The sequence below is a fragment of the Psychrobacter sp. H27 genome (genome assembly GCF_059072655.1).
Map to the genome: position 1 here is coordinate 403,701 of NZ_JCACRX010000001.1, position 57,671 is coordinate 461,371.

Annotated in this window: 43 protein-coding genes (1 of these 43 only partly in view); 19 read left to right on the plus strand and 24 right to left on the minus strand. The window is 43.6% G+C overall.

Annotated elements, in window-relative coordinates:
- Positions 1 to 90, minus strand: partial view of a sulfate adenylyltransferase gene (gene sat, locus AC5JPY_RS01585; RefSeq protein ID WP_493851883.1) — the 5' portion only. It extends 1,161 nt beyond the left edge of the window; only the first 90 of its 1,251 coding nucleotides appear in the window; its start codon is at positions 88 to 90; its stop codon lies off the left edge, out of view.
- A gap of 344 nt (positions 91 to 434) precedes the next feature.
- On the opposite strand from sat, the gene AC5JPY_RS01590 reads away from it, so the two are divergent.
- The 3 genes from AC5JPY_RS01590 to AC5JPY_RS01600 all read left to right on the plus strand — a co-directional run bounded on the left by AC5JPY_RS01590 (position 435) and on the right by AC5JPY_RS01600 (position 3,458).
- The gene (locus AC5JPY_RS01590; protein WP_493851884.1) at positions 435 to 2,126 is read left to right on the plus strand and encodes a nitrite/sulfite reductase; all 1,692 of its coding nucleotides are present in this window, start codon (positions 435 to 437) and stop codon (positions 2,124 to 2,126) included.
- The gene (locus tag AC5JPY_RS01595) at positions 2,119 to 2,736 is read left to right on the plus strand and encodes a DUF934 domain-containing protein (protein WP_493851885.1); all 618 of its coding nucleotides are present in this window, start codon (positions 2,119 to 2,121) and stop codon (positions 2,734 to 2,736) included. Before AC5JPY_RS01590 ends, AC5JPY_RS01595 begins: the two co-directional genes overlap by 8 nt.
- Positions 2,737 to 2,819: 83 nt before the next feature.
- On the plus strand, positions 2,820 to 3,458 hold the full coding sequence (locus tag AC5JPY_RS01600; RefSeq protein WP_443526424.1) for a phosphoadenosine phosphosulfate reductase domain-containing protein: 639 nt from the start codon (positions 2,820 to 2,822) through the stop codon (positions 3,456 to 3,458).
- Positions 3,459 to 3,589: 131 nt separating this feature from the next.
- On the opposite strand, the gene AC5JPY_RS01605 is transcribed toward AC5JPY_RS01600, so the two are convergent.
- A complete protein-coding gene (locus tag AC5JPY_RS01605) occupies positions 3,590 to 4,330 on the minus strand; it encodes an SDR family NAD(P)-dependent oxidoreductase (RefSeq protein ID WP_493851886.1) in 741 nt (246 codons plus the stop codon).
- A 293-nt stretch (positions 4,331 to 4,623) separates the two neighbouring features.
- On the opposite strand from AC5JPY_RS01605, the gene cysG reads away from it, so the two are divergent.
- The 3 genes from cysG to AC5JPY_RS01620 all read left to right on the plus strand — a co-directional run bounded on the left by cysG (position 4,624) and on the right by AC5JPY_RS01620 (position 11,929).
- Positions 4,624 to 6,243 (plus strand): siroheme synthase CysG, encoded by a 1,620-nt coding sequence (cysG, locus tag AC5JPY_RS01610; RefSeq protein ID WP_493851887.1) that lies wholly within the window; start codon positions 4,624 to 4,626, stop codon positions 6,241 to 6,243.
- A 175-nt stretch (positions 6,244 to 6,418) separates the two neighbouring features.
- The gene (locus tag AC5JPY_RS01615; RefSeq protein ID WP_493851888.1) at positions 6,419 to 7,996 is read left to right on the plus strand and encodes an exonuclease SbcCD subunit D C-terminal domain-containing protein; all 1,578 of its coding nucleotides are present in this window, start codon (positions 6,419 to 6,421) and stop codon (positions 7,994 to 7,996) included.
- A gap of 87 nt (positions 7,997 to 8,083) precedes the next feature.
- Positions 8,084 to 11,929, plus strand: coding sequence for an AAA family ATPase (locus tag AC5JPY_RS01620; protein WP_493851889.1), 3,846 nt, complete (start codon positions 8,084 to 8,086; stop codon positions 11,927 to 11,929).
- Positions 11,930 to 12,063: 134 nt separating this feature from the next.
- Here the strand turns inward: AC5JPY_RS01620 and AC5JPY_RS01625 are convergent, their stop codons facing one another.
- Positions 12,064 to 16,908: an NAD-glutamate dehydrogenase gene (locus tag AC5JPY_RS01625; protein ID WP_493851890.1), complete on the minus strand. Its 4,845-nt coding sequence runs from the start codon at positions 16,906 to 16,908 to the stop codon at positions 12,064 to 12,066.
- A gap of 470 nt (positions 16,909 to 17,378) precedes the next feature.
- Between AC5JPY_RS01625 and purD the strand changes: the two genes are divergently transcribed.
- Complete coding sequence (purD, locus tag AC5JPY_RS01630; protein WP_493852715.1) at positions 17,379 to 18,695, plus strand: phosphoribosylamine--glycine ligase; 1,317 nt, start codon at positions 17,379 to 17,381, stop codon at positions 18,693 to 18,695.
- 306 nt (positions 18,696 to 19,001) lie between these two features.
- On the plus strand, positions 19,002 to 20,393 hold the full coding sequence (locus tag AC5JPY_RS01635) for an ABC1 kinase family protein (protein WP_443526416.1): 1,392 nt from the start codon (positions 19,002 to 19,004) through the stop codon (positions 20,391 to 20,393).
- A gap of 130 nt (positions 20,394 to 20,523) precedes the next feature.
- Here AC5JPY_RS01635 and AC5JPY_RS01640 read toward each other — a convergent pair whose 3' ends face one another.
- Positions 20,524 to 21,201 (minus strand): class I SAM-dependent methyltransferase, encoded by a 678-nt coding sequence (locus tag AC5JPY_RS01640; protein WP_493843110.1) that lies wholly within the window; start codon positions 21,199 to 21,201, stop codon positions 20,524 to 20,526.
- Between the two features lie 182 nt (positions 21,202 to 21,383).
- Here AC5JPY_RS01640 and AC5JPY_RS01645 point away from each other — a divergent pair, with 182 nt between their 5' ends.
- Both AC5JPY_RS01645 and AC5JPY_RS01650 read left to right on the plus strand, forming a co-directional pair.
- Positions 21,384 to 21,575 carry a DNA gyrase inhibitor YacG gene (locus AC5JPY_RS01645; RefSeq protein ID WP_493843109.1) on the plus strand — a complete coding sequence of 64 codons (192 nt, stop codon included), beginning with the start codon at positions 21,384 to 21,386 and terminating at the stop codon, positions 21,573 to 21,575.
- 41 nt (positions 21,576 to 21,616) lie between these two features.
- A complete protein-coding gene (locus AC5JPY_RS01650) occupies positions 21,617 to 22,798 on the plus strand; it encodes an aspartate aminotransferase family protein (RefSeq protein ID WP_493843108.1) in 1,182 nt (393 codons plus the stop codon).
- 104 nt (positions 22,799 to 22,902) lie between these two features.
- On the opposite strand, the gene AC5JPY_RS01655 is transcribed toward AC5JPY_RS01650, so the two are convergent.
- The 5 genes from AC5JPY_RS01655 to AC5JPY_RS01675 all read right to left on the minus strand — a co-directional run bounded on the left by AC5JPY_RS01655 (position 22,903) and on the right by AC5JPY_RS01675 (position 30,406).
- Positions 22,903 to 23,802, minus strand: a complete 900-nt coding sequence (locus AC5JPY_RS01655; RefSeq protein ID WP_319051723.1) for a LysR family transcriptional regulator — start codon at positions 23,800 to 23,802, stop codon at positions 22,903 to 22,905.
- A gap of 229 nt (positions 23,803 to 24,031) precedes the next feature.
- Entirely contained in the window at positions 24,032 to 26,059 is a 2,028-nt protein-coding gene (dnaX, locus tag AC5JPY_RS01660; RefSeq protein ID WP_493851891.1) for a DNA polymerase III subunit gamma/tau, read from the minus strand.
- A 158-nt stretch (positions 26,060 to 26,217) separates the two neighbouring features.
- Complete coding sequence (gene lysS, locus AC5JPY_RS01665) at positions 26,218 to 27,753, minus strand: lysine--tRNA ligase (RefSeq protein WP_443527089.1); 1,536 nt, start codon at positions 27,751 to 27,753, stop codon at positions 26,218 to 26,220.
- Positions 27,754 to 27,884: 131 nt separating this feature from the next.
- The gene (prfA, locus tag AC5JPY_RS01670; RefSeq protein WP_443527088.1) at positions 27,885 to 28,976 is read right to left on the minus strand and encodes a peptide chain release factor 1; all 1,092 of its coding nucleotides are present in this window, start codon (positions 28,974 to 28,976) and stop codon (positions 27,885 to 27,887) included.
- A gap of 284 nt (positions 28,977 to 29,260) precedes the next feature.
- On the minus strand, positions 29,261 to 30,406 hold the full coding sequence (locus AC5JPY_RS01675) for a beta-ketoacyl-ACP synthase III (protein WP_443527087.1): 1,146 nt from the start codon (positions 30,404 to 30,406) through the stop codon (positions 29,261 to 29,263).
- A 275-nt stretch (positions 30,407 to 30,681) separates the two neighbouring features.
- Here AC5JPY_RS01675 and pnuC point away from each other — a divergent pair, with 275 nt between their 5' ends.
- The 3 genes from pnuC (at position 30,682) to AC5JPY_RS01690 (ending at position 32,565) form a co-directional block, all read left to right on the plus strand.
- Positions 30,682 to 31,392: a nicotinamide riboside transporter PnuC gene (gene pnuC, locus AC5JPY_RS01680; RefSeq protein ID WP_493851892.1), complete on the plus strand. Its 711-nt coding sequence runs from the start codon at positions 30,682 to 30,684 to the stop codon at positions 31,390 to 31,392.
- The gene (locus tag AC5JPY_RS01685; protein WP_493851893.1) at positions 31,343 to 31,939 is read left to right on the plus strand and encodes an AAA family ATPase; all 597 of its coding nucleotides are present in this window, start codon (positions 31,343 to 31,345) and stop codon (positions 31,937 to 31,939) included. Before pnuC ends, AC5JPY_RS01685 begins: the two co-directional genes overlap by 50 nt.
- A gap of 101 nt (positions 31,940 to 32,040) precedes the next feature.
- Positions 32,041 to 32,565, plus strand: coding sequence for a TIGR00645 family protein (locus AC5JPY_RS01690; protein WP_319052285.1), 525 nt, complete (start codon positions 32,041 to 32,043; stop codon positions 32,563 to 32,565).
- Between the two features lie 109 nt (positions 32,566 to 32,674).
- Here the strand turns inward: AC5JPY_RS01690 and AC5JPY_RS01695 are convergent, their stop codons facing one another.
- Complete coding sequence (locus AC5JPY_RS01695) at positions 32,675 to 33,358, minus strand: DUF421 domain-containing protein (RefSeq protein WP_443527084.1); 684 nt, start codon at positions 33,356 to 33,358, stop codon at positions 32,675 to 32,677.
- 381 nt (positions 33,359 to 33,739) lie between these two features.
- Between AC5JPY_RS01695 and AC5JPY_RS01700 the strand changes: the two genes are divergently transcribed.
- Both AC5JPY_RS01700 and AC5JPY_RS01705 read left to right on the plus strand, forming a co-directional pair.
- Complete coding sequence (locus AC5JPY_RS01700) at positions 33,740 to 34,657, plus strand: DMT family transporter (protein WP_493851894.1); 918 nt, start codon at positions 33,740 to 33,742, stop codon at positions 34,655 to 34,657.
- A gap of 228 nt (positions 34,658 to 34,885) precedes the next feature.
- Entirely contained in the window at positions 34,886 to 35,377 is a 492-nt protein-coding gene (locus AC5JPY_RS01705) for a lactoylglutathione lyase family protein (protein ID WP_493851895.1), read from the plus strand.
- Between the two features lie 131 nt (positions 35,378 to 35,508).
- Here AC5JPY_RS01705 and AC5JPY_RS01710 read toward each other — a convergent pair whose 3' ends face one another.
- Entirely contained in the window at positions 35,509 to 35,922 is a 414-nt protein-coding gene (locus AC5JPY_RS01710; RefSeq protein WP_493851896.1) for an organic hydroperoxide resistance protein, read from the minus strand.
- A 166-nt stretch (positions 35,923 to 36,088) separates the two neighbouring features.
- On the opposite strand from AC5JPY_RS01710, the gene AC5JPY_RS01715 reads away from it, so the two are divergent.
- Both AC5JPY_RS01715 and AC5JPY_RS01720 read left to right on the plus strand, forming a co-directional pair.
- Positions 36,089 to 36,940: an AraC family transcriptional regulator gene (locus AC5JPY_RS01715; RefSeq protein ID WP_493851897.1), complete on the plus strand. Its 852-nt coding sequence runs from the start codon at positions 36,089 to 36,091 to the stop codon at positions 36,938 to 36,940.
- 248 nt (positions 36,941 to 37,188) lie between these two features.
- Positions 37,189 to 37,518, plus strand: a complete 330-nt coding sequence (locus AC5JPY_RS01720) for a hypothetical protein (protein ID WP_319052290.1) — start codon at positions 37,189 to 37,191, stop codon at positions 37,516 to 37,518.
- A gap of 80 nt (positions 37,519 to 37,598) precedes the next feature.
- Here AC5JPY_RS01720 and hrpA read toward each other — a convergent pair whose 3' ends face one another.
- The 6 genes from hrpA to AC5JPY_RS01750 all read right to left on the minus strand — a co-directional run bounded on the left by hrpA (position 37,599) and on the right by AC5JPY_RS01750 (position 46,604).
- Positions 37,599 to 41,741: an ATP-dependent RNA helicase HrpA gene (gene hrpA / locus AC5JPY_RS01725; RefSeq protein ID WP_493852716.1), complete on the minus strand. Its 4,143-nt coding sequence runs from the start codon at positions 41,739 to 41,741 to the stop codon at positions 37,599 to 37,601.
- Between the two features lie 303 nt (positions 41,742 to 42,044).
- Positions 42,045 to 42,374: a hypothetical protein gene (locus AC5JPY_RS01730; RefSeq protein WP_493851898.1), complete on the minus strand. Its 330-nt coding sequence runs from the start codon at positions 42,372 to 42,374 to the stop codon at positions 42,045 to 42,047.
- 1 nt (position 42,375) lies between these two features.
- Positions 42,376 to 42,969: a DUF1543 domain-containing protein gene (locus tag AC5JPY_RS01735; protein WP_493851899.1), complete on the minus strand. Its 594-nt coding sequence runs from the start codon at positions 42,967 to 42,969 to the stop codon at positions 42,376 to 42,378.
- A gap of 87 nt (positions 42,970 to 43,056) precedes the next feature.
- Positions 43,057 to 43,839, minus strand: coding sequence for a metallophosphoesterase family protein (locus AC5JPY_RS01740; RefSeq protein WP_493843095.1), 783 nt, complete (start codon positions 43,837 to 43,839; stop codon positions 43,057 to 43,059).
- A gap of 4 nt (positions 43,840 to 43,843) precedes the next feature.
- Positions 43,844 to 44,857 carry an alpha/beta fold hydrolase gene (locus tag AC5JPY_RS01745; protein WP_493851900.1) on the minus strand — a complete coding sequence of 338 codons (1,014 nt, stop codon included), beginning with the start codon at positions 44,855 to 44,857 and terminating at the stop codon, positions 43,844 to 43,846.
- Positions 44,858 to 45,182: 325 nt separating this feature from the next.
- Positions 45,183 to 46,604 carry an SLC13 family permease gene (locus tag AC5JPY_RS01750; protein ID WP_493851901.1) on the minus strand — a complete coding sequence of 474 codons (1,422 nt, stop codon included), beginning with the start codon at positions 46,602 to 46,604 and terminating at the stop codon, positions 45,183 to 45,185.
- A 385-nt stretch (positions 46,605 to 46,989) separates the two neighbouring features.
- Between AC5JPY_RS01750 and AC5JPY_RS01755 the strand changes: the two genes are divergently transcribed.
- Positions 46,990 to 47,142: a hypothetical protein gene (locus tag AC5JPY_RS01755; RefSeq protein WP_319052297.1), complete on the plus strand. Its 153-nt coding sequence runs from the start codon at positions 46,990 to 46,992 to the stop codon at positions 47,140 to 47,142.
- A 483-nt stretch (positions 47,143 to 47,625) separates the two neighbouring features.
- Here the strand turns inward: AC5JPY_RS01755 and AC5JPY_RS01760 are convergent, their stop codons facing one another.
- On the minus strand, positions 47,626 to 48,435 hold the full coding sequence (locus tag AC5JPY_RS01760) for an enoyl-ACP reductase FabI (RefSeq protein ID WP_319052298.1): 810 nt from the start codon (positions 48,433 to 48,435) through the stop codon (positions 47,626 to 47,628).
- 540 nt (positions 48,436 to 48,975) lie between these two features.
- Between AC5JPY_RS01760 and folE the strand changes: the two genes are divergently transcribed.
- On the plus strand, positions 48,976 to 49,572 hold the full coding sequence (gene folE / locus AC5JPY_RS01765; protein WP_493843092.1) for a GTP cyclohydrolase I FolE: 597 nt from the start codon (positions 48,976 to 48,978) through the stop codon (positions 49,570 to 49,572).
- 86 nt (positions 49,573 to 49,658) lie between these two features.
- Here the strand turns inward: folE and msrB are convergent, their stop codons facing one another.
- From msrB to gloB, 6 genes are all read right to left on the minus strand, one after another.
- Positions 49,659 to 50,873 (minus strand): peptide-methionine (R)-S-oxide reductase MsrB, encoded by a 1,215-nt coding sequence (gene msrB, locus AC5JPY_RS01770; protein WP_443527072.1) that lies wholly within the window; start codon positions 50,871 to 50,873, stop codon positions 49,659 to 49,661.
- Positions 50,874 to 51,190: 317 nt separating this feature from the next.
- Complete coding sequence (locus AC5JPY_RS01775; RefSeq protein WP_443527071.1) at positions 51,191 to 52,495, minus strand: iron-containing alcohol dehydrogenase; 1,305 nt, start codon at positions 52,493 to 52,495, stop codon at positions 51,191 to 51,193.
- A 309-nt stretch (positions 52,496 to 52,804) separates the two neighbouring features.
- Complete coding sequence (locus AC5JPY_RS01780) at positions 52,805 to 54,490, minus strand: ABC transporter ATP-binding protein (RefSeq protein ID WP_493843091.1); 1,686 nt, start codon at positions 54,488 to 54,490, stop codon at positions 52,805 to 52,807.
- Between the two features lies 1 nt (position 54,491).
- On the minus strand, positions 54,492 to 55,517 hold the full coding sequence (locus tag AC5JPY_RS01785; RefSeq protein ID WP_493844421.1) for an ABC transporter permease: 1,026 nt from the start codon (positions 55,515 to 55,517) through the stop codon (positions 54,492 to 54,494).
- 86 nt (positions 55,518 to 55,603) lie between these two features.
- Positions 55,604 to 56,674 carry a microcin C ABC transporter permease YejB gene (gene yejB / locus AC5JPY_RS01790; RefSeq protein ID WP_493843090.1) on the minus strand — a complete coding sequence of 357 codons (1,071 nt, stop codon included), beginning with the start codon at positions 56,672 to 56,674 and terminating at the stop codon, positions 55,604 to 55,606.
- Positions 56,675 to 56,781: 107 nt separating this feature from the next.
- Positions 56,782 to 57,561 carry a hydroxyacylglutathione hydrolase gene (gene gloB / locus AC5JPY_RS01795; protein WP_493851902.1) on the minus strand — a complete coding sequence of 260 codons (780 nt, stop codon included), beginning with the start codon at positions 57,559 to 57,561 and terminating at the stop codon, positions 56,782 to 56,784.
- Positions 57,562 to 57,671: the final 110 nt, after the last annotated feature.

Here is a 57,671-nt window from a genome sequence, read left to right on the forward strand (position 1 = left end):
TGCATCATCATTTAATAGTAAAGGTTTAAGTACGTCACTACCATGTGGCGGAACGAGTTTTGACTGGGTCGGAGCTTGAGTTTGAGTCATATAATTTTTAAAACCTCTTAAATAAAAGAATGGTCGAAGAAAATAAGTTGCTGTAAAGTGTCGCTTATATAGGTAGCTGCTAGCAAAAAATAGAGTAATAGTCGTTAGAAGAGTAATAACCATTAGGCATTGAATTTGATACGCATAGGCTACCTAACTTTCGTTATGAAAATTTATGCTGTGTTTGGATATGGATATGTCTGAAAGGAATTTATGATTCTGAGTGCAAGCTTATATCATGTATAGCTGAATTATGCGCATTGCACCCGGCAATAAAACCTATTACACACGCAAATCATTTTCGTCGCTGATTTTAAAATTAAAAACAAAACTGAGATTACGTCATGTATCAATATAATTACGCTGACCAGACTTTGGTAGAGGAACGAGTTGCCCAGTTTCGCGACCAAACTGAGCGATTTTTGGCAGGTGAGCTGCCAGAAGAGCAGTTTTTGCCACTGCGACTGCAAAACGGCCTTTACATCCAGCGTTATGCGCCAATGTTGCGTATTGCCATTCCTTATGGCTTACTTGCCAGCTATCAATTGCGAAAATTGGCTGAGATTACTCGCAAGTATGACAAAGGCTATGGGCACTTCACGACCCGTACCAATATTCAGCTGAACTGGCCAAAGCTAGAAGACGTGCCAGATATCCTAGCTGAATTGGCATCGGTACAGATGCATGCCATCCAAACCTCAGGCAACTGTATCCGTAATACCACAACGGATCCGTACGCTGGTATTCATAAAGAAGAGATTGCTGACCCACGTCCTTACTGTGAGATTATCCGTCAGTGGTCAACCTTCCACCCTGAGTTTGCTTTTTTGCCGCGTAAATTTAAGATTGCTGTGATCGGTACCAATGATGACCGCGCAGCAACGCAAGTACACGATGTCGGTCTACACGTAAAAACCAATGATGACGGTGAGATTGGTTTTGAAGTATTGGTTGGTGGCGGTCTTGGACGTATTCCTGTCCTTGGTAAAGTTATCAATAAATTCTTGCCACGTCAGCATTTGCTGAGCTATTTAGATGCTATCTTGCGTGTCTATAACTTGCATGGCCGCCGTGACAAAGGCAGCAAATACAGATCACGTATCAAAATTTTGGTCGAAAGCATGGGCGGTCCAGCGTTTGCCAAATTGGTCAATGCTGAATGGGAAGCCCACACCAAAGACGGCCCACTTACCTTGACGGATGAGAACTTTGCAACAGCGACTGGTTTCTTTAGTGAGCCTGACTATGCATCGTTCGACGCACTACAAGTACAGTCTGAGCTACAACAGCAACTAAACGCTGATAAAGACTTTGCCAATTGGTATAACCAAAACACCGTAGCGCATAAAGTAGCAGGTTACCGTGCAGTCGTAATCTCGCTTAAAGCGGGCTTGGTTGATGGTAAATACGTACCATCTGGTGATGTTAGTGATTCGCAAATGGATGCACTAGCTGATTTGTCTGATAAATACAGCTTTGGTGAGCTGCGTGGTACGTATCAACAGAACTTAGTATTCGCTGACGTACAGACCAACCATCTTTATGAGTTATGGCAGCAGCTATCTGACCTACATTTAGCACGCGCAAACATCAATACCCTAACAGATATGATTGTCTGCCCAGGTTGGGACTATTGCTCGCTTGCCAATGCAACGACGCATAACATCGCTGAGCAAATCGAAAAGCAATTCGATGACCTAGACTATCTGTATGATTTAGGTGAGATTCGTCTGAACATGTCTGGCTGTATCAATGCCTGTGCGCATCATCATACAGGCGATATCGGTATCTTGGGTGTTGATAAAAAAGGTGAACATTGGTACCAGATCAGTCTTGGCGGTAACTCTAGCGATGATGCCAAACTTGGCAAAATCTTAGGCAAATCCGTCCCTGCTCTTGAGGTCGCCAACACCATACAGCAGATCGTTGATGTGTACGTGGACTTACGTGCCAGCACAGACAATGACGTCGAGAGTTTCGGTCAATTGGTTGAGCGCGTTGGTATTGATCCATTTAAGGAGAAGGTCTATGGCTAATCATCATATTTTGGACAATCATGGCGTAGACATTAGCAGCCAAGACACTTGGCATGTGCTCACTACGGATGATCTGCCTGAGAGTATCGTATCGACTAATATTACGTTGCTTGAGCTACTACAAAAGCAAGAAAAGCCTGACGTCATCGTACCGCTTGCTGACCTATTAAACGAGTCAGGCGCGCAGGCTGGTGGTCTGATTAAAGAGGTTTATGAGCTGATCGTACAGCACAGTAGCCGACTTGGATTGTGGGTTACCGCCGATACTGACGCTGATGCACTAGAAGGCATTAGTGAATTACTATCAGCGCAAGCATTGATAGTAATTGATGTGCCTAAGTTCGCTGATGGTCGTCACTTTAGCTTTGCACGCACCCTGCGCCAAATCGGCTACACCGGTGAGATTCGTGTTGCTGGCGCGTTTGGCCGTGATCAAATTGCTTATATGTTACGTGTGGGCGTTGATAGCTTTGTACTGAGTGAGCATGACCTAGAAGCTGATTCTAAATTTGGCATTGAGCAAGCCTTTACAGCGCTTGCTAGCAGCTATGATGGTCGAAGTGCTTCGGATTTACCGATGTTTGCATCATCAGAGCCATCGGTCGCATAGTTTTAGCACTGACTATAATTTTTATAGTCATACCTAATATTTCTAATTAACACTTTATATTAACAACCATTAAGGAACATATTATGAGCCAACTACACCCAAACCTAGATATTGACCAAGCCAACCAAGACTTGCAAGGTAAATCACCTGAGCAAATCGTTGAGTGGGCACTGACTCAAGCAAAAAATCCAATTATCACCACCAACTTCCGTCCATACGAGTCAGCGATTTTGCATTTGGTTGCTAAGCAGCGTCCTGATATCACAGTATTGTGGGTAGACTCAGGCTACAACACAGATGCAACCTATCAGTTTGCTAACAAATTGATCCGTGACCTTGATTTGAATGTTGTGACCTATATCCCAAAACAAACGGCTGCCCACCGTGACGCGACCATGAACGGTATCCCAGGTATCGATAACCCACAGCACGATGAGTTCACTGAGCAAGTAAAACTAGAGCCATTCCGCCGTGCACTAGATGAGCTAAAGCCTGATGTATGGTTCAATGCGATTCGTAAAGACCAAACTGAGTTCCGTCAAGGTCTTGACGTGCTTAGCTTGTCAAAAGATGGTGTATTAAAAGTAGCGCCATTGTTTGAAAAAACAGATGCTGATCTAGATGTCTACTTAGAAGACAATAACCTACCAAATGAGCATGACTACTTTGACCCAACGAAAGTAGAAGAAAGCCGTGAGTGTGGTTTGCATACTCAGCTATAATCTTTGATAACCGCTCGCAGTATTCTGCAGCAATAAAAAAGCCCTCTCGTTTTGATAGGGCTTTTTTATTGTTGGGAAGATACGTAAGAACCGTTTGTTATTGTTGACGACTATGTTGGCAACTACTAAAGTTATTTGCGACCTAGTACCCAGCCACCATCCATCAAAACGTTAGCACCTTGCATATAGTTAGAATCATCAGATGCCAAAAACACAGCAAGTGCAGCAATCTCTTCAGGCTTGCCAGCACGCTCGGCAGGAATACGCTCTAGACGTTCATCGTCAATACCCTCAGTCATGGGTGTTTTTATAAAACCTGGCGACAATGTATTCACTTTAATGCCCTGACTACCAAAATCAAAAGCCAATTGCTTCGAGAACCCTAAAATGGCGTGTTTGGATGTCACATATGCTGAGCCACCCGGTCCTGCCATTTGTGTCGCTTGCGAACCGACATTAATAATGGTGCCACCGCCCTGCTCAATAAAATGCGGAATCACCATTTTGGAAGCCAAATAAGGCGCCTTGACATTAATCGCCATCAATTTATCGTAAAAATCCTCTTCTAGCTCAACAGCATTATCATAAGCGTCATGAATACCAGCACCGTTGTACAAAATGTCAATCTGACCATAAGTCGTTAATGCTTGGTCAACAACGGCTTGAATATCGGTCTTTTCCGTCACATCAGCTTTGACAAAGATGACGTCTTGATTGCGATCTCTAATGTCTTTGACAATTCGATTGCCGTCTTCCTCATCGCGTCCTGTAACGACTATTTTAGCGCCTTCTTTGGCAAATGCTTTGGCCGTTGCCTCACCTAACCCTGACGTGCCACCAAATAAAATCGCGACCCTGTCTTGTAATTTCATAGTATGCTTACTCTTTTTAATTATTGCTAATTATTGATATACGATTAATTGTCTTAAGACATGCTAGCACAACCTAATTTTGGGATATGTTAGCGTGTGTTAGATTACTTATTCATTTGATCAAGTAAGTTCATCTATTCCTATTAGCAAGAAAAATATCAATTAATATTTCAAAAACGAATATACTAATGCCAATTCACTACGTGAGAGTATGCCTGCGATACCTCATAATGGCGGCATCTCTTATACCTTCTCCAACCTTTATAATAAACAGTTAAATATATGGTGACACTATGAACACCTTCCCGCTATTTTTTAAATTAGAAGGCCGTAAAGTGCTCATCGTGGGCGGCGGCGAAGTGGCACTGCGTAAAGCGGATTTGCTCAGCCGCGCTGGCGCGTGCATTACAATTCTTGCGCCAGATATCAGCCATGAGTTGCAAGCTTTGCTAACGGATGATAAACACCAGTTTATCTACGAGAATTATAATAAGCGCTATATGTTAGGGGCACGTGTGATTATTGCCGCAACTGACGATGAAACGCTGAACCATGAGATTCACGCAGATGCAACTGAGCTAAATATCCCGGTCAATGTGGTCGATACCCCGCCATTATGCGATTTTATTTTTCCAGCCATTATTGATCGTAACCCTATTGTGATTGGGATTTCATCAAATGGTAAAGCACCAGTATTGGCACGGCTATTACGGGCACGTCTTGAGACCCTAATCCCGCAAGGCTATGGTAAATTGGCCAAACTGGCTGGTGACTTCCGCAGTGAGGTAAAAGCAAAAATACCCACACTCACTGGGCGTCGTCAGTTTTGGGAACGCGCGTTTGAAGGTCAGGTCAGCCAGCTCATGTTTGCTGGTAACGAAACAGAAGCTACTGCCCAGTTGCAAGCTGATTTAGATAGTACCGCAGCTGCTATTCATCATAAAAACCATTCTGATGCCCCAGTAAATACAACGCCTACGCTATCAGATGATTCAGATAACAAAGCACCTCCTGTCGGTGAAGTCTATATCGTTGGTGCAGGTCCTGGTGATCCGGAGCTATTGACGTTTAAAGCGCTGCGTTTGATGCAGCAGGCTGATATTGTCTATTATGATGCCTTGGTATCGCCACAAGTGCTGGATCTTTGCCGTCGTGATTCTGATAAAGTATTTGTCGGTAAAAAACGCAGTAACCATACGGTCGCACAGCTTGGCATCAATGAGTTGTTGGTTAATAGCGCCAAAGAAGGTCGCCGTGTCGTTCGTTTAAAGGGCGGTGATCCTTTTATCTTTGGTCGCGGTGGCGAGGAGATTGAAAGCTTACGAGCAAACAATGTGCCCTACCAAGTTGTACCGGGTATTACCGCTGCCAATGCCGCGGCAAGTTACGCTGGTATTCCCCTCACCCACCGCGATCACTCACAGTCCGTACGTTTTGTGACAGGGTTCTTGAAGGCTGGCGCACCCAATAGTAATTTTAAAAATTTCTTAAACACTGATGAGACCGTCGTGTTTTATATGGGCTTGCACTCGCTGGCACGTTTGACCGAAGGTTTGGTTGACGCTGGTCGTAGCGCTGATACACCCATTGCTATCGTCTCTAATGCGAGCATGCCCAATCAGCAAGTACTGACGGGTACGCTTGCCACGATTGTTGCCAAACAAGAGGACGCTCAGCTGCCCACGCCTGCCCTACTTATTATGGGAGATGTGGTTAGTCTGCATCATGATTTGGCTTGGTATAACTTGCAAAATCAGCAACACAGTGAGGCTTTGGCTAAGAATTGGCTGCGTGGAGGAGTCACAGGCGAAGCTACTAAACAGCCTATAGACCAGCAAGCACATGCACTATCGATGGTAGCAAACCTCGCGATGCAGCAAGAGGATGGACCCGAGCAACTGATTATTGATTAGCCTTTCCTTACTATGTAAAGCTTATCAGCAAAAATATTTTTCTTTATAACTATAAAAAACCCTGCCAATAGATGATTGGCAGGGTTTTATTTTGGCAACAGAGAAAATCCCAACGATTCTTGCTAGAATGAAAGCTACCTAACCCCTGTTCTGACGTTTAATAATAAGCCAAACTATGCCCCCATCTATTGCTTCTAAATATACCTCTACTAAACCTTTAAAAATATTGCACACGTCCGATTGGCACTTGGGGCGACGTTTATATGGTCGTCTGCGTTATGAAGAGTTCGAGGCGTTTTTACAGTGGCTAGAAGACATCATTAGCACACAGCAAGTAGATATATTGATTGTCGCAGGTGACATCTTTGATACCATGACCCCCAGCAATAAAGCCCAAGCGCTATATTATGAGTTTTTAGGTAGGGTCTCGCGCTCGTGCTGTCAGCATGTGGTCATTGTCGCAGGCAATCATGACTCACCAACATTTTTGGATGCGCCAAGCAATGTGCTCAAATTTTTGAACGTCCATGTGATTGGTACGGCTTGTGATGATTTAGAAGATGAGGTATTGGTTTTAGGTGATGATGATAACAATCCTCATTGCATCATCGCTGCCGTACCCTACCTGCGCGATCGTGATGTGCGTAGCAGTAGCGCGGGTGAGTCTGCGGATAGCAAAGACGCCAATGTCATCCAAGGTATTCGCGCCCACTATGATGCAGTAGCAAGCATTGCCAAGGCACAACAGGCCAAATTAATCAAGGCACATCAACGGCATATTCCCATCATTGCCACAGGTCACCTATTCGCAGCAGGCGGCAAAACAACCGACGATGATGGCGTGCGTGATCTCTATGTTGGCTCACTTGGCAAAATATCCGCTGATATGTTCGATGAAGGTTTTGATTATGTCGCTCTTGGGCATTTACATGTGCCACAGCGCGTTGGTGGTCATGAGAGTATTCGCTATTCAGGCTCACCTATTGCCATGGGTTTTGGAGAGGCCAAGCAACAAAAACAAGTACTACTTATACAATTTGGCAATTCCGAATCTTTTGATAATGATAGCTTAAGTCTAAACGTTATCCCTCAGCTGGTCAGCACAGACGCTACTGTCCAAACCGCAAAAATTGAAAAGCCAATAGAGAAAACAGCTAAAAAAGCAGTTAGCCAAGTAGAGCTGTTCATGGACGATTTGTTTGGTTTTGACGAGCCAATAGAAGATACAGAAGCAGAAAAAACAGTGACTCCCAATGGCACTTCTACTCAGCAAGATCAAAGCAGTCAAACAATACCTGCTAAGACTACCACTGCCAATAAAATGCTGCACCGAAACGATGCCAATCAGATGCAAGTAGTTTCCCTACCCATTCCAAAATTCCAACAGCTGGCGCAGATATCTGGTGACCTGACTATAATCTCACAAACGATAGAGTCACTCACACCAGCTGAATCTGTTTGGTTAGAGGTGGTCTATACGGGTGACGAGATTGTGAGTGACTTACGTGAGCAAGTACAAGCGATGGTTGATGGACTGCCATGTGAGGTGCTAAAGATTAAAAACACCCGCACTTATAATAAAGTACTAAATCAGCAGCAGACTTCCGAAACCTTACAGGATTTGAATGAAATGGATGTGTTTGAGCGCTGCTTAAATCTAAATGGCGTGGCTGAGTCACAAAAAGACTCGTTGCGCGATGCCTATGGTCAGATACTCTATAATCTACGTCATGAGGACAAACAGGCGGAATGATATAAGGGATAAATCATTATCACACTTCTATTTTCTATCTTTCTAAATTTTCGCAGCTGCTGCTATCACTAATAATAAGACACCTCCATGCGCCTAATCGAACTCAGACTCAAAAACCTCAACTCTCTCAAAGGTGAATGGCATATTGATTTTGCTGATACAGCATTTATCAATGAAGGTATCTTTGCTATCACAGGACAGACTGGCGCTGGCAAGACCACCATATTGGATGCGATTTGTTTGGCGCTATATAGCTGTACGCCAAGACTAGGTAAAATAACAGGTGCTTATAATGAAATAATGACTCAAGGCGCTGGAGAATGCTCAGCAGAAGTTATTATTGAAATAAACTCAAAACGCTATCAGTGCTCGTGGTATCAACATCGTGCTCATAAAAAAGCTAAGGGAAATTTGTTAGCTATTAAACATGAAGTTAGTGATGTTGAAACAGGCAAAATCCTAGAAGATGGGAAGATTAAAACTGCTCCCTATATACAAAATTTGTTAGGTATGGATTTTGATCAATTTACGCGCTCTATCATGCTCGCTCAAGGCAGTTTTGCTGCTTTTCTAAAATCAGACTCTGATAAAAGAGGGGCAATATTAGAGAAAATAACAGGCACGAGCATTTATGCCATTATCTCCAAGCAGGTTCATGAAAAGCATCGCACCGAACAAGAGATACTGAGTAAATTACAGTATGGTTTAGATGGCTTAGCGCTTTTAGATACTGTAGAAGAAAGTCAATTAAGAGCCGAATTGCAGTCATCTCAAAGTGTTCAAAATACGCAGCAGCAAGACATTCAAAATTTGGCAGAAAAAATTAAATGGCTAGATAGTGTTGCAGAAGCAAAAGAAAAACTGAGTAGCTATCAACGCAATCTTGATAGTGCCCAGCAGGCGCAGCAAGATTTCATCCCTAATGCCAAGCGTTTAACTGCCGCCAATATGGCGTTGGAGCTTGATAGTCAGTTTAGCCAGCTGACTCATAGCCGCGACAACCTAAAAAGCTTGCAAGATGAGCAGCAGCAGATAAATCAGACATTACCTCAGCAAAAAGACCATCAAAAACAAGCTAAGACCCGTCTAGAGACCGCACAAGTCCGAGTGCAAACGGCTAGTAACGCGTTACGAGATACTCTGCCCGATATTGCAAAGGCGCGTAAATTGGATACAGACATTGCGCAAAATAGGTACGCTTTAGAAGAGACTGAACAAAGACAACACGCTTTATCTATGAGCACTCAACATTTGCGTCAAGAAATAGATGATTATAAAAAGTCAGCTGAGCATAATCAAACTCAGTTAGTAGAGGTAGAAGGTTATCTCACACATAATAACGAGCTTAGCGACATTGACAGCGATATTGCTAAATTTGAGAGTTATTGCAAACATCTAAAGTCATTGCTACAAGACAATGTTGACCTAAACATCAACAAAACCAGCCAGCAAAGCGATATAGAGCAGTATCAAAGCCGTCTTAAGACCTTGCATGAACAGCAAGAGAGACAAGTAATCGAAGAACAATCGCTGCAAACTAAGACCACAGCACTGCAACAAGAGCAAACCACTTTAACTGAAGTACAATCTTTATCTGAGATGCGGAATGAACAAGAGCAGATCGATAACCTCAATCGTCAACTTGAACAAATGGGGCTAAAAGCAGGTCAGCTTAATGAGATTAGTGCACATACCAAAAACATAGATATCACGCTACCAGTGATAAAAAACGAGTTAGTAGAATTGACTAACATCATTGATGATACAGTGTCTGCTATCCACGCTGCTAAAGATAAGCGGAAAGACAAACAAACACAGCTGTATCTACTACAAAAAGTAGCCACGCTAGAAAGTCACATTGCCGATTTAAAAGACGGTCAAGCCTGCCCGCTGTGCGGATCGCTTGAGCATCCTTATCGCACAAACCATCCGCATTTGATATCAGATACCGAAGCGGATCAGATTAAGCAGCATATAACAGATTTAGACACTACCATATCCAATTTGGAAAACCGATTATCTGCACATCGTATCAGTCAGGCGACCAAACAGCAGCAGCTTGAGCAGCAGCAAAATCAGCAAAACCTGCTACAAGATCAAGCACAAAAACTAGCGGCTGATACCAATCAGTCAGTCCGTTTGGTGCTTGATGGAAGCTACTCGCCGTTTATAGCGGCAACGATACTGCCATTGCAGCAACGTGAGCCACAGGTAAATATACTACCTCTATTAGATCGTATTCAACATCAACTTGCTGAACGTAGAATTGCTCTTAAAGACACGCTGTTCAACTACGAAACACTTGGTGAGAATATATCTACCATACTCGATGACATAAGCGCGCTAGCGCAACAGCAGCATAAGCTGGCAAGCGATATTAATGAGATTGAGACGGATATTAAAATTAAGTCCGCGAGTATAGATAATATTAACAAAGAGGTTCACGATAACTTCTCCAAATTGGTAACTCTCAAGAATGATATCGTACAGTTGTTAACCAAATATACTGCTGGCAGATTTCAGTCAGAGTCGCTAGCACAGATACGTACTTCGCAGCTCACTTTATCCCCTCTGATGGATAGTATTGATAACCAATTCATACTAAGTGAGGCGGATTACCATACGCATATCAATACATTTCGTCAGCAGCGTGCAGCGTTACTCAGTATAAGAGATGAATTCAATCAATCTAAAGAAACGCAGCAAACGCTGACGACATCATTAGGTCGTCTAGACATACAGATCGATACCAAACAAAACCAGTTGGACAACAACCAACAGGAGCTTGATAAGCTGGTTAAGCTCGTGACTGAAAAGACAGAGACGCTTTATCAGCTAAAAACAAACAGAGAAGATGTTTTTGCTGATAAAGACCCTGAAGCAGAAGAAAAGCGTTTGCGTGAGGCGTTAGAACAAGCACAAATCGAGCAAACCTCTGCACAGCGGCAGCTCGATAACTCTGAGCTTGAGCTTAAACAATTGCTTAACAAACAATCTCACGTGACTGAGCAAGTGACCACCGTAATAGGTGCGCTCAATATTCAAGAGGACGCTTTTAAATCAATACTTACCGCCTCCAATTTCACCAATGAAACGGATTTTGCGAATGCGCGCCTGCCCATTGATGAACGTAATACGCTCAAGCAGCAGCAAGAACGTATTGATTATGCGCTAAAGCAAGCGCAGTCTTTATTAAAAGAAACACAGAAAGCATTGGAAGATAAGCAAGCTAACCCGCTGACAACAGACGACAAAGAGACACTCACTCAACAGCATACTCAAGCACAAGAAGCGTCTAATAAACGCATTGAAGCAATTGGCGCTATTAGTCAGCGACTAAAAGACAATGAGGACAAGAAAAGCACCCAACAGGCACAGATAGAGGCCATCAATGCTCAAAAGGATAAGCTGCAAGTGTGGCAACAACTACACAAATTGATTGGCTCATCCGATGGCAAAAAGTATCGCACCTTTGCACAGGGTTTGACCTTTGACCTCATGGTTAATCATGCCAATACTCAGCTGCAAAAAATGAGTGACCGCTATCTGCTAGCGCGTGACGATGACAGCCCACTTGAGCTCAATGTCATTGACAACTATCAAGGCGGCGAGATTCGTAGCACCAAAAACCTATCAGGCGGTGAAGGCTTTATTATTAGTCTTGCTCTAGCACTCGGACTATCACAGATGGCCAGTCAAAACATTCGCGTGGACTCGCTATTTTTGGATGAAGGCTTTGGGACATTGGATGAAGAGTCTTTAGATATTGCGCTGGATACGCTGACTAATTTGCAGCAAGAAGGGAAATTAATTGGCGTGATATCCCATGTGCAGGCATTAAAAGATCGTATTTTGACCCAAATCAAAGTAGAAAAGCTCTCAGGTGGATTCAGTCAGATAACAGGACAAGGCTGTCAGCGAATCGCGAGCTAACGTTTTGTTATTGCACGCGTCTCATAAGGCAAAAATAAAAAACCACCGAACATTGCGCTCGGTGGTTTTTTTGAACATACGGCTATTTTGTGTTTAGTGGCTAATCATTCAGCTACTCGTTACTTAGTGACTACTTATTTAGTTACTAGGCCACTCAGCTCACTCATCAGTACGGATAGTGTTGAGAGACCAATTTGAGCGTCTGCATCGTCACTATACATATCGTCAAGCTTCTGCATTTCTGTAGTGACCGCTGCCAGTTGGTCAACGTGTCGTGCTCTCCACTCACTAAAGGCTTGCTTGGCATCTGGTTTTGATAGTATTGCATCCATCAGTAGGCGCAAGCTGCGTGACAGCTCATTGACTAGTGCATGACGTGCACGGCGATCCCAGTAGTCTTGCTGTGGTAAATTGGCAATATTGTCCATCATCCAATCTAACTGCAACACTTGATAAGCTTCGAAATACAAAGTTGCGATCTCATCGACAGGACGCTCATATTGCTCAGCAAGCAACGCAGCATCAAGCGCATCGACATGATACGGTAGCATTGCAAATAGCGTAGCATCGTTATCAGACAGCTCTTTTTGCATTAAATGCTTGGTATCTTCTTGCAGATATTGAGCAAATTGCTGCTCGATAAAGCCACTTGGTTTGGTCAGTTTTTCAACACTGTCACTAAAGCGGCTAATCATATCAGCGACTTGCAGATTTTGCCCAAAGGCATTGATAAACCAGACCACACCGCGCTCTAATGAATCACGTAAACGCAGCTCAAGGTTCAACAGCAGTGTTGCATCTACCTGATTATCTAGCGCTTCTAGTGCCTTCCAAGCGCGCGATACATTAAATACATCGCGGCTGATCACATAACCTCGGACGATGGTTGCCAACGATTGATCAGTTTCTTCAAATAGACGGAATAGCGCCTCAATACCTAAGCGGTTGACCACGCTATTGGTCAAGTAAGTACTGATGATCTCACGATGCAAGCGGTGTTCCGTCATCTCATCAAAGAAACGCGAGGCAAGCTCATCTGGGAAGTACTTACGTAGCTCATTAATGAAGTATGGATCATCTGGAAGATCGGACAATAACAGGCTGTCATACACCCACATTTTGCCATATGCCAAGACGACTGCTAGCTCAGGATTGGTCAGACCACTATCTGCTTTTTGACGTTTTGCAATCTCTTCGTCTGATGGTAGATACTCAATCGCACGATCAAGACGCCCTTCACCCTCTAGCATCTGAATAAAGCGCTGATGATCACTTAAATTAGCAGCGGCTCTGATATGACTCAGCTCAATCGCTTGTGGCTGCAAGTAGTTCTGACGCAGTACCAGTTCTGCTACGGTATCCGTCATACTCTCAAGTAGCTCATTACGCTGTTTGAGCGTCATATCACCTTGCTCAACCACTTTACCCAGTAGGATTTTGATATTAACTTCATGATCCGAGCAGTTAACACCACCTGAATTGTCAATCGCATCGGTATAGACACGACCACCATTTTGGGCGTACTCAATGCGGGCTTGCTGGGTGAAACCTAAGTTACCACCTTCGCCAATGACTGCGGCGCCAAGCTCACTACCATTCACACGCAGCACATCATTGGCACGATCGCCAACGTCCGCATGCGTCTCATTCACACTTTTTGCATACGTTCCAATACCGCCATTCCATAGCAAGTCGACTGGCGCTTTGAGTAAAGCACTGATCAGCTCATTGGGAGTTAACGTATCAGCACTGATTTCAAAGAGAGACTTCATCTCAGGACTGATCGCGATGGTTTTGTCTTGGCGAGAGAAGATACCGCCACCTTGGCTGATCAATGAGGCTTCGTAATCTGCCCATGATGAGCGTGGCAACTCAAACAAGCGTGCGCGCTCAGCATATGAGGATGCAGTATCTGGATTGGGATCAATAAAAATATGCAGATGGTTAAAGGCAGCAACCAGCTTAGTATGCGTTGATAGCAGCATGCCATTGCCAAATACATCCCCGCTCATATCACCGATACCGACCACAGTGAAATCATCACGGTTTTGAATATCTTTGCCTTGCATACGGAAATGACGTTTGACTGACTCCCAACCACCACGCGCCGTGATACCCATTGCTTTATGGTCATACCCTACTGACCCACCTGATGCAAAGGCATCATCAAGCCAGAAGTTGTACTCTGCTGCTAGCGCGTTGGCGATATCAGAGAATGTCGCAGTGCCTTTGTCCGCAGCAACAACTAAGTATGGATCGTCTTCGTCATGGCGTACCGTGTTGGCTGGCGGGACAATCGTGCCATCAACGATGTTGTCTGTGACATCGAGCATACCACGCAAGAATGTCTGATAACAGGCGATACCTTCGGCTTGGAACGCCTCACGACCATCGGCCATACTCTTGGTCTTGACGATAAAGCCACCTTTAGAGCCAACAGGCACGATCACTGCGTTTTTGACCATTTGTGCTTTGACCAGGCCCAGTACTTCGGTACGGAAATCTTCCATACGATCTGACCAGCGCAGACCACCACGAGCCACTTTTCCGCCACGTAAATGCACGGCTTCGACGCGCGGTGAGTAGACAAATATCTCAAACATTGGTTTTGGCTTTGGCAGATTTGGAATATCTGCGGCCAAGAACTTAAACGACAAGCGATCTTTGCGCTGACCATCATTATCCGTCTGATAGAAGTTGGTACGTACCATCGCGTTAATCAGATCTAAGTACCAACGCAAGATACGATCTTCATCTAGGCTATCCACATCTACAAGTGCCGCGGTGATTTGCTCTTGGATTTGCGTAGCTTTTGCTTGGCGATCGTCTTCACTATGCTTAGGATTCATACGCGCATCAAATAAACTACCTAACGCCACGCTGATATCACTGTTTTTGACTACCGTTTGCTGGATATAGGTACTAGAGAACGGCGCGCGTGCTTGTAACATATAGCGCGACAGTGCACGCAGCACCACCACATCATAAGTATCAAGCTTAGTAGTTAGTACAAGCTCATTGAATGAATCACTCTCAACACGTCCTGCCCAGATTTGTTTTAGGCTGTCTTCGAACTGACCACGTACGACTTGCATATTGACGGTATCGACATGCTCTAGGGTCAACTCATACTCTTGCATCCAGATAGGCTGCTCTGGCAAATCAAACTCATATGTCTGTGCTGAGATGACTGACACACCAAAGTTCTCAAGTATTGGTAATACTTTTGACAAGATAACAGGTTGCTCGCGACCATACAGTTTTAGGTGGAGCTGGTTACGTGCATCGCCTGTCGACTGGTATAAATGCCACAGCATCGGGTTCTCTGTAGTCAAGCCAGCCAAACGCTTGGTATCCTCGACGGCAGTACGCGCATCAAAACGCTCTTGGTATGCCGCAGGAATATAATCTAAAAAGCGACGACTCAAAGCATTGGCTTGTTGCTCACCGACATTATCGAGTAGCATTTTTTGGTAGTTATCATCCCATGACTGCATGAGTGCTGATAGTTTGGCTTCAAGCGTTGCAATATTGACGTCATTTACCTGACCGGGCACAGTACGCACATGGACATGTACGCGGGCATGCGCAGATTCATTAAATTCAGTCGTAAACCCTGATGACATGCCGTTGTAGGCATCTTTTAGGACGTTCTGTACCTTAATGCGTAGCTCCGTGTTGAACTTATCACGCGGGATATAGACTAGGCACGACACAAAGCGCTGATAATGATCGATACGGCTAAATAGACGTAGGCTTTTCTTATCTTGTAATTGGCTGATACCAGAGACAATTGGATATAGCTCTTCAACGCTGGCTTGGAACAAGTCATCGCGCGGCAAGGTATTGATCACATGCATCATCTTATGATGAGCGTGACCATCACGTGGCAAGTCTGCCATAGCCATAATCTTATTGGCTTTTTCGCGCAATAGCGGAATTTGCTGAACCGTCAGCTGATACGCTTGTGACGTGAGCAAACCGATAAAGCGATACTCACCAACCAACTTACCATTATCATCAAATTTATGGATACCCAAAAAGTCCATATATACCGAGCGATGGATCGGTGATACACGACTTGATTTGGACAGCATCAATACGCGCGGTTCAGTCAATAACTGCTTTAGCCCTTTAGGTAGTTGACTAAAGCTCTCTGACAACTTGTCTTGTTCAGAGCCGCGTAACAGACCAAGTCCACTATTGCCAATGGCAAACAGATCTAAATTGGTCGGTTCGCTTACTTCGATTTCGTGACCACCTTCTAAGCGATATTCGCGATAACCTAAGAATATAAAGTGGTCATCTAATATCCAATCCAAGAACGCTTGAATTTCTTGCTGTGAATAAAACACTTCTGGTAATGGTTTGTTAGACAACTCAGCTTTGATGTCATTGAGCTGAGCACGCATTTGTTTCCAGTCACCAACGACCGTATCAAGCGTATCGATTTTAGACAGCAGCATTTGCTGTAGAGCATCCAAGTCTTCATTATCTTGATAAGCGATTTCACAGTGAATCAATGACAAATGAGAGGTTGCACTTTCATGTGCGCCTTCAACATAGGTAATCTGACCGTCATCATCACGCTTAACACTAACGATGATGTTGTACGTGCGGTGCACATCGATGCCTTCAGCCTCAAGGCTCATCAAGATGGTATCGACTAAAAACGGTCTATCATATGCGACGATTTGGATCACCGTGTGTGAGCTATGAAAGTGTTGCTCTTCCGCCAATGGGTTAAATACGGCGAGCTGCGGCTTGCTGCAATCATAGGCTTTGAGCAACGTAAAATGATGTAGCGCCATGCCCGCCAAGTCAGCATTGCTAATCGCCTCTGCAGTCTCTTGATGCAGCGGCTGATAGTAGCTATGAATAAAATGATCAAATAGTGATTTGTCTTTTTGTACATAGCCGGTAGCAATATCGCTTATCTGGCTAATGCGCTCTTTTGCGATACTGAGGGAGTTTGGCATTGTCCTTCGTCCTTTTTATAGATTTGGTTTGTCTCTTTATTTATGTTTATCAATCCGTATCAACTGCTTTTATTGCACATTTCTTTTCACAGAATCGTTGTCAAAAATTGCAATATAATGGCAGTGTGTCCAGTCACGTGACTTATTATTTTATAACTTCTACAGATTTTCTCCTTTTTCGTTCTTATTTTTATAAATATGTAGCAATCAGGATGTAATCCTACTATTACAGTGAAGTTTAACGCACCTGCGGCGTTAGCTAAAGCGTACAACATCATTTCATGAATCAGTGATATGTCGATAACCTTTGCTAATGAGACAATGATGACGCAGCCAGTAATATTCAAGATTAAATGCTGGCACAAGGATACTCATAGTAATCAAGACTGTTTTTTTGTTAGAATATGTCGACATATTTACGAGCGTACGACTAGCTCATTATTAACTTAATGCTAAGGGCAAACGGTATGATGAATATTTTGGTGATTGGCTCAGGTGGTCGCGAACACGCACTGGCATGGCAGTGTGCAAAAGATGACAATGTCGAAAATGTCTATGTCGCTCCAGGCAATGCAGGCAGTGCACTTGAACCTAAATGCCAAAACGTCGTCTTAGCGTCTGCGAACGCTGATGCGAGTGAGCATGCCGCTGTCATCGAATTTTGTCAAAATAATAGTATTGATATGGTTATTGTTGGACCAGAAGCACCTTTGGTTACAGGTATCGTTGATGCCTGCCGCGAGGCTGGTATTAAGGCATGGGGGCCTACTGCTTATTGCGCGCAACTAGAAGGTTCTAAAACCTTTGCCAAAGAGTTTATGGAGCAGAACCATATCCCAACAGCCGCTTATCAAGGGTTTACAGAGGCTACTGCAGCTAAAGCCTATGTCGATGAGCAAGGCGCACCCATCGTGATCAAAGCGGATGGACTTGCTGCTGGTAAAGGCGTCATCGTGGCTGAGACCATCGAGCAAGCGCACGAAGCAATCGATGATATGCTCGCGGACAACAAATTTGGGGATGCTGGTAGCCGTGTGGTGATCGAGCAGTTCTTGCAAGGCGAAGAAGCCAGCTTTATTTGTATGGTCGATGGGGAAAATATCTTACCCATGGCAACCAGCCAAGATCACAAGCGTGCTTTTGAAGGTGACACAGGTCCGAATACAGGCGGGATGGGTGCGTATTCCCCTGCGCCTGTCGTGACCGCAGATGTGCATAATAAAGTTATTGAGCGCGTCATTCAGCCAGTTGTTGATGCAATGAAAGACGCAGGACATCCCTATACTGGATTTTTATATGCAGGTCTTATGATTGACCAAGCAGGCGACCCATATGTGATCGAATTCAACTGCCGTTTTGGTGATCCAGAGACGCAGCCTATCTTGATGCGTCTGCAATCATCGATGGTAGATTTGGTCGTGCAAGGTTTATCAGGTCAACTACCTAGCGAAGCAAAATGGGATGAGCGTCCTGCTTTGGGTATCGTTGTTGCCTCAAAAGGTTATCCTGAAACCTCATCGAAGGGCGATGTCATCGCAGGCTTGCCAGAACTAGATTCGACAAACAACAATGCTGTCAAAGTATTCCATGCAGGTACAGCGTTTTCTGATAATCATGAAAATGAGATCGTCACTAATGGTGGTCGTGTATTATGTATTACTGCCTTAGCAAGCAATATCTCTGAAGCCCAGCAAGCAGCACTAGCAGTCACTGCTGCCATTAGCTTTGACGGTGCACAATATCGCCGTGATATTGGTCATCATGCCATCACTCGTGAAAATGCGTAACGAGCTTATACCCATCAAGAGCCATTAAACGCTCATCTTGCGTTGTCGTTTCAAAATTGGTGCGTATACTTTACATCATTATTCGACCTAGCTTTATGCTAGGTCTTATTTTTGGTACGCCGTATAACGCTCAGTAATAATACTCGAACCATCTCACGGCTTACAAAGTAACTATCAACAGCCAGCCTACGCTCATAAACCCAATGTGCTTTATATGGTACAATTTTATACCCGTGCATCACATCTCCCTTGTATTGTGGGTATCGAACCCGCAAATCAATAGCAACTGGATGAATGATTATATTTATGGCAAATGATACGTCTAAACCTTCTAGCAACAAGCAATCAATTGATAGTCTAAAAACCTCAGGGTTTGATCGCCGAATGTCGATTGCCAAAACCTCCTTGAATATTGGTCGTCGTTGGGCGGGCAATAGCGTGTCTGGCATGTTTTTAAATAAAGAAGCACGCACAGCACGTAACCAAGCGTTTATGGAAGCTCAGGCAAATTATCTGGCATCAGAGCTTGGCAAGTTAAAAGGTTCAGTCGTCAAAATCGGTCAAATGCTAGCAATCTATGGCGAGCACATACTGCCGCCGGAGATTACACGTGCCTTACAAACGCTCAATGATGACACCGCAACGTTGACGTGGCCTACGATTGAAAAAACATTGCATAAATTATTGGGTGAAAAACTAAGCGAGCTAGATGTCGACCCTATTCCTATTGGAACAGCGTCTCTTGCTCAAGTTCATCGCGCTACCGTACTGGCGACAGGTGAACAAGTGGTACTAAAGATTCAATACCCAGGCGTGGCTGATGCCATCAACTCCGACCTTGCTTTATTCAAGCAGTTGCTAAAAGTAAGTAATATCGTTCCTCAAACACGCGCACTTGATGCTTGGTTTGAGGAGATACGTGACCTACTCCACCATGAGGTTGATTACGAAGCAGAGGCCGCAACGACAGAGCGCTTTTATGATCGTTTAAGTGACGACCCGCGCTATATCGTTCCGAAGATCAACCGTACCTACTCTAAAAAGCGCTTACTTTGTATGTCTTATGAGCCAGGTATCACTGTGGTCTCTGATGAATTACAACTATTACCTCATGAGCGCCGCAGTGCAATCGGTCAAGCTGCTATCGAAATCATGATGCAAGAGATTTTTGTATGGGGTGAGATGCAGACAGATCCTAACTTTGGCAACTACTTAGTGCGAGTCAGCGAAGGCGACGACATCGATAAGCTTGTTTTGTTAGATTTTGGCGCTATCCGCCAATTCGATAATCATTTACTGACTATAGCCCGCGGACTGCTACGAGCAGGATACCGTCATGATCATCAATCAATGATGCTTGCGATGACAGGATACGACTTTTTCGACAGTATGAGTGACAAAGTACGCTCTGATATTGCCTCGCTATTTTTACTGGCGACAGAGCCTTTCAGTGATCCTGAAAATAATAAAGATATTCCTAGTGAGTGCTTGGATGGGGAAAAGTGTTATATTTGGGCTAACAGTAAATTGCATTCGCGCCTATCCACCAAAGCCACTCGCGCAATGCAATCCTTCGAATTCAATCTCCCGCCAAAAGAGTTTATGTTCATTAGTCGCAAATTCATTGGCGCATATACTCTTTTGACAGTTCTTGACGCTTATACCAATTCTAATAATTTGGTTAAACCTTACCTATAGTCGTTAATTCTAGTCTTTAAGTTTGAAATTTTTTGGACTGCTCTTTAGGAGCAGTTCTTCATTTTCTATTTTTAGTCGCTTAGGCTATTTTATATTCAACCTAATATTTAGCATTCTTCTTTTACCTCGATTATTTTCCTTCACACAATGATGTCGCTTGCCAATCATCAAATCTGGTTTTATACCATTTAGGCTTACGGATATTCAACTCCCAGCACACTTCTTGCCGTGCCAAATACTTCACTTCAAAGTGAGTACGCTGACTATCTGCAGGGACTTGATAACGAGAATTTGGAAGACACCATACCTTAGTTGCCTGAAACTCTGCGTTGTCCATATATGCTTCAATATTGGTGACCACTACTACCTCACCATTTACCTGCAAGCGAGACAATAGAAATTCAAAGAAAGGCATATTTAGCCATTGTTGATTGGGGTTCTGCTGTTCGGGGTTAGGATAAAGAATAAAAATCTTGCACAGGCTATTGGGCTTTATAGCATGTACGGTCCAAGCAATAGCATCCGCATGAATCGCATCTAGGTTTGATAAGGCCTGTAGCGTAGTCTGTTTTGAGAAAGCTTCAAATTTATTACGGGTGCGCTCAATCGCTATTAAATGCTTGTCAGGATTCTGCGCTGAAAAGCTTAGCGCGTGCTTGCCCTTCCCTGCTCCGATCTCTAGTATCAGCGGTTTTTCACTCAAATTTTCGTTGATGATTTTAGGTATCACAAAGTCACGCGGTGCTGAGAGTCTCTGTGGTTGAAACGCTCGCGCTTGCTGATGAGTGAGCTCAGTATTGTCTGTCATTTATTATCCTTAAAGCATTTGTCTTTTGTCATTATTCGGCCCCATGCTATTATATAGCCAATCTAATTTAATAGTAATATAGTGATGACCAGTCCTTCAAAATGCATCCTAATGTAGATGATGATAGAAGAAGACTGCGCGTAAATGATACTAATAACATTAAGGATGCTCCCACTTTTATTATGACTGACTCTAATTCCCATGCTACGCCCAAAACCTACCCTTGCCCACGCTGCGGCACACAGACTGCCTGGCAAGACAATAAATACAAGCCATTTTGTAGTAGTCGCTGTAAGCTAATCGACTTAGGGGCTTGGGCAAATGAAGACTATACGCTACCTGCAGAAACCACGCCCTTCTCTGACGAATTATAACCCCCTATTTTACTCAATTTACTATACCAAGGATGTCTTACATGTCTGCTACCTACCTCATGCCTACCTACAACCGTCAACCTATTAGTTTTACACGTGGTGCAGGTAGTTGGCTCTATACCAAAGATGATACGCCATACCTAGATGCTCTAACTGGTATCGCGGTGTGCGGGCTCGGTCACTGCCACCCACAAGTGACAGAGGCGATTGAGCAGCAGGCGTCTACCTTAATTCATACCAGCAACTTGTTCGGTATTGACTGGCAAGAGCGTGCGGGAGAGGCTTTATGTACGGCTGCCGAAATGGACAGTGTGTTTTTTGCAAATAGTGGCGCTGAAGCAAATGAGGCCGCACTGAAAATTGCACGCTTGTATGCACACAAGCAAGGATTTACACGTCCAAAAGTGATCGTGATGGAGCAGTCATTCCATGGTCGTACATTACTATCGCTATCAGCTACTGCCAACCCAAAGGCTCGTGAAGGGTTTTATACGCTAGATGAAGACTTTATCCGTGTGCCATTTGGTGATATTGCTGCAGTTAAGCAGGCAGCTTTGGATCATCAGGATATTTGCGCCATTTTTGTAGAGCCAATCCAAGGTGAAGGTGGTCTAAATACTGCGGCAAATGGTTTCACTTATTTAGAAGAGTTACAGGCAGAATGTGATGCTCACAACTGGCTATTTATGCTCGATGAAGTACAAACAGGTAATGGCCGTACTGGTAAATATTTTGCTTATCAGCATAGCAGTGCTCGTCCTGATGTATTGACGACTGCTAAAGGCTTAGGTAATGGCTTTCCAGTCGGCGCTTGTATGGTACGAGGCCGTGCTAATGGTTTGTTTGGTGCAGGCAGCCATGGCTCTACTTACGGTGGCACACCTTTAGCCAGTCGCGTGGTACATAGCGTGTACGATGTACTCACCAATAGTGACATTATGGAAAATGCAGTGACTGAAGGTTTGTTCATTCGTGAAAGCCTCGTTAATGCATTAGGACAACATGGTGTGAGTAGCCGCGGCGCTGGTATGATGATCGGTATTGCGCTACCAGAAGATATGGACTGTAGCCAGTTGGTAGATCGTGCGCGTGATGAGCAAAACCTAATCCTCAATGTAACGGGGGGTCATGTCGTCCGTTTACTACCTCCACTTAATATGAGCCGTGATGAGAGCACACAAGTTGCTGAGCGCTTGATTGACCTACTAAGACCCTCATTCTAAGGAATGCTTGAATATATATAATCAAAAAAGCCTATAGATATCATTATCTATAGGCTTTTTTCTAGCTATTTATTTGATAATACGACTGTCTAAAACAAACCGCTCTAATGTGCATGGAAATATTTTTTTAACACTTCTAGACAACGAGTGATTTTGGCAGGTTGTTGGTCACGGTTTAGAGTGACCGCATAGAGAACAAAGCTTGGCAGTTGATAGCCAGTTAACACTTCTACTAGCTCTCCACTCTCAAGCTCTTTTTTGATGTCCATTTCCATCATTCTAATCAAGCCATGACCTTCTTTTGCCAGAGTCGTGGCCATAAAGACGTTATTGGTATAAATACGCGAGTTCATTTTGATACGTGTTTTCTTACCAGTCTCTGTTTGAATCATATCAACCTGATTGGCCTCTTTCATGATTTCAATAGATATCAGTTGATGGTCGGCCAAGTCTTTTGGTGTATTAAGCTTAGGGTGGTGACGTAGATATTGAGGCGACGCTACGAGCAACTGACGTACATCGGTGAGCGGATGACTACTTAGGCTTGCATCATTGATCGATGGACTCATACGAATCGCAATATCGATACGCTCATCAATCATATCGATATAGTGATTATCTGCCAGATAGGTGACACTAAGATCATCATGCGCCGCCATCCATGTGGATAGCGCTGGTAATATATGGTTTACACCAAGCTCAGGCGTCGTCGATATACGTAAACTACCTGCGAGCTCATCACGCAACTGATTAACTTTAATTCGACCTTGTTCAGCAGCACTGACCACATCTTTTGCAGACTCATAAAAGCTCTCACCAGCTTCTGTTAAGCTTAGCTTACGAGTTGAGCGGTGTAATAGCACAACACCTAGCTCATTCTCTAGTGAACGAATCTGCTGACTGACTGCACTGGTGGTAATACCAAGCTCACGAGCTGAGCCACTAAAAGAACCATGTCCGACCACACTGGCGAACACAGCCATACCGCGTAAATTATCCAACATATTCTCACCTAAACTTCATTTCAGTTTTTAATATAACTTAATCATTATAACGACTTTTGATTTATCTTATCGTTACTAAATATTTTCTCTTATATAAGAGCGCCCATTTGTGCTGCGGTAAAAACAAAAATATCAAGGCGATAGCGTATCATCACCTTGATATCTTATATAAAACCGTATTTAAAACATATTCATATTTGAAATGGTTTTAATAACCGTTTTTTAGAACTTAATACAGTTGGACCTTGCCCATTTTGCCCTCGCCCCGCTCCGTCAAATACTGCATCACTGGTGTGTTCAGCAATTTTGTCTCAGCAACCGTTTTTGCTTGCTCTAATCGTTTTTGTTGACGACGCTCTGGTGTTTTATCATCACTTTGCATGATGCTATTATCGATTTTTAAATCAATCTGTGCCTGTGTGAATTGCTGTTGCAACTTTGCAGCCAGTTGCTGAAAAGTCGCTTGTAAATGCTTGCTGTCCACACTAGTCAAGAACGTTGCATTGCCATTACATTGACCTGTCATTGTGCCTTGACGAGCAAGTGCCAACTCATCTTGAGCTAATACTTCTGCTTCACGAGCAGTCTGCAGCCAGTAATCCCATTTTTCCGAGTTCCACTCCCCCGTCAGTTCTTGGGACGTACAGCGTAACAAAGTGCGCGGGTCTTCATCAGATGGTAATAGTAACTGAGAATTATTTGCATCAGGCTCAACAACAGGTTCAGGCTCAACAACAGGTTCAGGCTCAACAACAGGTTCAGGCTCAACAACAGGTTCAGGCTCAACAACAGGTTCAGGCTCAACAACAGGTTCAGGCTCAACAACAGGTTCAGGCTCAACAACAGGTTCAGGCTCAACAACAGGTTCAGGCTCAACAACAGGTTCAGGCTCAGTACTGACAGCTGACTGTACTAAGTTGTACTCTTGGTCACTAATATACTCAGAGCGAAAATTCTCGTTATCATGAGTGCTACTTTGCTGCTCATCATAACGTTGCGCTTGGTCATCAATCTCATAAGACTGTAGTGGTTCTGATGCGCCATGCGTCGTGACAGTTAAAGACGTTTTTTCTGAAGAAGACGGCGAATCAGTCGACTCTATTACTGGTGTACTGGTAGCAGATACCTCCCCGTCGTAGGTATTATTGAGTACTTCATCGACCGGCAAAGGACGAAACGCTAGTAAGCGCAAAATGCACATCTCAAGCGCTTGCATAGGGGTACTAGCAAGCTTGACGCCTTCACGTGCTTGCACAACAATCTCATAATACAGCTGCAAGACATCAGGGCTGATATGCTGAGCTAGCGTACAAATATCTTTTGCTTGCGCCTCATTAACATTGAGAGCGACCTCAGGCAACAGCTGAGTCAATGCCAACTGATGCAACAGCTCAGCCAACCCATCAAACATGCTGGTCGCATCTACCATCTGCGCGCGCATTTGCTCGATATGTGCGGCAACGGCTGATTTATCATGATTATAAATATCTGTGATCAAGCTGATGAGGTCAGCCGCATCAATGAGACCGAGCATGGCATTGACAGTCGCATCATCCAGTGACCCTTGACCAAAAGCAATCGCCTGATCTGTCAGTGACAAAGCATCGCGCACAGAGCCTTTGGCAGCGCTTGCTAATTGCCAAATGGCCGGCTGCGTGTAGTCAACCTGCTCTTTGGTCAAAATATTTGCCAAATGTTCGCTAAGTAATACCTGCGGTAGTGGGCGTAGCACAAACTGTAAGCAGCGCGAGATAATCGTAATCGGCAGTTTTTGTGGATCAGTCGTCGCCAGCAAGAACTTTACGTGTTCAGGTGGCTCTTCCAACGTTTTGAGAAGCGCATTGAAACTATGCGTTGACAGCATATGCACTTCATCAATCAGATAGACTTTATAACGCCCTTGGCTTGGCGCGTAAGGCACGTTGTCTAACAGCTCACGCGTGTCCTCGACCTTGGTACGGGAAGCCGCGTCAATTTCAATAAGATCAATAAAACGCCCCTGATCGATAGCGACGCAGTTGTCGCATACCCCGCACGGTGTGCTCGTAATACCAGTATCACAGTTCAAGCATTTAGATAAAATACGCGCAATCGTCGTCTTACCCACACCGCGCGTACCAGTAAATAAATAAGCATGATGCAGACGATTATAATCAATTGCATTAATCAGCGCCTGCGAGACATGCGTCTGCCCAATCAACTCATGAAAGTTCTTGGGTCGATATTTGCGAGCTAAAACTTGATATTGCTGCGACATAGCTATCCATTGTGCCAAGTGGTTAAAATTCTTATTTTAGATGCTGTTTTTCGATATTTATTATAGCAAAAAGCCAGCGCATTCGTCTGGCTTCTCACAAGTTTGATTATGACTGAGCCGCATTCAATAAGCGACTTTGGTTAACGAATAATTAAACATTAATCATTTTTGCGGCGCATATGCGGGAACAAGATCACATCACGGATACTGGCTGAGTCAGTAAACAGCATTACTAAGCGGTCGATACCAATACCTTCACCTGCTGTCGGCGGCAAACCGTATGACAATGCTTCGATGTACTCTTCGTCAAAATGCATGGCTTCGTCATCGCCTGCGTCTTTTTCGGCGACTTGACCACGGAAACGCTCGGCTTGGTCTGCTGGATCATTGAGCTCACTAAAACCATTAGCGAGCTCACGACCGCCAACGAACAGCTCAAAACGATCAGTAATCTCAGGATTGTCATCACTACGGCGCGCGAGTGGTGAGGTCTCAGCTGGATACTCAGTAATAAAGGTTGGTTGACGCAGTTGATGCTCAGCCGTTTCTTCAAAAATAATCGTTTGTAGTTTACCCACACCAAACACATCTTTTACTTGCTGTTTCAGCGTCGTTGATGCGTACTCTGCTAGGTATTCACGATCATTGATACGTGCCATGTCGAAGTTTTCTGCATACTTTGCAATCGCATCAGACATAGATAGACGAGCAAATGGTGCTTTTAGGCTAATGGCTTCTTCTTGATAAGTCAGCTCTGTTGTGCCCAACACATCATTTGCTAACTGATTAAACATACGCTCAGTCAAATCCATCAGATCATGATAGTCAGCGTAGGCTTGATAAAACTCAATCATGGTAAATTCAGGGTTGTGACGGGTTGAGACCCCTTCATTACGGAAACTGCGGTTGATCTCAAATACACGCTCAAAGCCACCAACGACCAAGCGCTTGAGATAAAGCTCAGGCGCAATACGCAAATACAAAGGCATATCTAGAGCATTGTGGTGCGTCTCAAAGGGACGGGCTACCGCGCCACCTGGAATCGGATGCATCATTGGCGTTTCAACTTCCATAAAACGCTCATTCAGCATAAATTGACGAATACCGCTAACGATTTGACTGCGAATCATAAAGGTATCGCGAGTGGTCTCGTTGGTCATCAAGTCAAGATGACGATTGCGATAGCGCGCTTCTACGTCAGCTAAACCATGGAATTTGTTTGGCATCGGACGTAGCGATTTGGTCAGTAACGTAATCTCTTCGATGTGCACATACAGATCACCCTTACCTGAACGACCGATATAGCCTGACACCCCAACGATGTCACCCAAATCTAGAGACTTAATGCTTGCACGCGTTTCTTCATCAAGCTCTTTACGTGCCACATATAGCTGAATACGACCTGACATATCTTGAATCACGATAAATGAGCCACGGTTGAGCATGACTCGACCTGCTACATTTACCTGTGTCTTTTCGCCATTCGCAGCTTTCTCTTCGATCTCTTGCTTTGACACACCATCAAAAGCGGCTTGTAAGTCTTGCGCATAATCAGTGCGTTTGAATGTATTCGGATACGGCTGTTTTCCTGAAGCACTGATATCGTCTAGCTTGGCTTGCAGTTGTGCGATTAGCTCGTTAGTATCTTCTACAGTTGGGGTTTGGTCTTGGTTCTGATTATTGTGCTTTGACATGACACTCTCAATATTATTAGATAATTAAATGGATAAACGAAAACAGAAAAACGAAATCAATACTTATTATTATAAAAGCAGGCACTATTATACAAGGGTATAATAGTGCCAATATTACATAGAATTGGCTACTATTCACCGCCGCCAATACTGGCCATCAGATCAGCCTGATGCTCACGTAACAACGCATCCAGAGTCTCATCCAAGTCGCCTTCCATAATAGAGTCGAGTTTGTATAAGGTCAGGTTGATACGGTGATCGGTCATGCGCCCTTGTGGAAAATTATAAGTGCGAATACGCTCTGAGCGATCGCCACTACCGACCAAGTCACGACGTATGGAGTCCGCCACATCGACCTGTGCTTGTACTTTGGCTTGCTGGATTTTAGAGACTAGCATTTTCATAGCATGCGCACGGTTTTTGTGCTGGCTACGCTCTTGCTGACACTCTACCACGGTACCGGTTGGAATATGCGTCAAACGTACGGCTGAGTCAGTGGTGTTCACGTGCTGACCACCCGCCCCACTTGAGCGAAAAGTATCCATCTTGATATCAGCAGGATTGATATCAACGGTATCATCAATCTCAACCTCTGGCATGACGGCAACCGTACAAGCTGAGGTATGCACGCGACCTTGGCTCTCAGTTTCAGGAACACGCTGTACGCGGTGAGCACCCGATTCAAACTTTAGGCGACCATATACACTATTGCCAGATACACGAGTGATAATCTCTTTATAACCACCATGCTCACCTTCGTTTGCAGAGAGCACTTCTAGTGTCCAGCCTTGGGTCTGTGCATATTTTTGGTACATGCGGAACAGATCACCAGAGAAGATCGCCGCCTCATCACCGCCAGTCCCTGCACGAATCTCCAAGAATGCAGGTACTTTATCATTCGGATCTTTTGGTAGCATCATTACATTGAGAGCTTCTTCCATCTCTACGATGGTATCGCGTGCCGTCTCAATTTCATCTTGCATCATCTCTTTCATGTCAGGATCGGTCGCATCGGCTAGCATTGCTTCTGCATCAGCCTGATCCGTTTCTGCACCCAGATAGTTCTGCCATAACGTCGTGATGTCCATCAAGTCGCTATGTTCGACAGACAATTCACGGAATTTATTATTATCACTAATGACACTAGGATCTGATAACAAGGCGGTGACCTCTTCATAACGGTCTACCATCTGGTCTAAACGCAGGCGTAAGGATTCTTTCATAAAAGGACTTTTATTTAAATGAGGGGAATAAGAGCGTGATTATAGCAAATTTTTTGGGTTAAATTAAAACCTCTGGTCATTCTTGTCGATATTCTCAGTAATCTTGATGTTATCTTTCCAAACATCTCTGTTTATATTTAGATGTCAGGACCTGATTTCAATAGCAAAAACGACAGACAAAAAAATAGCCAAGAACATTCTTGGCTATTTTTTTGTCTAGTTGCTAGTTACTTAGTACTAATTACTGGTCACTTAGTATTAAACCTTAGTAATAAACTAAGGCATTAAACTTTACGCACCAGTACTGACCCGATAGAGTAACCTGCACCGAATGAGCAGATAACACCCAAATCACCTGATGATAGATCATCTTTGTGGCGATGGAATACAATCATAGGGCTCGCTGAACTGGTATTGGCAAATTCAGCAATCACACTTGGTGCAATTGACTTATCTGCATCTTTACCGACGACAGTACGTAAGATCAAATCCAACATATTGGCATTGGCTTGATGTAACCACATCATCTTAACATCAGATGTTGGGATGTCGTTTTCTTGCAAGTGCTCAGTGATAATTTCAGAAACTTTCGGGCAAACTTCACGGAATACTTTGCGACCGTTTTGCAAAAATAGCTTGTCAGTGACCGGTGCTTTGATATCTGGATACATCTCTGTCTGTGCCGCTAGGTATTCTGAGCGATCCATAAAGCCATATTCGTTTTTGATGTTGGTCGAAAACTGCGTAAATAGTTTAGAGTTTAGAATCTCGTACCCTTTTGGCGTATCAAGCTCTTCTACGATAGAGGCAGTCGCCACATCGCCAAAGATAAAGTGGCTGTCACGGTTACGCCAGTTTAGATGCGCTGAGGTAATCTCAACGTTGACCACAGCAATGCGCTTGGCCAAACCTGAGATAATAGAGCCGTGGGCTTGTGATAGACCAAAAGTTGCCGCACTACACGCAACGTTCATATCGTATGCAAAACCACCAACCATGCCGATCTCATTCTGAATTTCGATAGCAACCGCAGGATAAGTACGCTGGAAATTTGAGCAAGCAAGGATGATACCGTCTAAGTCATTGGCTTCAAGTCCTGCATCAGCCAAAGCGTCTCTGAGTGCTGCTGCACCCATTTCAGCCATCACTGATAGCTCTTCGCCCAAATTACGGTATGGGATAACTGGTGCCATGATTTCAGTATTTAAGATACCGTCTTTTTCCATCACATAACGTGATTTGATACCAGATACTTTTTCAATAAAAGCGGCTGAAGAAGGCTCAAGTGCGGTCACAGTCTCTGCTGCTATCTCGTCAGCATGTTCGGTATTATAGTTTTCAACATACTGGTTAAATGACTCTACTAGCTCTTCGTTACTAATGCTATAAGGTGGGATATACAGGCCTGTGCCTGTGATACAAGTCGTCATGATAAGCTTCCTTGTCTACTACTATAGTGCTTGGAATAAGCATAAAAGTGAAAAAATAATAGCCATTCAAATTCAGTGAATAACTGTAAACTTAAAATCAGTGTGTTTATTATGCCTGAATATTATAATTTTTCTAATACTTTGTTACAAATAATCTGTTTCTTGCCATAAATAAGCAAAGACTGACTTCATTTCGTAATAGCTACGTTATAATTAGCGCCATTCTATTCTAAACAACCATACGTATCGCTATAAACTCATACTTAGGAATGCTAATGGTAGAACTTTTCAACTGGTTATTTGGCCAATACGCCGACTACTCTACAACGTTTATTGTGCTTGAGTTAATTGCCGTTGTCTTTGGTGTGGCTAGTGTCTTACTTGCCAGCAAAACCAATATCCTTGTCTTTCCTATTGGATTGGTTAGCACTGCTATATTTGTGTACCTACTGTGGAAATGGCAATTGTTTGGCGATATGTTCATCAATGCTTACTATACCGTAATGAGCCTGTATGGCTGGATCAACTGGTCAAAGAACAAGAAAAATCAGTCTATTGAACACAAGCAATCAGACGCCAATCGCGTCCGTATTGAGCATTTGCACGCAAAGGATATTCCTATACTTACCGCTTTGGCAGCAGGGACAATAGCTTTTGTAGGATTGGTTTATTATTTCCGTCCAGTGATCAATAACGGTCTTAGCTTCGACGGTGCAGTACTTGGCATGCATCTATTTACTTGGGTCGACTATACTGACATGCTCACTACGGCTTGGTTTCTTATGGCGATGTGGCTCATGGCACGGCGTAAAATCGAGCATTGGATACTATGGATTATCGCGGATGCAATATCAGTACCGCTATATTTTTATAAAGGCTTCACGTTTACCGCACTACAGTATGTAGTCTTCACTCTCATCGCAATCTGGGCATATTATGAATGGCAACGGCGCTACCGCATACAACCTCGAGCAGCATACGCCTAAATCTGTCATCAACGTCGCTGTACTAGGCGCAGAGAGCACGGGCAAAACCACGTTGTGTCATGATTTAGCAGCGCATTTCGACAGTGTGTGGGTATCAGAATACATGCGCACCTACTTACAAGCAAAATGGGATAATGAGCAGCTGACATGTACGTGGGAGGATCTACTGCCTATCGCACAAGGACAGATGCAACTGGAGAACACCTTAGCCAAGCAAGTCGCCCAAACTCCTAATAAAAACCGTTATTTGTTTTGCGATACCAGCCTGTTTGAGCTGATGACTTATTCTTATTGGTACTATGGCGACTGCCCTGCTGCCCTTGAGCAGGCGGCATTGGCACATCACTATGATTTGATACTATTGACTGATGTAGATATACCGTGGATCGCTGATGACTTACGTGACAGCCCGCACCAACGTGATGAGATAAATGCCTACTTTACCAGTCAACTAAAAAAATATAAAAAACCATTCCAGCGCGTTGGCGGGAATAGGGAGCAGCGCGTTCAGCAAGTAGTAGCGCAGCTTACTCACATAGACACATAGAGTAGGCACTACGTGTCATGACTAAAAATTACACGACTAAAAACAGGTTGGATTTTACCCACCATTAATATCATTTGTTTTTTAAAACTTAAGAGATATCCATGCTAAAGAAGTTTGAGCTGTACTTAGAAAAAACAATATTCAACAGCCGCTGGATACTGGCACCTTTTTATCTGGGATTGGTATTAGGCATCGTTTTACTATTTGTTAAGTTTGTTCAAAAACTATGGCATATGTTTGCCGATATACTCATAGCCTCCGAAGCCAGTGTGATTGTAGATATATTGATATTGGTTGATATCTCGTTAGTCGCCAGTTTATTACTCATCATTATATTTAGTGGCTACGAGATTTTTGTCTCAAAAATTGACACTGGCGCTCATGACGATCGTCCTAGCTGGATGGGGAAAGTAGATTTTTCTGGTTTAAAGCTCAAAGTCATCGGAGCTATCGTCGCGATCTCAGCAATCGACCTTCTGAAATCTTTTATGGATATCTCTAGCGGAATGAGTGAGCTCGATGCTGATAAACTGATGTGGAAAGTGATCATTCACATGACCTTTGTATTGTCAGGCTTGTTATTCGCTGTTATGGATAAAGTGGTCGGCGATACCAAAAAGCACTGATACTTAGAACACTTACAGGAGCAACTTAGTTTCTCAGTAATCTGGCTTCAAAGTCATAATCTATTGTGCTGTCTTACATCATGATATAGAAGACAGCACGGTATACTCATTATTTGACGATTTTGTTGTTTAATGCTTTAGCCCAGTTTCTACAATTGTCTTCGCATCGCGGGCAACAATGATCAGGGTCAGGTATCTTATTGACATAACCGCAATACATACAGGCATAGTAAGTATTTACCTCTGTTTCTTCGACTGCCTGATACTGCTTAGGGAACAACGGCATACCGTAATCTGTTTTTTCAGCGGTGTGCAATAAAATACTAAAATTGCCGTCAGCTTCGAGCAGACCAACACGAACTTGCCCTAAATGCTCAACCCCTTGCTGGCGCATCTCAGCAAAAAACTCATCATGTGACATCTCACCTTGCTTAATTTTATCAAGTACCAACATGCCATTTTCTACAATATAAAGTGATCTTCCCTCCAACAGGTCTTCAAAAGGCTGGAACTTCATCATCGCCCAGGTGCAAAACCTGTAGAGGGAGATGACCGTACCCATGATCAATACCGCCTGAATAATAGGCAGATCTTCGGTGAACATGGGATCGCCTGCAATAGAGCCTAGCGATAGAATAATGGTCAGCTCAAAGATAGAGAGCTGACGAACGCCGCGCTTGCCTGTGAATCGCAAGAACGTAATAATCAATACAAACATGACAGTGACACGTATTAAAATTTCAACGGCAAACAACCAAGTGGTGTCATGAATAAAAATACTTGCCCAATCCATACTACTGCTTCCTATTTATTTATCTGGTTTATTGTGTTTAATGGTTGTCTTGCTAATGGTTCATTTGATGCGAAATAGATTACCTCTATACTCCAAACCTTATCGTTAATACAACTATCGTTATTCTCATTTAACAAAGATTTTTTGTCACAAGTACGACAAAATATCTAACCTTATAAACCCACTGTCGCTCTAATTTTTATCTTTTTCATTATTACTTCTACTAATAAATAAGCTATCGTTATAGCGACATACCTAAGAAATCAAAGCCAGAAGTTAAAACCAAAAACTAGAAATCAAGACTATAGGCCAAAAATTAAGATAAAAACAAAACACAATGCTTGTCTATTTAGACACACTTACTCATTTTAGGAATCATCCTTGAAAGCCACTATTTATACCATCATTGCGTTAATTGCCTTTGCCGCAAACTCTCTTTTTTGCCGAATGGCATTGGCAGAGGGTTATATCGACGCTTGGAGCTTTACGATTATTCGCCTGCTAAGTGCGGCTGTGTGCTTAGCTTTTATTATGGCGATTCACGCTTACCGTCTAAAACGTCACTCTCGCACGACTGACAGCGCCGCCACTGATGCAATTTTGAATGATAAAGGCAGCTGGCTCAGTAGCATCAGCTTGGTTGTTTATGCATTGTGCTTCTCGATTGCCTATGTAGAGCTTGATACAGGCACTGGAGCATTGATTTTGTTTTCAGCAGTACAGCTTACGATGATTGGCTGGGGCATCTACCAAAAAGAGACGCTGAGTACATTGCAGTGGCTAGCATTTATCATTGCCGTAGCAGGGTTTGTCTATCTGATGCTGCCGTCAGCCGCTATCCCCTCACCCTTGGCTGCATCACTGATGGCGATGAGCGGTGCAGCTTGGGGAGTATACAGCATACGCGGCAAATCGTGTGTGTCACCACTGCGAGCGACAGGATTTAACTTTGTACGAAGTTTGGTAGCCGTTCCCATATTACTGTTAGTGGGCATGATGTATTTGGGCGATATGGGTTTAGCAAATATTGAGATGCAAAGCATCACAAGTGAAGGGATACTGCTGGCCTGTGCGTCAGGAGCGATCGCTTCTGGTCTGGGTTACAGTATCTGGTATAGCGCAATGCCATTATTGAAGAACACCCAAGCGGCTATCGTTCAGCTGTGTGTACCTGTGATTGCAGCAGTGCTGGGTGTGGTATTTTTGTCTGAACAGCTCACCATGCCATTTATTATTGCAAGCGTCGTGATTTTGGGCGCCGTCTTAGTATTTATTTTGAATAAAAGAGCCCCTGTTTAGACCATGCTGACTTACTAAAGTGTTGGCGCATCTTGCTGATCACCCATATTTTAGACCGAGCCTTTACTCACTATCGCATTGAAATATATAAATTATTTATACCTGACACCTTACAGTTCATTGCAATATGCCTGTGTTTTTACAACGCAGTGGTATTCCTCATGGTGCTATTTTTAAACAGCACCATGAGGAATACCACTGAGTCATACCCACATAGGAGTACAAGTAATGAGTAATGTTTATCCTAGAAGTTTTTCGCATGTTGGTCTGTCAGTTCCTGATATAGACAAGGCCGTCAAGTTTTATACTGAAGTCATGGGTTGGTATACTATCGTAGCCCCTACCAGAATTGCAGAAGATGATAGTCCTGTCGGTCAGATGTGTACAGAAATATTTGGCGAGGGATGGAGTCATCTACATATAGCGCATCTGTCTACTGCTGACCGAGTCGGTGTAGAGCTTTTTCAATTCAAAAACCAAGAAGATCCCGAAAATAATTTTGAATACTGGAAAACAGGTATTTTTCATTTTTGTGTTCAAGATCCGAATCTTGAGGAGCTTGTAGAGAGCATCATCGCTGCCGGTGGCAAAAAACGTATGAAACAACCCCGTTATTACTATCCAGGCGAAAAACCTTACCGCATGATTTATATGGAAGATCCATTTGGTAATATCGTTGAGATATACAGTCATAGCTATGAGCTCACTTATAGTCTATAGACCAAGTCATTTGATATATATCAGACAAACAAAAACCGCCCCAATTTGTATAAATCGGGGCGGTTTTTATATGAGCTATTACTTTTGCCAAATGGCTACTAGAGGCCAATTAGAGCCAACATAGAACACCGTTAGACAACAGTAACTTCTAAGCGAGTCTCAACGTTGCCGCGCGTTGCATTAGAGTATGGACATACCTGATGCGTGGCTTCAATCAGCTGCTGCGCCTGCACTTCGTCGATACCTGATACTTCAACATACAACTCTACGTCCAAGTTGTAACTGCCATCTGCTTTCATACCGATACCTACTTGCGCAGAAGTCTTAGAAGAGGTAATAGGCAGTTTCATATGCTGCGCAGTCATGCTCAAAGCGCTATCAAAACAAGCTGCGTAACCCATAGCAAAAAGCTGTTCTGGGTTGACGCCTTCTTTGTCTTGCTCTTGAAAAGAAACCAAATCAAAACCTAATGAGCCATCATCTAGTCCAGTGTGACCAGAACGTCCACCAGTAGCTGTCGCGCGAGTTTTATAAAATATTTTCATGATCAATAACTCCTTGTTTCATATTATTAGAGGTTGTGCTTACGCTGTTGCGATAAGACTATTATAGTGACGTCTGCTTATAGGCGTTAGAACAGACCTCTATAACTCTTGCCTAATCCTATAAATTTTTATACTATCAGGCAACACTCTAAAACAAGCAATGATGATGGATCAGACAACAATTGATCAACTACTCAGAGTACTACCTAAAAACAAAACCATCGAATCAGCTGTGGCAGGATTGTTCTTTTATTGTGCTGATAGGCCGAGCAAAGCTGTCAGCTATATACAAGAGCCAAGCATATGTATTGTCTTACAAGGCGAGCGAGAGATTTACTTAGGAGCAGACTGCCAAAGGTTTGATAATAGCAACCTGATGTTTTGCCCAGTCAATATCCCGCTCAGCATGCATATCAAACACGCTTCTATCGAAAACCCTGTCATTGTCTTATCCATGAAACTAGACCTAGCTATGATTAGAGATATTTTAGCGCGAATACCTGCTAACCAAACAATAGCAAGCGGTCACTCAGGCATAAAATGGCAGTTAGACAATACGATAATGGCGGCGTTTGAACGGTTGATAAACTTGCTTGATTATCCAAATAACATCAAGTTTTTGGCATCTTTGATTCAGCAGGAAATATACTATCGCCTACTCTCAGCAGAACAAGGAACCAAGCTTAGGCAATTGGTCGTCGATGGCAGTCATACACATCGCATCGCCCAAGCTACTGACTGGATAAAGGCACATTTAAATCAACCTATCATGGTCGAGCATCTTGCCAGTCGATGCGGTATGAGCGTCTCGGGGTTTCATCAGCACTTTAAAGAGATAACCCAATTAAGCCCATTGCAATATCAAAAAAACCTGCGGTTGATGGAGGCAAGGCGTCTGATTAAGAGGCACGGAGCACAAATATCACAGATCGCCATGCAAGTAGGTTATGAAAGCCCTAGCCAGTTTAGTCGAGAATATAAGCGACTGTTTGGTGTGAATCCGAGCAGTGATTTGTAGCTATCATTCTATCTTTCAATAACATAAGTTTTTCTGCTTAGGCTATTTTATATCGTATCGTTCGAACCCCTTCTTCAGAAATGATCGTTTTTAAATTAAATAATTTATGGCGTATTTTAAATATATGGAAAAATTGTTTGACTTGTCTTTATATTCGTATTATAACATATACTATATATTCAAATAAAAGAATATATAGACGTAGATAAATCTACGTTCATTAATAGATATGCTGGGGAGGAAATGACATGATTCGTTTAAGCTACACTCTCAAATGCTGGGCACTAGGCATCACTTATTTTTCAGTGTTTTACTTCTTGGTTGTCATGAGTGACCCCGGCTTTAGTAAATATCTATACATGTTAGCCCTAAGCACACTACTCTTCCCCATTGCCAAACGTGCAGTGGATGTAATGACAGATTTTTTTACCCCAGATATCGAGCTATTTAATGGTTTACTCCCATCCATCCTGATCAATGTGGTGATTTGGATACTGACACCATTTATCGTGGCATTTACCGCCATTGCGTTTATGCTCTATAGCATGGGAGTACTGACAGAAAGAATCAGTCATTAACTACCAATAAAAAAGAGGGCTAGATTAGTAATGACTAATCTAGCCCTCTTTTTGGGTTTAATATATAAAGATACTCTATGCTAGCTTACCTTATCCCACATTTTGCTAAGACGTTTGGGTGATACCGCCATACGGGTTTTCATCGGCTGAGCAAATAGCTGGATCCGATACTCTTCCACCATCCAGCGATACTCACTGATGGCTTCCTTATCCGCACGTCCTGCTAGTCGTTCCATATGCAAGTCTAGCGCGTAGACACCATCAAGATCGGCGTCTAAATTGTGCTCTAAACGCTCAAGGCGAATCTCTAGCGCTTCAAGATAACGCGGATACTGTTGCCAATGGCTATAATCCATACGGTAAACAAAATCAGCCAAATGTAAATCTTCTAATTGATCTTCAATATCATCAATAGACTCTCCAAATATCTCACGGTCTAGCATCAGTAGCCCCTGGCGAATACGTTGCCAGCGCGTATAGACATTTTTGAGCGTTTTGATAACGCTTTGACCTGTCAATAAGAAATTACTCAGCACAACTTCGAGCGTCTGTGCATATTCTTCAGGGGTAAATGGTAGCTCCTCACTCAGACCCACTGCAATATCATCAGCGCTCTCTGGTAGGTTTTCGCTATGGTCAAACAGGACATAGTGCTCTTCGAGTGCGGAATCCAATGTGGCATCAATAACGATTGTTTTTAGTTTTTCCATATCACCCAGCGGTGCAAATGCCAGTTTGAATATTTTATCTACTTGACTGGTCAGCTGTTTTTTCTTCGCACCAAGCTTCCCTTTGATCAAGGTTAATACGCCGATACGATGCGCTTGTAGTGCTGCATTGACATCGGTGTACTGGTGAATGGATACTGCTTCTCCTGCCTCATCAGCAACGAGCGCAGCAAACTGCTTCATGACCACGCCTGCGCTATGATGGTTTTTGCTAAAGGCAAAATGTTCAGGGAAGTCAGTATGCGCACCTTGTTGCTCATTAACCGCTTGGCTAGTCTTGGAAGCATGGCGAATCTGCAACGTTTGCAGATCACGACCTTTTTCGATGATACGGTTTTTGTCATCAACCACACAAATTTGTGGTTGCAAATAACGATCAATCGTAGAGGGGCTAAAACTCTCCGGCGTCACAGACATAATACCGCGGCGATTGAGCGCTTGGCACAGTTGTTTTAATAACCCTTGCCCGCCTTGTTGCTGCAACTCGTCAAATAGGCTATCTGCGGTATCAGGTATCGGGACGATCTGGCGACGGATATCTTTTGGTAATGATTTGAGCAACTGTAGCACCAACTCATAGCGCCATCCTGGCACACCCCATAGCAATTCAATCGCATCGAGCTGTGGTAATGCGGCAAGCGGTACGCGTATGGTCACGCCATCATCATCGCTTGCTGGATCAAAGATATAACGCAGCGGCAGTTTTAGATCACCCAGCTGCCATACTTCTGGGAAGTCGCCCGTGGTTGGTGCTTGGCTAGTGAGTACATCCTCGTCAGTAAAAAACAGATACTTGTTGTCGTTTTTCTCTACCTCTGCCCGCCAGTCTTCAAATGTTTTGCGGCTGGCAACATACTCAGGAATCTTTTTGTCATAGAACTGGTAGAGCGTTTCTTCATCAACCAATAAATCACGGCGACGTAGCTTGTCTTCGATGCGCTCAACCTGAGCAACTTTGTCCATATTATGCTGTAAAAATGGCGCATTGCGACCGAAATTACCGGTCACAAGACCATCACGAATGAATATCTCTCGTGACTCGACCAAGTTTACTTGCTCGTAGTTGGTGAGCTGCTTACTGATAATAATCAAGCCAAATAGACTAATCTGCGCGTACGCTTTGACTCGTCCTGTCTTTTTGGACCAATGCGGCTCAAAGTAATGATATTTGAGTAGGTCTCCTGCCGCCGAGGTAATCCATTCGGGTTCAATTTTGGCAACGGTACGCATAAACACTTGGGAGGTTTCGACCATCTCAAACGCCATCACCCAAGGCGGTATCTGTTTAAATACCGTACTGGCTGGGAATATCTTGGCTTTTTGCTGGCGCGCCGCCAAATACTCACCGCGACTTTCAGTTTTGTGCGCGATAATAGACAACAAACCTGTCAATAAGGCTCTATGCAAATTGGCATATTTGACAGCTTTTAACGCTTCGTCTTCGATCGCTGTTGGGTCATTCTTGGCAACATTTTTATCCGATATTTGTGAGTCATTGACATCGGTTAACTTAAGCTCAGTGACCATTTGTACCAATTGACGATGCGTCTGGTGCCATTCGCGTACACGAGGGAAACTTAGATAGTTCTTTTTTGCAAACTGCTTACGCTGATTACCGGACAGCTTATTGCCGTCTTCGTCCTTTTCAAACAGTGCCTTCCACAGACTTAGATAGAATAAAAAATCAGAGTCGTCTTGACGAAAGACCGCATGTTTTTGATCGGCTTGCGTGCGCTTATTGGCAGGACGCTCACGTGGATCTTGTACCGCAAGCGCTGCCACCACGATTAGCATCTCACGAATACAATCAAAGTCAGAACCAGCCACTAGCATACGTGCCAGCCTTGGATCGATTGGCATACGTGCCATTTTCTGACCTGTTGCTGTTAGGCGAAGATGATCGAGCCCTTTTTGACGCTTTGATGATTTGTTTTTATCTTGCGTAGTATCTTGTTTGGATGTGATGGCGCCCAGTTCATCAAGCAGCTTGTGACCATCAGTGACCAATCGACTATCAGGTGGCTCAATAAAATCAAAGTTGTCAACACTACCTAAACGTAGGTTTGCCATCTGCAATATCACAGAGGCTAGATTGGTACGTAAAATCTCAGGCTCAGTAAATTCAGGACGACCACTAAAGTCCTCCTCAGAATATAGGCGAATACAAACCCCTGGCGCGACACGGCCACAACGCCCCTTACGCTGGTTGGCTGCCGCTTGCGAAATTGCTTCAATCGGCAAACGCTGCACACGTGAGCGATATGAGTAACGCGAAATACGCGCAAACCCCAAGTCAATCACGTAGCGAATGCCCGGTACGGTCAATGCCGTCTCAGCGACATTGGTCGCGATGACAATACGTCGACCGCGACCTGACGGCTGAAAGATGCGCTGCTGCTCTTCATAGGTCTGCCGTGCAAACAGTGGCAACACTTCAGTATGGCGTGGACCATGGCGCTCAAGCACTTCTTGCATCTCACGGATTTCTGCTTCAGTCGCGGCAAATATCAAGATATCAGCCTGATCGGCATGACCTTTATTTTGCGCGTCGCTAAAACACTCCTCGACAGCAGCAACCACCGCACGCGGTAGATTTTCTTCAAAATCATCATAGCTGTCATCTTCTGAGCTATTTACTGGTTCATCGGTCAGCGGACGATAACGAACTTCTACTGGAAAGCTACGCCCTTCAACATTAAAGATAGGTGCAGGGACTTGCCGTTTAAGCTTGGCATCATAACGACTGAAGTATTCACTAAAGCGCTTGGTATCAAGGGTCGCTGAGGTAATAATTACTTTTAAATCTGGACGTTTGGGCAGCATCTTTTTGAGATAACCCATGATAAAGTCGATATTTAAGCTACGCTCATGCGCCTCATCGATAATAATCGTATCGTACTTACTCAAAAAACGATCATGACCCAGCTCAGCCAGCAAAATACCATCGGTCATTAGCTTGACTACAGATTGCGCTGATCCTTGCTCGTTGAAGCGAATCTTGAAACTGACCGTATTGCCTAGCTGCTCTCCGAGCTCTTCTGCAATACGGTTTGCGACGCTACGCGCGGCCAAGCGTCTTGGCTGCGTGTGCCCTATCTGTCCAGTAATACCGCGTCCTGCCAGCATGGCAAGCTTAGGTAATTGCGTTGTTTTACCAGAACCTGTCTCACCCGCCACGATAATGACTTGATTGTCGATGATGGCTTGTACCAGATCTTCTGCACGTTGACTTACTGGCAGATTAAGATTTAACTTAGCGGGCAAATCGCTTGGAATACTGTCGATGCGGGCTTGTACTGCTGCTTGAGAGCGCGTTTTTATCTTATCGTATTGGGCACGCTTCTTAGTCAGCACATCGTCTCGATTGTTTTTTTGCTCAGAATCATGATTGGATTTTTTATTTTTGGACACCGCAGCGCGCGCCAGCTCTCGTTCAAGACGGCTTAAATAGTAGCTGTCTTTAGCAAGTACAGGTAAATCAGCTGATGGCGTTATTGCTACTTTTGTGTCATTAATTTCATTTTTACTAGAAATGCTTAAATTGTCTCTATTGGAAGTATCTGGCATATTTGCTTAGGCTATTTATTATTAATAAGTGATTAGATTATGGAGGCAAATAGCAGGCGATTCAAGTGAGTCCTGTATTGATTACACACCTGAAATTCACACTATAACTATGCGCGATAGAACGCCTGTCTTAGCTGTGGTAAAAGTATCGACGCACGTAGCTGAGATAGCATGGATATAAACATTAGATTGCACATACTGAAAGCCGCAGAGAAGGCTCAGCTAGTAACATTAATCACTATTGGGATAGGCTTTGGTATAAATAATCTGTTGACTGGCAGCGGCACCTTCAAAAAAGGCATGTATTTTTTGAAGGGATAGTCTAGGAAAAGGCAGATGTAGCGACAGTATCAGTTTTTCAAACCCAACCATCTCATTAGCCAACTCTCTCGCTACGTCAGGACAAATCTGCGGGTTTTCATAAAGGTTGTCAATTAGCCACGTCAATCGTGGAAATTTTGCGTTATTATGAATTTGATAAAGTATGGGCAGTAGGTCATCAGATATCTGGCAGCGCGCTTTGCGGATTAGACCACTTTTGTAGTGCATATTTAAAGACATATTATGACAACTTCCTTAGATTCTTGATACTCAAGTATCCCACATACTCTTTATCTTCTCCAATCTCAATATTGTCCTCCCCTATCTCAGCGATAGGCTCGATCAACAGCTGAACATTTGAGAGCAGATCATTTACGTTATAGATATCATCTATATCCACTTCAAACTTATCATCGATATGAGAGGCGGCATCGAGAGGTGAATCGATATCTGTGAAGGTGAACTGTTTATAAAAATCGCTTTGTTTAGCCTGCTTAATCGCTTGTGCCTGACTGGTGGCGACAACAAGCAATTTATAATGAAACTCTTCAAAACTGCCCCGCTGATAACCGCCCAAATTGATAAAGAACAGCTTTAGGTCGGCCTCTGTACTGACTTGCTCACCTGACTCAAGCAGTTTGATCGTGTAACTATCAACCTTAGTAATCGCTCGATACGAATCAATATGCCATTTATTTTTGACCTCTGGCCAATGTTGGTTGATATCTGCTACCAGTCCACTGACCTGATTGGCGACACCAAAAAACATGTCGTGCTGCTCTATCAGACGCCCTTTGGGACGACCACCAAGTTGAACCATATATAGAGTGAGCATGTAACACCGTCCTTATAATAATTTAATGGTAGATCATGGTTGGTGGCTTTAGTCATTTCGGCTAGCAATAATGCTGAGTCTTCCACACTACAATACTCGCCCAGTATTTAAAGCAAACGCCCAGTCTTCGCGTCCATTTTTGGAGGCCAGTGTAGCTGCTTTTTTATGATCATAAGCCACCTTGATATGCTCAGTTTGCCAACGTTTACCTTGTTGAGTATCAATGGATGTTATAAGAGCATAGTTAGCATAAGGTGAATAGGTCTGCATTTTATGGATGATAGGCAAATCATCTTCGTAAGCGGGGTAACCGACGCTACCACAATTAATAACTGTTTGACCTGATGATAATACTACTGTTCGTGGAATATGGGTATGACCACAGACAATGACCGCACTATCGACACCATCAAGCAGTGATGAAATAGAGGCATCATCACGTACTACTGGCTGCCCTGTTTTAATATCTTCTAGTAAATACATCATGTCATCGGTTGGTGAGCCGTGGCATAGGTAGACATCCTTACTTAAATGATAATCGAACGGCAAAAACCGCATCCATTCAATCGCATCTTTAGATAATTCTGTGACAATAAAACTCAACGTTGAATTGCTAACAATTTCTGCTGTCGTTGCTTCATAAATCTGCCTATCCTGATTACCTCGTATGGTAATAATGTCTTCTTGATGTTCCATTAACAGCTCATAGGTAGCCTGAGGCGCTATTGGCCCATATAAAATATCACCAAGATTTACGATCTGATCAGCACCGCGTTGTTTGATATCAGCAAGCACTGCCTCCAAAGCAAAGACATTACTATGAATGTCTGAAATCGCAGCGATGGTTGTTGTTTTTATTATCTTGTTCATGTCTCTACTCATTCATCAAAAATTGCTTCACAACATCAACAGTTGCTATCGGATTTTCTTCATGCGGTACATGACCCAAATCATCAAACACCACAAGCTGACTGTTACGTATATCCCTGTGAAATAATGCCGCGTTTTCTACAGGTATGAGGTTATCTTTTGCACCCCATAATATCAATGTCGGTATATCCAACTGCTTGATTTGTTCTTGATGACTATCACTATCGGTTTCTTTTAGACGACGAGTCAAGGCTTGCCGATTGCCTTGGCGTAGTGTCAATTCATAGTATCTATCAACTAAGTCATCGTCGACCTTACTCTCATCTGCATACACGCTCACGACGCTTTTTTCGACGACACTTCTGGGCAAGATATAATTTAAAATAGGCGCTATTGCAGGATAGCCTGCAACCTTAAAGCCAATAGGAATATGTTTGGGTACTGCTGGATAACCCACTGAATCCACTAATATAAGCTGTTCTATGCGATCAGGGTATAAGGCTGCGGTACGCCAAGCAATTTTACCGCCCAACGAATTGCCTGCTAGAATGACACGATCTATATCCAAGCGATCAAGCACTTGAATGACAAATTCAGCATAACGCTCACTGCTATATTGTATGCTTTGGTCAATATAAGGACCTGTTAGACCAAATCCTGGTAAATCCATACTCACAACACAGTATTGATCAGAAAGCGCCTCTGTCCAGCCACTCCACGTATGCAAGCTTGCTGATGTTCCATGCAACAAAACAATGGTGCTAGTAGAAGTGGTATCAGGAGAGGTATCAGCCCCTGCGTCTATTGATACTGTTCTACGGTTTGCATGACATATACCGGATTGCGTCATATGTGCCTGCGTACCTTGTATGTCTATAAATTCACTATTAGGTAGCTGCCAATGCTTTAGCTCAGCGACAGTACGGTCTGGTGCCCAATATAGTGCTATGAGTGCCACTAGCACGACAACCATAATCAAAATAATAAAGACCGTTATTTTTAATAAATACTGTGTCATGTGATCAAGTCCATTTAATAGTATGACATTAGGTTATGGCGTTTTTTCTAAGTATTTTTTCGAGTATTGTCCCTAGGTATAATCCTAAGTATTATTCTTAAGTACTGTTTTTAGATATCGATTGACGATCAGTTGCGACTGGCTACAACTGACGTATATCATCAATATTTATCCAACTGCTACTCACTATGGTATAAAAGCAAATTATAAGTAGTTTACTTTTATGAAGCATAACAAGTCATAAAAAAACCCGATGCTTAAGTCGGCCTTAAACATCGGGTTTAATTTCTCACCAGTACGTATGACTGGGTTTTTGGCTACTTAACTATAGCAAGAAAAAATATGCCCAGAAGCCAATAATAATGGTCGCAATAATATTCAATATAATACCAGTGCGCACCATCTCTGTCTGCTTAATTAAACCCGTACCGAATACAATAGCATTTGGCGGCGTGGCAACTGGCAGCATAAAGGCGCACGACGCACCGATACCAATGACCAATACCAGCACTTCATGTGGTAAGCCCATTTGCTCTGCAATCGCTGCAAATACAGGTACTAGGAGCGCCGCCGATGCCGTATTGGAAGCAAACTCCGTCAAGAAAATAATGAATGCAGATACCGCTATCATGACAACCAACAGCGGTGCAGCAGACAGTGCACTTGCCACAGTCTCACCCAGCACCAATGACGCACCCGATACTTTTAAGATAGTCGATAGCGCAATCCCGCCACCGAACAACATGAGCACACCCCAATCGGTATTGTCTGATACTTGCTTCCAAGACACCAGTCCTAAACTCACCACTGCCACCGCGGCTGCCAGTGCAATAATGGCATCCGTATCAGTAATATCGAAAGCGGCCCCAATTTTCTTAGAAAAAATCCAGCTCAGTGCCGTGATGATAAAGACAATAATAGTGGCGATACGTGGCTTATTCCAAGCAATGGGCTCATCTTCGGCGAGCACGACTTTGCGATTGAGATTGGGTTTTAAGAATACATACATGGCACCCAGTAATAGCGGTAGCAGTACCAGCATCATAGGGATACCAAACTTCATCCAATCAACAAATGCAATATCTAGCGCTTTTGCCGCAATCGCATTCGGCGGGGAGCCGACAATCGTACCCAGTCCGCCAAGGCTGGCTGAGTAAGCAATACCTAACAATACAAAGACAAACGTTCCTCGGTCTTTTTCACGATCGACCTGTGTCAAAATACCTAAAGCTAGCGGTAGCATCATCGCTGCTGTAGCTGTGTTCGATATCCACATGGATAAGAACGCAGTCACACCAAATATCAAAAATACAGCGGTACTGAGCTTGCCACCGGACATCGATAAAATCTTGAGGGCTATTTTTTTGTCTAGCTGCTGTACGTGTAACGCGGCTGCCAATGCAAAGCCACCAAAAAACAGATAAATAGTGGGACTAGCAAAGCTCTGCAACCCAATCTCAGCATCGAAATCTGGTATACCAACCAATGCGCCTACCACGACTACTAGCAGCGCTGTAATAGTGACGTGCACAGCTTCTGTGAGCCATAACGCTCCAATAAAAAACAGTACGGCAAGACCCTTATTTGCATTGATATCGAATGGCAATACATTGTAGATAACTATTGCAATAATCGCCGCAATGGCGACAACGATCAACCCCTTACCCGTACCCTTTGGAAAACTATCGGTAAATAAATATTCATTGCCATCATTAGGCAGATGGCTGTCCAGTTTTTGCTCTGACATAAAATGTCCTTATTGAATCAAAGACGGTATAAAAAACCCAATATAAAGACGCATTTTTCTTACTAGCGACTCTCTTCTCATTACCTTGAATGCAAATTTTAATTAAGGTAAAAATCTCTACACATGCTACTAATATATATTTTTAATTATTATCTATATCTAATATAGATATGATTAAAGCGGTTACCTCTGGTAACGTATTCTGTCTAAAATTGGCACTAATGGTTGGTTACACATCGTCACTAAACAAGCGCATATTTTATATGTACAACGTAGCATTGGTCTTTCATACTAGATGAGTTAAACATTACCTACGTCATAACTGGTACAGGCTTGGCGTAAGTTTTCCTATTGGAAACCAAATAAAAATAAACTGGAGCACTTTATGACAGACTCAAATAAAACCGATGCAACGACTAAAATGGCACCAAAGGACATCAACCAAGATGGCTTAGCCAAAGAAGATCAGCAACGTACTGATGATTCTATGCTCGATATGATGCAAGGTATGCATGAACACGAAGACCACAAAGAGTAAGACAAAGAATAGTGTTTTAGGGCAGGCCAATTCTAAATATAGTCGCTTGCTTGTGTAACACAAACAGTAAACATAATAAGCGTTTATCATTTTGATAAGCGCTTTTTTAATGTTGACCGTTTTTTAACAGAGATATAAAAACTGATTTTTGCACAAGCTTTGTTGTCCTACGACTGTGGTCAGAACGACCAGAGGATCACAGTCAACATTAGTAAATCACACCCTACTAGACTAGCACCAAAAAAACAATACCCGATAATAGTATAAGAATCCGATGCTACCTTAATAATAAGATGGTGCGGGAGTCAGTCGACAACACAACTGCGTGGCCTAGCGAACAACAATGATAGTATAAGCAAAAAAGACAACCTATCGGCTGTCTTTTTATATCACTGAACGAATTATTTTAACAACCGTTATGCATGCTAGTCACGCTGCTGAGTGAACAGACATGACTCTCACTCGCAAACAGTGTGTAACCCATTACTTTGCTGGTTCATCAAGCATCATCAGCTGTTCGCTGATAGCAACGGTATTAAACCCTGCATCTACAAACATAATCTCGCCCGTGATACCAGATGCCCACGGCGATAGTAAGAATAATGCTGCATTACCTACTTCGGTCTGGGTGATATTGCGTTGCAGTGGTGCAATCTTTTCGCTGACATCAAGCATTTTGCGGAATGACTTAATACCGCTAGCCGCAAGCGTACGGATAGGACCAGCTGAGATTGCATTCACACGAATACCTTCACCGCCCATAGACGTCGCTAAGTAACGCACGCTAGCTTCGAGACTGGCTTTTGCCATACCCATGACATTGTAGTTTGGCAACACTGAAATACTGCCTTCGTAAGTCAAGGTCAACATAGAGCCATGGCGCATCGCTAACAACTCACGAGCGGCCTTTGCCAATGCAACAAAGCTATAGCTTGAGATATCATGCGCAATATGGCTGCCTTCACGTGTGGTAGCACTGACAAAATCGCCATCTAGCTGATCCATCGGCGCAAAACCAATCGCATGTACGACGCCATCGATACCATCACCCCAGTGGGCAGTCACTTGCTCAAAACAAGCAGCGATTGAGTCATCAGAAGCAACATCACACTCTAGCACCAAATCTGCTTCGAACTTTTCGGCAGCCATATCGACGCGTTTTTTAATTTTGTCGTTTGGATAAGTCAAAATCAAAGATGCACCTTCGCGGTGCAACGCTTCTGCGATAGCCCAAGCGATAGAGAGTTTACTTGCGATGCCAGTTACGACAAATCGTTGTCCTTGCAGTAGCATAAGATTTCCTTTTGAATCAATCGAGATGATTTAGAATAAAAATTTATTTAGAGTAATTAGAATATTGAGACTACTAAATAGTACAAATGAAAAGATGAGTTATTATACACGAATTCATTTAAGTAAACAGTCGTAAACTGTATTTGATTCTTGTCTGTAGATTCGCTAATACAACCAGCTAATCAAATAAAAATGCCTAACAGCGATTTATTAATTCAAGCAATGTCATCAACGAACGCTGTTTGCGAGTCATTGAAGTGCATTTTAGCATTGGCGCCTCACAATAAAACGCGTGAACGTTAATATTTAGCTTATTGTTTGTCAAAATCGTACTTCAAATACTAACGCTGCACTGTTGCGATTAAGTACCAAACACTTCCTTATTGATTAAAGACTCAACCGCTCGCCACAGCAGTATGAAGTTCAGCAGATTTCGAGTATAATCACAGCCCTTCCCAGCTTGCACAATTTTTATAAGAGTCCTCACATGATAGGACTCAGCGTTAAGCTACACCCACATTTTGGATGGCTGCCAAACTTATGAGTAACACCCCAATAACAACTCCAGATTATAAAGAAAGTACCGAATCTTATCGCCAACTGATTGGATCGACTGGCGAGGACTTGGATCGTCCGGGTTTACTAGATACGCCTATACGTGCTGCAAAAGCCTTTGCTCACTTGACTCAAGGCTATCATCAAAGCATCGAGGAAGTGGTCAATGATGCTGTTTTTCCATCGACCAATCGTGAGCTAGTACTGGTGCAGAACATTGAGTTCTATTCATTGTGTGAGCATCATATGCTGCCGTTCCATGGTGTCGCTCATATCGGCTACCTACCTGATGGCCAGGTACTAGGGCTTTCGAAGTTTGCCCGTATTGTCGATATGTTTGCTCGCCGTCTACAAATACAAGAAAACCTGAGTGAGCAGATTGCACAAACTATCATGGATGTCACTGGCTGCCGCGGAGTGGCGGTCGTTATGGACGCATCACATATGTGCATGATGATGCGCGGCGTCAGCAAACAGCATTCGACTACGCGTAGTACGGCGATGCTTGGTGAATACAGTCACAATATCCAAGCTCGTAACGAGTTTTTGGGCGCTGTACCTAAACGTCAGCCTGCTTTCTAAATGCTGTGGATGATTTCACCTATTATAAATAGCAAAAAGGACGCATTTAGCGTCCTTTTTATTTGAGTAGATTATAAAAAACGGTACTAGCTCATTGGTCTAACTTCATCTATCCATTGACCGTAACCAGCGGCTTCCATCTGTGCGAGCGGAATAAAACGTAGTGCTGCTGAGTTCATGCAATATCGCTTACCTGTCGGTGCTGGACCATCATTGAATACATGACCGACATGCGAGTCCGCATAGCGGCTACGAATCTCAGTACGCGTCGAAAAAAGACCGCGATCTTCTTTTTCAACGACCAGCTCAGTATTTAATGGACGAGTAAAACTTGGCCAGCCCGTGCCAGATTTGTATTTGTCGCGTGAAGAGAACAATGGCTCACCAGATATCACATCGACATACAGTCCAGGTTCTTTATTATCCCAATATTCATTGTCAAAGGCGCGCTCAGTACCGTCTTTTTGAGTGACTTTATATTGAATATCAGTGAGCGATTTTTTTAACTCATCTTGTGCAGGTTTCACAAAGGTATCTGGATTGAACCCTGTGCTGACTGTACTGCTGATCGTTTGGCTAGATATCATTGGCTCTGCACTACTTGCAGTAGGTGCAAACTGGCTAAAATCTAGCTCATAGTCTTTGCCGTATACGCTTTCGATAAACTGGTATCGACCAGAATTGAACGTGTAAGCTTTATAGCGTATTGGGTTCTTTTTGTAATAATCCTGATGATACTCTTCAGCAGGATAAAACGTGCTCGTAGGTACAATCTCAATCACGACTGGTTTTTCGTATACCCCGGAATCTTGCAATGCTTGCTTGGCAGATTCTGCTATTTGCTTTTCTTGAGCATTGTTATAAAAAATCGCTGGGCGATACTGTGTACCACGATCGACATATTGTCCTTGATCGTCAGTGGGGTCAGCAATTCTCCATAATGCTTGCACTATACCGTTATATGTGATTTTTTTGGGATCATAGTATACTTGCGCCGCTTCTGTATGACCCGTACCCCCTGCTGATACTTCTTTATAGGTTGGGTTCTCGGTATTGCCTCCCGTGTAGCCAGATACCACTTCAACTACGCCTGGGATTTTTTCATAGCCTGCTTCAACACACCAAAAACACCCGCCAGCTACTGTGGCTACTGCCAGTCCTGGAGTAGTCGGTGCATAGGGATTAGCATCTGTTGTATTTTTTACAGTGGTGCTGTTCTCGGTAGATGCACAGCCTGCATAAAGCGCACTGCTCGCAATGACAATCAGTCCCATGATCTTAGAGGGCAATATGCGATTCATAAAAATCTCCTAAACGTAATGTTATTTAACTATCCTAACGCCTATGTGTCACCATAACATTCCTGTATTGTTACATATTACAATTTATTAAGTTATTTTTTATCAAATACGAATGAGCAGAAGATAAATTAAACAATAATATGATGATCATCTTGTATTTTAATCAATACAGTATATAAAAATTATGATCGATGTATAAAGAAAAACTAGATATTTGGCAGATCTTCTGATCACGTTATTGTCTCAAACGTATTAAAAAAGCCTATCCTCAAAAGAAGAATAGGCTCTTTATTTATCATAAGCGTGTTAGTAAAAAACTATGACACCTTTTGGATGTCTTCTTTTGCTTCATTGTCACTTGCCTGCTTAATTTTCGTTAATATCTCTTTGATTTCAGATGCTGAGAGATACGTCGGTACCGCATAGGTATCACTGACTTCTTTTGCAGCAGCTTTTGCAATGTCATCAAAATCACTGGTTTGCATACCACTAACGGTTGGGTCGATATTCAAGTCGGCAATCAGCTCTCTGACTTGTGCAATGAGATGGTTTGCTATTTCACTATCACCATTGCCTGCTTGACCATCTTGTACCATACCTGTTCTTTTTGCCAGTGCTGCCAGTCTCTTTTTACTTGCCTTGCGATTGACGTCAAGTACATAAGGCAACACGATGGCATTAGCGCGACCATGAGGAATACTATAATAAGCGCCTAACTGATGCGCGATAGCATGAACATAACCCAAACCTGCTTTGTTAAAAGCGATTCCACCATAATGGGCAGCGATCCCCATCTTCTCTCTAGCCTTTAGATTGCCGCCATCTTTATACACCAGTGGCAGATAATTCACAACAGATTTGACGGCAGAGGCTGCATAGTAGTCTGTCTCTACGCTTGCATTAGCGCTCATCCATGCTTCTAATGCATGTGTCAATACGTCAATGCCCGTGTCGGCTGTGATATGGGCTGGCATGCCTTTCATGATAACAGGGTCAATCGCAGCGGCGAGCGGCACCATTCTTGGGTCGATAGACAGGGCTTTTTGGTGTGTTTTGTCATCAGAGACGACCGCACCAAGCGTTGCTTCTGAACCAGTACCTGCTGTGGTCGGCACACAATATAGTGGTGCTGAAGGCTTTCTTGCTTTAAGAATGCCGATTAGTTTTTGAGGCTTGCACTTGTTGCCTTGAGACATCGCGATCATTTTGGCAGCATCAATCACTGAACCACCGCCAATAGCTAAGACAGCATCGCAATTGGCATCTATAGACTGACGCAGTCCTTCTTCAACAACCTTGAAGGTTGGATCTGGCGTAATACCATCATAAACATGATAACGAATATTTTTTGCATCTAGATAGTCAGTAATCTTTGCAGGTATACCAAGCTTATTTAGCACGGCATCAGTGACGATAAACACGTTGGTATTACCTTCATTTATGAGCATATCACACAGCTCGTCACAAGAAGACTCTCCAACAAATAACATCGGTCTTCTGATAGGTATCACATAAGAGACTGCTTTTAGTACTTTGGCACGTGTCTTAGCAACGGCCAAGTAGCCAGCATGCTGGAGTCCTGTGCTATTGACCAGCTTGGTCATACTGTTTTGTTTTTTCATGGGTACAAAAATCCTTTTCAATGATGATTTTAACCGCGATAACAACTGTGTGACCAGTTGATGGTGTTTGATTACTATTGGCAGAATAAATACTTATGCCTACAACAAAAAGGCTCAGCTAGAACTTAGTTAAAATTTGGTTAGCTCTGGCGACTGTTGAGAATAATTGTACCACTGCGCTTTTTGGTATGTCGCTATTATTATGAACTGCTATGTCCTGATTGCTAGCAGCTCGTTGCTCCAGGCTACTACTCTAAATTTCGATTTGGTAGATTCGCTCAACATTTCACTCAAAATAATACGTCTAGCTTAAATTGTACTCGCTTTTAGTAACTGCTGTGCATATGGGTGCTGTGGGTTGTTAAAAATATCCTCGGTATGTCCCGATTCCACGCACGTGCCTTGTTTTAGTACCATAATGTGCTGACATAGTGCGCGTACTACCTTTAGGTCATGGCTGATAAAGACGTAACTGACTTGCAGTTTTTCTTGAATTTCACGCAGTAGACTGACTACAGCGACTTGCGTGGTACTGTCTAGTGCAGAGGTAGGCTCATCCAATATGAGTAGACTTGGTTTCATGATGAGCGCGCGCGCCAATGCCACGCGTTGACGTTGTCCACCAGATAGCTCATGTGGATAGCGCTGCGCGAAGGATAAAGGCAGGTGTACTGTTGCTAGGCTCTCCATCACTGCTTGCTGACGAGTACCTTTATCCACGCCTTGTACCAACAGTCCCTCTTCCACGATCTGCATGACTGTCATGCGAGGATTGATACTAGCAAACGGGTCTTGAAACACCATCTGTATCTGCGAGCGGAACGTACGCAATGCACTCTTTGACAAAGCCGAGATATCTTGCCCATTGACCATTATCTGTCCATCGATATGTGCTTGATTACTGAGTAATTGACTGAGCGCGAGAGCAATGGTGGTTTTGCCAGAGCCAGACTCACCAACGATACCGAGTGCCTGTCCTTTTTGCAGGGTCATATCGACATTTTTGACCGCATCAAACCAGCGCTTGGTACTGCCGAATAGACTTTTTTCGATAGGGAACTGTACTTTGAGATCACTCACTTGTAGTACGTTCAAGCGTGTATCTGCGTTATCGCCCGTTAGCGTTAATGCTTGACCGAAGTCTTGCTGAATGAGCGTACGAGTATAGTCTGCTGCGGGCTGCTCAAATACAGTAGCGGTATGACCCTGCTCTATCGTTTGACCTTGACGCATGACGATAACCTCGTCGCTGTAGCGCCTGACCAAATTCAGATCATGGCTGATCAGTATCATTGCCATATTATGTTGGCGTTTGAGATCATCCAATAGTGTCAAAATCTCATGCTGCAAGGTCAAATCTAGTGCTGTGGTAGGTTCGTCAGCAATCAATATGTCAGGCTGCTGTGCTAGCGCCATAGCAATCATCACTCGTTGACGCTGACCACCTGAGAGTTCATGCGGATAGCGATTTAACTTATCAGCAGGATCGGTAATATTGACATCATTTAGCAGCGCGATGCTGGTGTCACGCCACTGCTTTTTGGGTACGCCGCTTAGACGTAAAGACTCCGCAATTTGCTTAGCGACTGTATGCAGCGGATTTAACGCTGTCATTGGTTCTTGGAATACCATGCCTATACGCTGCCCACGAATAGGACGTAGAGCTGCGTTACGTGCTTTGTCATTCGCTATAGGTAATTTGGACATGCCTGATGTACTTGCCAGCTGAACGGTACCATCAATAGTCAAGCTCTCTGGTAGCAGACCTAGGAGCGCTAGGCTGGCAATCGATTTGCCAGAGCCTGACTCACCAACGATCGCTAGAGTCTGCCCTTGTCGTAGCTCATAAGACAGCTTGTCTACTAAATTGATACCTGTAACGGTTGTGATCATCAACTGATCTACGCTCAGCACAAGCTTACCTTTCGTCTGATGAATGCCTTTTTCTGGCGTCTCTAATACGTCGTTTTTAGTAGCAATTATAGTATCAGTCATATCAAGAGCGCCTCGGATCAAATGCATCACGCAGTGCTTCGCCGACGAAGATGAGCAGTGACAAAATAAAAGTCAGACTAAAAAACCCTGATAAAGCCAGCCAAGGGGCATCAAGGTTGTTTTTTCCTTGCACCATAAGCTCCCCTAAAGATGGTGAACCAGGTGGCAACCCATATCCCAAAAAGTCCAGCGCGGTCAACGCAATGATATTGGCGGTTAAAATAAAAGGCAGCTGCGATAAGCTTGACGCGAGCGCATTGGGTAGAATATGTCTGAGCATGATTTGACTATCAGAAACGCCCAAATTGCGGGCGGCGCGTACATAGTCAAAGTTACGAGCGCGTAGGAACTCTGCCCGTACCAAACCTACCAGACCCATCCAGCCAAAAAGCAGCATCATAGCAAACAGCATGCTGATACTGGGACTAAACAGACTCACTAAGATAATAATCATGAAGAGCTGCGGCATACCGCCCCATACTTCCATGAATCGCTGTCCTGCCAGATCCACCCAGCCACCATAATAGCCCTGCACTGCACCTACGATAATACCAATCAAGGCACCAGCTAGGGTTAGCGCTAGACCAAACAATAACGACACTCGCAACCCATATAGTATCCGCGCCAGCACATCGCGCCCCATATCATCAGTACCTAGCCAGTTCTGCGCATTGGGCGCCGCGGGATAAGGCAGACCAAGCTCAACGTTGGGCGTCTGATCAGCAAACGGAATGGGCGGCATCACATAGTAACCTTGCTCATCGATTAGCGACTGCACTGCAGGGTCTTTATAATTGGTCTCAGTCTCGAACACACCGCCAAAAGTGGTTTCAGGATAGGCTTTTAAGACAGGGAAATAATAGTCATCTTGATACTTCACCAGCAGTGGTTTGTCATTGGCGATGACATTGGCCGCCATACAAATGACAAATATCACTGCAAAAACAAACAGCGATATCACGCCAAGCCGGTTTTGGCGAAAGCGCGTGAGCCTTGCTTGCCAAATAGGATTTAAGCGCTGTTTCATTGGTATAGATGGTTGCTCATGGGTTTGCAATTTATCTGGTTCACTATTACCAGTCTTACTCTTTAATGGAGATTGATTGCTTGACATTAGCGTCCCTCAAAATCAATGCGGGGATCGATCAAGTGATAGCTCAAATCACTAATCAACTGTAATAGCAGTCCCACCAACGTAAAGATAAACAGCGTACCAAATATCACTGGATAGTCGCGCTGCTGAATCGCTTCAAAACCTAACAAGCCCAAGCCATCCAATTTAAAAATAATCTCAATCAAAAAGTTACCCGCAAAGAAAATACCCACAATAGCAGCAGGAATACCAGCAATGATGATCAACATCGCGTTACGAAATACATGTCCGTATAGCACTTGACGCTCACCTAACCCCTTAGCGCGAGCAGTCAATACATACTGTTTGCCCAGCTCTTCTAAGAAGCTAAATTTGGTCAGATACGTTAATCCTGCAAATCCGCCCACTGTGCTTGCCAGCAGTGGTAGTGCCAGATGCCAAAAATAGTCTTTAACCTTACCAAGCGCGCTTAACTGATCAAAATTCTCAGACGTCAATCCTTGTAGCGGGAAAATATTCCAGTAGCTCCCCCCTGCAAAAAACACCAGTAAGATCACGGCAAACACAAACACAGGTATCGCATGCCCAATAGCAAGCAGCATGGCTGTGGCTTTATCAATACCTGAACCATGGTGCATGGCTTTATACACACCTAGTGGAATGGCAATCATATAAATAAGCAGTGTGCTCCATAGCCCAAGCGATATTGAGACTGGTAGCTTCTCTACAATAAGGTCAGTTACTGTTTGACCCTTAAAAAACGACTCCCCAAAGTCCAATTGAGCATAGTTTTTTAGCATTAACCAAAACCGCTCTGGTGCTGATTTATCAAAGCCATATTGAGCATTGATTGCAGCGACCATCTCCTCAGAGAGACCACGCGTACCTTGATAAGTACTGTCACTACCACCTGCACTACCCGCACCGATATTACCACTGAGCGCGCTGTCTTTTGCGCCTTGCTCAATAAGCGCCAGCTGCTGCTCAACAGGACCCCCAGGCGCCGCTTGTACAATGACAAAATTGGCAAGCAATATCAAAAATAGTGTCGGCAATATCAGCAGTAGTCTTTTTAAGATATAACGACCCATAATGGCGACTTCCTAGATGAGATAGAGAGAGATGGTAATAACGACAGCAGCGGATTATGTTGTGTTGAGTATAAGCAAGAAAGCAGTCGCCGCATCAAAAACGTGCTTTAAAAGTTGTTTTTTAGCTCGCGTAATGCCGCAAATACCGTTAAAGACTTCTCATCATCGATACTCGTTTTGGACTCAACCCCAGCAATGACACTTGGCTCTTGCGTACGCAAAAACACATTGACCGCGCGCTCATGCTCTAATGTCACTGGTAATGTTGGCACGCCGTGGGCAGTCTTCGTTTCAGCTTGTGCGAGCGCTTGCTGCATTTGCTCATTGGCAGGCTCAATAGATAGCCCAAAGCGTAGATTACTAGCCGTATACTCGTGTGCAGGGTACAACAGCGTATCTTCAGACAGACCATTTAAACGCTTAAAGCTATCATGCAATTGCTCAATGGTACCCGTAAAGACACGGCCGCAACCTGCACTAAATAGCGTGTCACCGCAAAAGCAATGTTTTTGCCCATCAATATCTAAGATATAAGCCATATGGCTAGCCGTATGCCCTGATACATCCCAAACCTGTGCTGAGCAGCCCCATGCACTTACTGTGCTACCATCTTTTATCGTTTGGTCTTCATCAACCCCATGCTCACTATGCGCAACCAGATGGGTCATAGGATACGACTCTTGCAACGCTACAACGCCGCCGATATGATCATGATGATGGTGAGTGGTCCAAATCGAGGTCAGCTCCAGCTCATTTGTCTCCAAATAATCAATGACTGGTTCAGCTTGACCGGGATCAATGACGATTGCTTGTTTATTATTATCATTAATTAACGTCCAAATATAGTTATCATTGAATGCTTTAATAGGGTGAATACGGATACTCATGTTAAATCCTTACCAATAGTTATTTTTGTTGCTCGTTATTTTTGAGTTATTTAATATCGATTTTATTCCATAACCGAAGCCTGCACACCTGACCATCAGTTATTATAAGA

Coding starts and splice junctions, on each gene's coding strand:
- AC5JPY_RS01685 (WP_493851893.1), top strand. CDS start 31,343: ATGAATGGCAACGGCGCTACCGCATACAACCTCGAGCAGCATACGCCT.
- AC5JPY_RS01745 (WP_493851900.1), bottom strand. CDS start 44,857: ATGACACAGTATTTATTAAAAATAACGGTCTTTATTATTTTGATTATG.
- AC5JPY_RS01785 (WP_493844421.1), bottom strand. CDS start 55,517: ATGAAACAGCGCTTAAATCCTATTTGGCAAGCAAGGCTCACGCGCTTT.
- AC5JPY_RS01625 (WP_493851890.1), bottom strand. CDS start 16,908: ATGCCAAACTCCCTCAGTATCGCAAAAGAGCGCATTAGCCAGATAAGC.
- AC5JPY_RS01710 (WP_493851896.1), bottom strand. CDS start 35,922: ATGAAAATATTTTATAAAACTCGCGCGACAGCTACTGGTGGACGTTCT.
- AC5JPY_RS01720 (WP_319052290.1), top strand. CDS start 37,189: ATGATTCGTTTAAGCTACACTCTCAAATGCTGGGCACTAGGCATCACT.
- AC5JPY_RS01645 (WP_493843109.1), top strand. CDS start 21,384: ATGACTGACTCTAATTCCCATGCTACGCCCAAAACCTACCCTTGCCCA.
- AC5JPY_RS01635 (WP_443526416.1), top strand. CDS start 19,002: ATGGCAAATGATACGTCTAAACCTTCTAGCAACAAGCAATCAATTGAT.
- yejB (WP_493843090.1), bottom strand. CDS start 56,674: ATGGGTCGTTATATCTTAAAAAGACTACTGCTGATATTGCCGACACTA.
- AC5JPY_RS01605 (WP_493851886.1), bottom strand. CDS start 4,330: ATGAAATTACAAGACAGGGTCGCGATTTTATTTGGTGGCACGTCAGGG.
- AC5JPY_RS01735 (WP_493851899.1), bottom strand. CDS start 42,969: ATGCTCACTCTATATATGGTTCAACTTGGTGGTCGTCCCAAAGGGCGT.
- AC5JPY_RS01655 (WP_319051723.1), bottom strand. CDS start 23,802: ATGTTGGATAATTTACGCGGTATGGCTGTGTTCGCCAGTGTGGTCGGA.
- AC5JPY_RS01600 (WP_443526424.1), top strand. CDS start 2,820: ATGAGCCAACTACACCCAAACCTAGATATTGACCAAGCCAACCAAGAC.
- AC5JPY_RS01775 (WP_443527071.1), bottom strand. CDS start 52,495: ATGAAAAAACAAAACAGTATGACCAAGCTGGTCAATAGCACAGGACTC.
- purD (WP_493852715.1), top strand. CDS start 17,379: ATGAATATTTTGGTGATTGGCTCAGGTGGTCGCGAACACGCACTGGCA.
- msrB (WP_443527072.1), bottom strand. CDS start 50,873: ATGAATCGCATATTGCCCTCTAAGATCATGGGACTGATTGTCATTGCG.
- AC5JPY_RS01715 (WP_493851897.1), top strand. CDS start 36,089: ATGGATCAGACAACAATTGATCAACTACTCAGAGTACTACCTAAAAAC.
- folE (WP_493843092.1), top strand. CDS start 48,976: ATGAGTAACACCCCAATAACAACTCCAGATTATAAAGAAAGTACCGAA.
- dnaX (WP_493851891.1), bottom strand. CDS start 26,059: ATGTCGCAGCAATATCAAGTTTTAGCTCGCAAATATCGACCCAAGAAC.
- pnuC (WP_493851892.1), top strand. CDS start 30,682: ATGGTAGAACTTTTCAACTGGTTATTTGGCCAATACGCCGACTACTCT.
- AC5JPY_RS01615 (WP_493851888.1), top strand. CDS start 6,419: ATGCCCCCATCTATTGCTTCTAAATATACCTCTACTAAACCTTTAAAA.
- cysG (WP_493851887.1), top strand. CDS start 4,624: ATGAACACCTTCCCGCTATTTTTTAAATTAGAAGGCCGTAAAGTGCTC.
- prfA (WP_443527088.1), bottom strand. CDS start 28,976: ATGAAAGAATCCTTACGCCTGCGTTTAGACCAGATGGTAGACCGTTAT.
- gloB (WP_493851902.1), bottom strand. CDS start 57,561: ATGAGTATCCGTATTCACCCTATTAAAGCATTCAATGATAACTATATT.
- AC5JPY_RS01595 (WP_493851885.1), top strand. CDS start 2,119: ATGGCTAATCATCATATTTTGGACAATCATGGCGTAGACATTAGCAGC.
- AC5JPY_RS01755 (WP_319052297.1), top strand. CDS start 46,990: ATGACAGACTCAAATAAAACCGATGCAACGACTAAAATGGCACCAAAG.
- AC5JPY_RS01730 (WP_493851898.1), bottom strand. CDS start 42,374: ATGTCTTTAAATATGCACTACAAAAGTGGTCTAATCCGCAAAGCGCGC.
- AC5JPY_RS01690 (WP_319052285.1), top strand. CDS start 32,041: ATGCTAAAGAAGTTTGAGCTGTACTTAGAAAAAACAATATTCAACAGC.
- AC5JPY_RS01750 (WP_493851901.1), bottom strand. CDS start 46,604: ATGTCAGAGCAAAAACTGGACAGCCATCTGCCTAATGATGGCAATGAA.
- AC5JPY_RS01590 (WP_493851884.1), top strand. CDS start 435: ATGTATCAATATAATTACGCTGACCAGACTTTGGTAGAGGAACGAGTT.
- AC5JPY_RS01695 (WP_443527084.1), bottom strand. CDS start 33,358: ATGGATTGGGCAAGTATTTTTATTCATGACACCACTTGGTTGTTTGCC.
- AC5JPY_RS01650 (WP_493843108.1), top strand. CDS start 21,617: ATGTCTGCTACCTACCTCATGCCTACCTACAACCGTCAACCTATTAGT.
- AC5JPY_RS01740 (WP_493843095.1), bottom strand. CDS start 43,839: ATGAACAAGATAATAAAAACAACAACCATCGCTGCGATTTCAGACATT.
- AC5JPY_RS01640 (WP_493843110.1), bottom strand. CDS start 21,201: ATGACAGACAATACTGAGCTCACTCATCAGCAAGCGCGAGCGTTTCAA.
- AC5JPY_RS01705 (WP_493851895.1), top strand. CDS start 34,886: ATGAGTAATGTTTATCCTAGAAGTTTTTCGCATGTTGGTCTGTCAGTT.
- lysS (WP_443527089.1), bottom strand. CDS start 27,753: ATGTCAAAGCACAATAATCAGAACCAAGACCAAACCCCAACTGTAGAA.
- AC5JPY_RS01675 (WP_443527087.1), bottom strand. CDS start 30,406: ATGACGACTTGTATCACAGGCACAGGCCTGTATATCCCACCTTATAGC.
- AC5JPY_RS01780 (WP_493843091.1), bottom strand. CDS start 54,490: ATGACTGATACTATAATTGCTACTAAAAACGACGTATTAGAGACGCCA.
- AC5JPY_RS01620 (WP_493851889.1), top strand. CDS start 8,084: ATGCGCCTAATCGAACTCAGACTCAAAAACCTCAACTCTCTCAAAGGT.
- AC5JPY_RS01760 (WP_319052298.1), bottom strand. CDS start 48,435: ATGCTACTGCAAGGACAACGATTTGTCGTAACTGGCATCGCAAGTAAA.